The organism is Marinobacter sp. DSM 26671, assembly GCF_900112835.1.
GTDB classification, from domain to species: Bacteria; Pseudomonadota; Gammaproteobacteria; order Pseudomonadales; family Oleiphilaceae; genus Marinobacter; species Marinobacter flavimaris.
Window position 1 is genome coordinate 56,686 of the sequence record NZ_FONF01000008.1, and the last position, 57,671, is coordinate 114,356.

The 57,671-nt window shown below is 57.9% G+C and carries 41 protein-coding genes and 1 tRNA gene (2 of these 42 only partly in view); 11 read left to right on the forward strand and 31 right to left on the reverse strand.

Annotated elements, in window-relative coordinates; all coding sequences use genetic code 11:
* Window positions 1-465, forward strand: partial view of an outer membrane beta-barrel protein gene (locus BM035_RS10785; protein WP_092031807.1) — the 3' portion only. The gene continues 144 nt to the left of window position 1, outside the view; only the last 465 of its 609 coding nucleotides appear in the window; the start codon falls outside the window, past its left edge; the stop codon is at window positions 463-465.
* A 50-nt stretch (window positions 466-515) separates the two neighbouring features.
* Here the strand turns inward: BM035_RS10785 and rlmKL are convergent, their stop codons facing one another.
* The gene (gene rlmKL / locus BM035_RS10790) at window positions 516-2,690 is read right to left on the reverse strand and encodes a bifunctional 23S rRNA (guanine(2069)-N(7))-methyltransferase RlmK/23S rRNA (guanine(2445)-N(2))-methyltransferase RlmL (RefSeq protein ID WP_092031809.1); all 2,175 of its coding nucleotides are present in this window, start codon (window positions 2,688-2,690) and stop codon (window positions 516-518) included.
* Window positions 2,691-3,009: 319 nt separating this feature from the next.
* On the opposite strand from rlmKL, the gene rmf reads away from it, so the two are divergent.
* A complete protein-coding gene (rmf, locus tag BM035_RS10795; RefSeq protein WP_008172042.1) occupies window positions 3,010-3,222 on the forward strand; it encodes a ribosome modulation factor in 213 nt (70 codons plus the stop codon).
* A 172-nt stretch (window positions 3,223-3,394) separates the two neighbouring features.
* Here the strand turns inward: rmf and BM035_RS10800 are convergent, their stop codons facing one another.
* Window positions 3,395-4,414 (reverse strand): quinone-dependent dihydroorotate dehydrogenase, encoded by a 1,020-nt coding sequence (locus BM035_RS10800; RefSeq protein ID WP_092031812.1) that lies wholly within the window; start codon window positions 4,412-4,414, stop codon window positions 3,395-3,397.
* 409 nt (window positions 4,415-4,823) lie between these two features.
* Between BM035_RS10800 and BM035_RS10805 the strand changes: the two genes are divergently transcribed.
* On the forward strand, window positions 4,824-5,984 hold the full coding sequence (locus tag BM035_RS10805) for a cation diffusion facilitator family transporter (protein WP_008172046.1): 1,161 nt from the start codon (window positions 4,824-4,826) through the stop codon (window positions 5,982-5,984).
* Window positions 5,985-6,003: 19 nt separating this feature from the next.
* On the opposite strand, the gene BM035_RS10810 is transcribed toward BM035_RS10805, so the two are convergent.
* Complete coding sequence (locus BM035_RS10810) at window positions 6,004-7,503, reverse strand: RimK family protein (RefSeq protein WP_092031815.1); 1,500 nt, start codon at window positions 7,501-7,503, stop codon at window positions 6,004-6,006.
* A 201-nt stretch (window positions 7,504-7,704) separates the two neighbouring features.
* On the opposite strand from BM035_RS10810, the gene rimI reads away from it, so the two are divergent.
* Complete coding sequence (rimI, locus tag BM035_RS10815; protein WP_053114955.1) at window positions 7,705-8,823, forward strand: ribosomal protein S18-alanine N-acetyltransferase; 1,119 nt, start codon at window positions 7,705-7,707, stop codon at window positions 8,821-8,823.
* Here the strand turns inward: rimI and uvrB are convergent, their stop codons facing one another.
* A complete protein-coding gene (uvrB, locus tag BM035_RS10820; protein WP_092031817.1) occupies window positions 8,824-10,884 on the reverse strand; it encodes an excinuclease ABC subunit UvrB in 2,061 nt (686 codons plus the stop codon).
* 183 nt (window positions 10,885-11,067) lie between these two features.
* Between uvrB and BM035_RS10825 the strand changes: the two genes are divergently transcribed.
* Both BM035_RS10825 and BM035_RS10830 read left to right on the forward strand, forming a co-directional pair.
* Window positions 11,068-12,252, forward strand: coding sequence for a pyridoxal phosphate-dependent aminotransferase (locus BM035_RS10825; protein ID WP_008172055.1), 1,185 nt, complete (start codon window positions 11,068-11,070; stop codon window positions 12,250-12,252).
* Between the two features lie 70 nt (window positions 12,253-12,322).
* Window positions 12,323-12,398: transfer RNA gene (locus BM035_RS10830), tRNA-Asn, on the forward strand.
* A 498-nt stretch (window positions 12,399-12,896) separates the two neighbouring features.
* Here the strand turns inward: BM035_RS10830 and pyrF are convergent.
* From pyrF to purU, 12 genes are all read right to left on the reverse strand, one after another.
* Window positions 12,897-13,607, reverse strand: a complete 711-nt coding sequence (gene pyrF, locus BM035_RS10835; protein ID WP_053114953.1) for an orotidine-5'-phosphate decarboxylase — start codon at window positions 13,605-13,607, stop codon at window positions 12,897-12,899.
* 32 nt (window positions 13,608-13,639) lie between these two features.
* Window positions 13,640-14,809 (reverse strand): lipopolysaccharide assembly protein LapB, encoded by a 1,170-nt coding sequence (gene lapB, locus BM035_RS10840; RefSeq protein ID WP_008172059.1) that lies wholly within the window; start codon window positions 14,807-14,809, stop codon window positions 13,640-13,642.
* Complete coding sequence (locus BM035_RS10845; RefSeq protein WP_008172060.1) at window positions 14,809-15,111, reverse strand: LapA family protein; 303 nt, start codon at window positions 15,109-15,111, stop codon at window positions 14,809-14,811. Before BM035_RS10845 ends, lapB begins: the two co-directional genes overlap by 1 nt.
* 59 nt (window positions 15,112-15,170) lie before the next feature.
* On the reverse strand, window positions 15,171-15,467 hold the full coding sequence (locus BM035_RS10850) for an integration host factor subunit beta (RefSeq protein ID WP_008172061.1): 297 nt from the start codon (window positions 15,465-15,467) through the stop codon (window positions 15,171-15,173).
* A gap of 134 nt (window positions 15,468-15,601) precedes the next feature.
* Window positions 15,602-17,296: a 30S ribosomal protein S1 gene (gene rpsA / locus BM035_RS10855; protein WP_014576794.1), complete on the reverse strand. Its 1,695-nt coding sequence runs from the start codon at window positions 17,294-17,296 to the stop codon at window positions 15,602-15,604.
* A gap of 130 nt (window positions 17,297-17,426) precedes the next feature.
* Entirely contained in the window at window positions 17,427-18,107 is a 681-nt protein-coding gene (gene cmk / locus BM035_RS10860; RefSeq protein WP_008172064.1) for a (d)CMP kinase, read from the reverse strand.
* The gene (locus tag BM035_RS10865; RefSeq protein WP_092031820.1) at window positions 18,107-20,335 is read right to left on the reverse strand and encodes a bifunctional prephenate dehydrogenase/3-phosphoshikimate 1-carboxyvinyltransferase; all 2,229 of its coding nucleotides are present in this window, start codon (window positions 20,333-20,335) and stop codon (window positions 18,107-18,109) included. Before BM035_RS10865 ends, cmk begins: the two co-directional genes overlap by 1 nt.
* A 1-nt stretch (window position 20,336) precedes the next feature.
* Window positions 20,337-21,461, reverse strand: coding sequence for a histidinol-phosphate transaminase (gene hisC, locus BM035_RS10870; RefSeq protein ID WP_092031823.1), 1,125 nt, complete (start codon window positions 21,459-21,461; stop codon window positions 20,337-20,339).
* Between the two features lie 45 nt (window positions 21,462-21,506).
* Complete coding sequence (gene pheA / locus BM035_RS10875; RefSeq protein WP_008172067.1) at window positions 21,507-22,604, reverse strand: prephenate dehydratase; 1,098 nt, start codon at window positions 22,602-22,604, stop codon at window positions 21,507-21,509.
* Between the two features lie 2 nt (window positions 22,605-22,606).
* Window positions 22,607-23,689, reverse strand: coding sequence for a 3-phosphoserine/phosphohydroxythreonine transaminase (gene serC, locus BM035_RS10880; protein WP_092031826.1), 1,083 nt, complete (start codon window positions 23,687-23,689; stop codon window positions 22,607-22,609).
* A 51-nt stretch (window positions 23,690-23,740) separates the two neighbouring features.
* Window positions 23,741-26,362, reverse strand: coding sequence for a DNA gyrase subunit A (gyrA, locus tag BM035_RS10885; protein WP_014576789.1), 2,622 nt, complete (start codon window positions 26,360-26,362; stop codon window positions 23,741-23,743).
* A gap of 126 nt (window positions 26,363-26,488) precedes the next feature.
* Window positions 26,489-27,343, reverse strand: coding sequence for a formyltetrahydrofolate deformylase (gene purU / locus BM035_RS10890; protein WP_008172070.1), 855 nt, complete (start codon window positions 27,341-27,343; stop codon window positions 26,489-26,491).
* Window positions 27,344-27,486: 143 nt separating this feature from the next.
* On the opposite strand from purU, the gene ggt reads away from it, so the two are divergent.
* Genes ggt through ftsH form a run of 3 tightly spaced genes read left to right on the forward strand, consistent with a single transcriptional unit; the run spans window position 27,487 to window position 31,449 of the window.
* Entirely contained in the window at window positions 27,487-29,250 is a 1,764-nt protein-coding gene (ggt, locus tag BM035_RS10895) for a gamma-glutamyltransferase (protein WP_092031829.1), read from the forward strand.
* Between the two features lie 40 nt (window positions 29,251-29,290).
* Window positions 29,291-29,539, forward strand: a complete 249-nt coding sequence (locus tag BM035_RS10900) for a thiamine-binding protein (RefSeq protein ID WP_014576785.1) — start codon at window positions 29,291-29,293, stop codon at window positions 29,537-29,539.
* Complete coding sequence (ftsH, locus tag BM035_RS10905) at window positions 29,536-31,449, forward strand: ATP-dependent zinc metalloprotease FtsH (RefSeq protein ID WP_092031831.1); 1,914 nt, start codon at window positions 29,536-29,538, stop codon at window positions 31,447-31,449. Before BM035_RS10900 ends, ftsH begins: the two co-directional genes overlap by 4 nt.
* A 9-nt stretch (window positions 31,450-31,458) precedes the next feature.
* Here ftsH and BM035_RS10910 read toward each other — a convergent pair whose 3' ends face one another.
* The 7 genes from BM035_RS10910 to cysP all read right to left on the reverse strand — a co-directional run bounded on the left by BM035_RS10910 (window position 31,459) and on the right by cysP (window position 39,466).
* Entirely contained in the window at window positions 31,459-32,184 is a 726-nt protein-coding gene (locus BM035_RS10910; RefSeq protein ID WP_092031834.1) for a ZIP family metal transporter, read from the reverse strand.
* 33 nt (window positions 32,185-32,217) lie between these two features.
* On the reverse strand, window positions 32,218-33,084 hold the full coding sequence (locus BM035_RS10915; RefSeq protein ID WP_254775480.1) for a universal stress protein: 867 nt from the start codon (window positions 33,082-33,084) through the stop codon (window positions 32,218-32,220).
* Window positions 33,077-35,476 carry a Lon protease family protein gene (locus tag BM035_RS10920; RefSeq protein WP_092031840.1) on the reverse strand — a complete coding sequence of 800 codons (2,400 nt, stop codon included), beginning with the start codon at window positions 35,474-35,476 and terminating at the stop codon, window positions 33,077-33,079. Before BM035_RS10920 ends, BM035_RS10915 begins: the two co-directional genes overlap by 8 nt.
* 129 nt (window positions 35,477-35,605) lie before the next feature.
* On the reverse strand, window positions 35,606-36,697 hold the full coding sequence (locus BM035_RS10925; RefSeq protein WP_092031843.1) for a sulfate/molybdate ABC transporter ATP-binding protein: 1,092 nt from the start codon (window positions 36,695-36,697) through the stop codon (window positions 35,606-35,608).
* A 9-nt stretch (window positions 36,698-36,706) separates the two neighbouring features.
* Window positions 36,707-37,537, reverse strand: a complete 831-nt coding sequence (gene cysW / locus BM035_RS10930) for a sulfate ABC transporter permease subunit CysW (protein WP_053114946.1) — start codon at window positions 37,535-37,537, stop codon at window positions 36,707-36,709.
* Window positions 37,538-37,540: 3 nt separating this feature from the next.
* On the reverse strand, window positions 37,541-38,413 hold the full coding sequence (gene cysT, locus BM035_RS10935) for a sulfate/thiosulfate ABC transporter permease CysT (RefSeq protein ID WP_062784811.1): 873 nt from the start codon (window positions 38,411-38,413) through the stop codon (window positions 37,541-37,543).
* A gap of 18 nt (window positions 38,414-38,431) precedes the next feature.
* Window positions 38,432-39,466: a thiosulfate ABC transporter substrate-binding protein CysP gene (gene cysP / locus BM035_RS10940; RefSeq protein WP_014576774.1), complete on the reverse strand. Its 1,035-nt coding sequence runs from the start codon at window positions 39,464-39,466 to the stop codon at window positions 38,432-38,434.
* Window positions 39,467-39,722: 256 nt separating this feature from the next.
* On the opposite strand from cysP, the gene BM035_RS10945 reads away from it, so the two are divergent.
* Both BM035_RS10945 and BM035_RS10950 read left to right on the forward strand, forming a co-directional pair.
* On the forward strand, window positions 39,723-41,207 hold the full coding sequence (locus tag BM035_RS10945; protein WP_008172091.1) for a hypothetical protein: 1,485 nt from the start codon (window positions 39,723-39,725) through the stop codon (window positions 41,205-41,207).
* Window positions 41,204-42,244 (forward strand): succinylglutamate desuccinylase, encoded by a 1,041-nt coding sequence (locus BM035_RS10950; RefSeq protein ID WP_241956259.1) that lies wholly within the window; start codon window positions 41,204-41,206, stop codon window positions 42,242-42,244. The genes BM035_RS10945 and BM035_RS10950 overlap by 4 nt, the downstream gene beginning before the upstream one ends.
* An 80-nt stretch (window positions 42,245-42,324) precedes the next feature.
* Here the strand turns inward: BM035_RS10950 and BM035_RS10955 are convergent, their stop codons facing one another.
* From BM035_RS10955 to BM035_RS10995, 8 genes are all read right to left on the reverse strand, one after another.
* Complete coding sequence (locus tag BM035_RS10955) at window positions 42,325-42,735, reverse strand: hypothetical protein (RefSeq protein WP_008172093.1); 411 nt, start codon at window positions 42,733-42,735, stop codon at window positions 42,325-42,327.
* Between the two features lie 45 nt (window positions 42,736-42,780).
* Window positions 42,781-44,010 carry a hypothetical protein gene (locus tag BM035_RS10960; protein ID WP_008172094.1) on the reverse strand — a complete coding sequence of 410 codons (1,230 nt, stop codon included), beginning with the start codon at window positions 44,008-44,010 and terminating at the stop codon, window positions 42,781-42,783.
* Window positions 44,011-44,321: 311 nt separating this feature from the next.
* Window positions 44,322-45,038: a sulfite exporter TauE/SafE family protein gene (locus BM035_RS10970; protein WP_092031852.1), complete on the reverse strand. Its 717-nt coding sequence runs from the start codon at window positions 45,036-45,038 to the stop codon at window positions 44,322-44,324.
* Window positions 45,039-45,052: 14 nt separating this feature from the next.
* Entirely contained in the window at window positions 45,053-48,898 is a 3,846-nt protein-coding gene (locus BM035_RS10975) for a hypothetical protein (protein ID WP_139216034.1), read from the reverse strand.
* Window positions 48,895-52,689 (reverse strand): hypothetical protein, encoded by a 3,795-nt coding sequence (locus BM035_RS10980; RefSeq protein ID WP_092031858.1) that lies wholly within the window; start codon window positions 52,687-52,689, stop codon window positions 48,895-48,897. Before BM035_RS10980 ends, BM035_RS10975 begins: the two co-directional genes overlap by 4 nt.
* A 9-nt stretch (window positions 52,690-52,698) precedes the next feature.
* Window positions 52,699-53,661, reverse strand: coding sequence for a hypothetical protein (locus BM035_RS10985; protein ID WP_092031860.1), 963 nt, complete (start codon window positions 53,659-53,661; stop codon window positions 52,699-52,701).
* The gene (locus BM035_RS10990; RefSeq protein WP_092031863.1) at window positions 53,658-55,694 is read right to left on the reverse strand and encodes a hypothetical protein; all 2,037 of its coding nucleotides are present in this window, start codon (window positions 55,692-55,694) and stop codon (window positions 53,658-53,660) included. Before BM035_RS10990 ends, BM035_RS10985 begins: the two co-directional genes overlap by 4 nt.
* A 57-nt stretch (window positions 55,695-55,751) precedes the next feature.
* On the reverse strand, window positions 55,752-57,671 hold the final stretch of the coding sequence (locus BM035_RS10995; RefSeq protein WP_092031866.1) for a DUF6603 domain-containing protein. The gene runs 7,908 nt beyond the window's last position; the window shows 1,920 of its 9,828 coding nt (coding positions 7,909-9,828); the start codon falls outside the window, past its right edge; its stop codon occupies window positions 55,752-55,754.

Consider the following 57,671-nt stretch of genomic DNA (forward strand, 5'->3'; position numbering starts at 1 on the left):
ATCGGTGCAAACACCAAGGAAACCGCCTGGGGCACAGGCGGAACACTGGTGGTGGGTGGCCACATAACCGATCTGTTTCACGCCGAGCTGCGGGCCGGTGGCGGCTTCAAAGACGCCGAGGTACCAGACAGTGACCTGACGCTGAGCGTTGACTACTACGCCAGCTGGTACATGGGCCTGCACTACCCGATCACCGACTATGCAAACCTCTACGGCCAGTTCGGCTTTTCCTATATCCACGGCGAAGGCGAGATCAGCGATCCCGCAAATGATCGCAACAACCCCTACCTGGATCTCGAAGGCGAGTTCCCGGACAGCGGCTTTTCCATCAGCTGGATTGCAGGGCTTGATTTCGAAGTGATGAACGATACGTTTCTGGTCTTCGAAGGCGGAAAGCTTTTCGAAGACACGGGAACGGATGTGAACACCTTCCAGTTTTCCGGCGGACTGCGCTACGAGTTCTGAATGGCCGGCCGGATCTCGTGTTGCTGATCCGACCCGCTATCAGATCGCCATTAAGCCTTGTGGCGAATATGCCAGCACCGGTGAATCCGGGCGTTGCGTTGAAAATCCTTGTCCAGGGTATCCCGCGTCACTTCAGCAACCTCGAACTCGCTTTCCAGTGTCTCGTCCAGCTTGAAGCGTCGGAAATTGTTGGAAAAGATCAACAACCCGTCGGAACTCAACCTTGCCATGGCCTGCCTGACCAGCGTGGGATGATCCTTCTGGATATCCAGAACGCCGGCCATACGGGCAGAGTTGGAAAAGGTCGGCGGATCCATGAAGATCAGGTCAAACCGTTGGTCCGCCGTTTTCCGGTCTGCCAGCCAGGCCAGGCAGTCTGCCTGCTCTACCCGATGCTTATTGGGGTCGGCTCCGTTCAGCGCAAGGTTCTCCTCGGCCCAGCCGACATACGTCTTTGACATATCCAGACTGAGCGAGCGGCTGGCGCCTCCAACAACAGCATGAACAGTGGCCGCGCCGGTATAACAGAACAGGTTCAGGAATCGCTGGTTTGCCGAGTGCTGCTGAATCCAGTGCCGCACCGGCCGATGATCCAGAAACAGACCCGTGTCCAGATAATCCTTGAGGTTCACCTTCAACACGCAGCCGTGTTCATGAACCCTGAAAAACTCGCCACTGACTGCCTGCTTCTCATACTGATTGGTGCCGGTTTGCCGCTGGCGCTGCTTGCACACCATATCCTCTGGCTCCACTCCCAGTGCTTCCGGAATGACTGCAAGGGCCTCCGCCAGGCGTTCTCGAGCAGCACGCTCATCCACCGATTTCGGGGCCGCATACTCCTGTACGTGCACCCGCCCCTCATAGATATCGATCGCCAACGCAAACTCCGGCATGTCGGCATCGTAGAGGCGGTAGCAACCAATGCCCTGCTTTCTTGCCCACTGCCCAATGGTCTTCAAGTTCTTCTTGAGGCGATTGCGCAACATGGCCGCGCGTTCCTCATTGGCAATCCGAGGGTTGACCTCACCGGGAATATCCGGGGTCCTCGGTGTCATGGCGCTCACTTCATTAATCTCGAACAGCAGCAACTGGGCGGGCAGCTTGCCGTTGAAAAGCCGGTATTGCTTGTAACTTCTCAATCCGATGGACTTGCCGAATTCCGGGGCTCCGGTAAATACACCGAGGCGCCAGCCTGGAACGCAGCGTTTAACCGCGTCGCCCAGTGCCTGGTACAAGCCGCCCAACTCCCTGCGCTCACTTAACCGCTCACCGTACGGGGGATTGGTAAGGACCAGCCCCTGATCAGACCAGTCGCCTTCCAGTTCCAGGGCATCGACTGCACGAGCCTCAACGTGCACAACATTCTCCAGACCTGCCCTCTGGATGTTTTTCCAAGCGGTCCCGATGACCCGGCTATCCTGGTCAAAGCCCGCCATTCTCGGGATCCGCCCTTGCTTGCCCTCGTGGGCGCGACGCTCCGCCTCCTGGCGCAGCGATAACCAGAGCTCCGGCTGATGGCCCGGCCACTTCTCGAAACCGAACCGTTCCTGCTTGCGGCCGGGCGCCATATCCAGCGCCATCATGGCAGCTTCAACCACGAGGGTGCCTGAACCGCACATCGGGTCCACGAAATCGCCGCCGGCGGCGGCAATCTCCGGCCAGCCCGCTCGCATCAGCAATGCCGCGGCCAGGTTTTCCTTCAGGGGTGCCATGCCCTGATCCTTACGATAGCCCCGCATGTGCAGGCTGTGACCGCTCAGATCAATGCCCAGGGACAAGCGGCCACGATTGAGTCGCGCGGAGACAATGACATCCGGATTCTTGGCATCCACTGAAGGCCGCGGTCCGCCATTGGCCTGAAACCGGTCCACAATGCCGTCCTTGACCCTTTGAGCGCCATATTGCGTATTGCGGATGGCCTCGTTCTGACCGAGGAACGTAACGCGGAAACTGCCATGCACAGGAATGTGCTGCTGCCAGTCCATGTGAACAACGCCATCATAGAGCTGATCGCCGCTGTTGGCGTCCACTTCATCAATGTGAAGGATCACCCGGTTGGCGAGACGCGACCATAGACAGGCGCGATAACCACCCTCCAGAGAACCCTCCACCCAGACCCCGGCCGGGGCATTGCGTACGGTATCCAGACCAAAGGTGCTGAGCTCGTCCGCCAGTAGGTATTCCACCCCCTTCGGGCAGGTTACGAAAAATACAGATTTGGACAAGTTCAACTCCTGGTTCCTGGACGGCTTGAGGTAAGTTTCCGAAATAATGGCTATTCCGAAAATCGCAGCAAAATTTTTAGTTCATATAACTATAAAAAAAGCGTCACATAGATGAAATAATTAGTGTACATCCGCTAAAGGTTCGATTTACCTTGTAAGTGACGCGTCGTTCCGGAAGGGTGCAAACCTTCCGTTAACAGGATCCTGACTGCTCTGGCTTGAGCTGACAATAGTGGGTTATCCCGGAGCGGATAACACTGGTCGCAGCCACTGCAGATGTGTACACGCTTGTTCTGTTAATCCATCAGTGAGGAACGGCATGAAAAGACAGAAAAGAGACATGTACGCTCGTGCATTCAAGCGGGGTTATCTCGCTGGCGTGTCCGGAAAATCCAAAGACAGCTGCCCGATTGAACAGGCGGAAGTTCGCCAGGAATGGCTGAACGGGTGGCGAGAAGGCCGCACAGATCAATGGGAGGGCATGACCGGCGTATCCGGCATCCATAAACTGGCTAACGTTACGACAGCGTGACGCCTCAACTAACCCCGATTCTTAATCTGATCTTTTTACACACAATTTGACGCAGTACTCAGAGCAACCCAAACGGGGCCTCCCGCCCCGTACCATGCGATGAAGCGCCACGGGGTTCATTCCCCGCTCGGGCCCGCTAAGCGGGCCCACCTTCGTTATGGGGCGCGGTAAATCACTTGACCTGCCGGATCGCCTCAACAGCCTCTTTAATAAGTTCAGGCCCCCGGTAAATAAAACCGGTGTAGATCTGGACCAGCTTGGCACCGGCCCGGACTTTCTCGGCTGCACTTTCACCGTCCATAATGCCGCCGACACCAATAATCGGTAGTGATTCCCCCAGTTCCGCGTAAAGCCCCCGGATAACCCTGAGAGAAGCCTCCCGCACCGGTGCACCGCTGAGGCCACCAGCCTCATCGGCATGGGTATGACCTGCCACGGCATCCCGACTGATCGTTGTATTGGTGGCAATCACGCCATCAAGGCCCGTCTCACGCAGGGCGGATGCCACGAACCGGATACCGTCATCGTCCATGTCCGGGGCGATCTTCACAGCCACAGGCACGTACCGGCCATGCTCCTTCTCACACTGGAGCTGTTCGTCCTTGATGGCCTCCAGGAGGCCTTTCAGAGAGTCTCCAAACTGCAAATCCCGAAGACCGGGCGTGTTGGGCGAGGACACATTCACCGTAATGTAATCGGCCCGACTGTAAACCGCCGATATCCCCTTCCGGTAATCGGATTCGGACTGGTCGTTGGGCGTGTCCTTGTTCTTGCCAACATTGATTCCAAGCACGCCCTTGTAGCGGCGCTGATCCACACGGGCCAGCAAGTGGTCCAGCCCCTCGTTGTTGAAACCCATCCGGTTAATGATGGCCTGATGCTCCGGCAGCCGAAACATCCGTGGTTTGGGGTTGCCGGGCTGCGCCAGAGGCGTCACGGTACCGACTTCAATAAAACCGAAGCCCAGGGCGCCAAGCGCATCGAGGTGATCGGCGTTCTTATCCAGACCTGCGGCAAGCCCGACGGGGTTCGGAAAATCCAGCCCCATAACATTCACTGGCAATGAATCTATCTTTGGTGAAAAAGCGCTCAAAACGCCTAATCGGTGCGCAAGATCGAGACCATTCAATGCAACATTGTGAGCTTGCTCCGCTGGAAGGCGGAAAAGCAGATTGCGGATAGCGCCGTACATCTGAAAAAACTCCCCTGATCCAAGTGGGCGGAGTATACCGGAAGTTTTCCACAGCATCCCGGGATAGAACCAAATCAGCTGTAAATGACTGTATCAGGGCACTCTCATGACCTTTTCCACGGAATCTGTGGATAAACCTGTTGAAAATCGCGGGGCAACGGTTGCCATCCCTTGATAACTGCGCCAATCTACAAATTGATCATTTTTTGACCAGTTATTTTTATGTTTATTTTCAATGACTTATATATTTTTCTCATGGCTGTCGACAAATACTAAACAAAATGTTACCCAGTCATCGTTCTGCAATGATGTGCATAAATCACTTGAAATCCCCTCTTCTAGCCACCCCTGCCAAAGCCCGTGAGAATAACGTTATACTGGCACCTGTCTTCTGATCTGGAGTGCATCAATGCAAGAGCCGATTTCCCCCGCCCAACAGCACCGGGAAAACCTCGCGGGCGAAATGAAGGCGGCCTCGCGCGTGACCATTATCGGAATGATTCTCGATGCCGTACTCGGGGTCATAAAAGTCATTGGTGGTGCTCTTTTTAACTCCCAGGCCCTGCTGGTGGATGGCATTCACTCCTTTACGGATGTTGCCTCTGATCTGGTTGTTCTTGGCGTCATGAAGGTATCCCGCCAGGAGCCGGATGACGACCATCCTTACGGCCATCAGCGAATCGAAACCTTCGGCACTCTGGTTCTGGGCAGCATCCTGATTGCCGTTGGCGCCGCCCTGGCCTGGGAAAACACCCTACGTCTGATAGAGGGTGGCGTGGATACTGTGCCTGGCTGGCCGGTTCTGGTGGCAGCTGCAGCGTCTGTTGCGGGCAAGGAATGGATTTTCCGATACACACGCCACGTCGGCCTGAAGATCCGCTCGGATCTGATTATCGCCAACGCCTGGCACAGCCGAACTGATGCGTTCTCCTCAGTCGTGGTTCTGGTGTCCACGGCCGGCGCCATGCTCGGCATGGTCTGGCTTGATGTGTTCGCGGCGGTGGTGATCGCAGGCATCATTATCCACATTGGCTGGAAGTTTACCTGGGACAGCGTCAAGGAACTCGTGGATACCGGCCTCTCCCAGGAGGACACGGAGATGCTCAAGAGTATCGCCCGGGACACAGACGGAGTGCGCAACGTGCATGAGCTTCGCAGCCGTCGTATGGGGCACGACATTCTGCTGGATATTCACCTGGTGGTTCGTCCGGAAATCAGCGTATCGGAAGGGCATCAGATCGGCATGCAGGTTGTCTCGGGAATGCGGGATGCCCTGGACAACATCCGGGACATCAACTTCCACATCGACGCCGAAAACGACGAAGATCAGCCGCTGACCTCCGAGCGCCTGCCCTCCCGTGAAGACATCCGGGCCATCCTGGCCCGACACCTGGGAGAGTTGCCGCAACACAGCCGGCTCCGGCTGCACTATCTGAAAAACAAGGTGCATCTGGAGCTGTTCCTGGACAGCCCCGAGGGTGAAACCGTCTTCTCATCCTCAAACATCAGGGAAGAGCTCGGTGATTACCCCTGGTTCGGGAGTGTCCGGGTATGGGTGGCCGGCCCCTGAAAGCCGCCGGCCATATAACCTAGCGACGCCTGTTCTCTTCCATCCTTGAAAGAAATTCCTGCATGATCAGGGTGTAGAGCTCGCCCCCCAGGAAGCGGTCTTCCACGCCCGCATCAATGCTCGGGTTGTCGTTGACTTCGATGACGGCAACCCGGTTGCCTGACTGTTTGATATCCACACCGTACAGCCCGTTGCCGATCAGTCTGGTGGCATTCAGGGCCGCCTGAATGACATTCCTTGGCACCTCATACGTGGGCATGGTCTCAAAGCCACCGCTCTCACTCTCGGATTCGCTGTGCTGATAGATCTGCCAGTGGCCTTTCACCATCATGTACTTGCAGGCGTAGATGGCCCGCCCACCGAGCACACCAATACGCCAGTCGTAATCGGTGTAAAGGTATTCCTGAGCCAGCACCAGGGCGGACTGCTTGAACAGGTCTCTCAGCCCGGCACGGAGGGTCTTCTCGTCTTCGGCCTTGGTTACGCCTCGGGAAAACGCACCATCCGGGATCTTGATAACTACCGGAAAACCCAGCTCACTGATGACCTGCTCGACAGCGTTCTTCTGATCTTTCGACAGGATGAGTGTCTTGGGCGTGGGAACCTTGTTGTTCTTCAGGAGATCTGCAAGGAACACCTTGTTGGTGCACTTGAGGATCGACACCGGATCATCAATGACCACCATGCCCTCAGCGGCCGCCTTGCGGGCAAACCGGTAGGTGTGATGATCAATGGCAGTGGTCTCACGAATGAACAACCCATCGTATTCCGGCAGGCGCATATAATCCCGCCGGGTAATCTGCTCAACGTTGATACCCAGCTTGCGACCGGCTTTCTCGAAACGCTTCAGGGCAACCTTGTCACTCGGCGGCATCTCCTCATCGGGATTGACCAGCACCGCCAGATCATAGCGGTAACGGCGTCGGGTCCGTGGCTTACGCCAGACCATGCTGCTGAAACGATCCAGGGCCGCCGCGAACACGTCCTGCTCCTGCTCACCCAGATCCGCCGGAGCCGCCGGCTTCATGGACTCGATTTGCCACTGCTTGCGGCGCTTGAAAACAATTTCAAGAATCGGACAAGGGAACCGCTCGAACAGCGCCCGGGCGACCGGCTTCAGATCCGGGTGCTCGGCCTGGCCAAAGTAGGTCCGGACCCGCACTTCGTGGGTGGCCGCGCGCTCATCGCTGGCAGGGTCAATTGCCGAACCCGCTGCTTCCAGCCAGTTAATGACGCTTTCATCAAGCTCTTCCAGCTCAAGTGAAAACAGTCCTTTGCGGCCGAGATCATTGAGCGTCATCACCGAGGGTACGACATGGTGACCACGGGCTTCCGCCAGGAGTGAACAATAATACCCCTTGCTCAGGTAACGGGCGCTCTGACACAGGTTGATGACCCTCACCCGACTGGCGGGCGGAGCTGAGAACTGGAGGTACTGGTCAAACGTCAGCACGTCCTCACTGGGGTAATAAGGCGCCCAGTCTTTGGCGCGGTCCACTACGATAAGCAATCGGGACATTGAAGGCATTCCTCCCTGAAAGGTCTTGCCTGTGGTAATTGTGGCCACAATACGCCGGTCACAATCGCTGCACAATCGGCGCATAATGCGTGCTTTTACGCATCCTTGTGGTCTTTGCGTTACCCTGACTCTCACACATAATAGCGGAGTACGGGAAGCCCAACAGCATGCCCTCCTCGCGTTTTTCAAGGCCGTCTCTCAATGCCTGATTTCCAGCTCCGACAAGCCTCCAGCAAGGATCTCGACGCCCTGGTCTTGCTCGAAAACCGGTGCTTCGCCGAAGACCGGCTTTCCAGGCGTAGCTTCCGCCGCTTTCTGGAGATGCCCAGAGACCGCTTGATTGTGGCCGAGGCCGATGGCGAGCTGGTGGGCTACTGCCTGATTCTGATGAGCGCTGCCACCCGGCTCGCCCGAATCTACTCCATTGCGGTGTCTCCGGCTGTGCGTGGCCAGGGCGTGGGCGAAAAACTGGTACGGGAAGCAGAATCTGAGGCGGTGGACGCTGGCCGTATCATCATGCGCCTGGAAGTCCGCGAGGATAACAGAGGCGCCATCAACCTCTACAAGCGCCTGGGCTATCGCCAGTTCGGCACCTACCGGGACTATTACGAAGACCACGGAGACGCCCTTCGCTTCGAGCGACGGATTCTGTTCTACGAGCCTTCAAGAGAATTTCCGGCCGTTCCCTACTATCCGCAGACCACGGATTTCTCCTGCGGGCCGGCGGCGCTGATCATGGCGATGGCCGCTCTGGATGAACAGCAACCACTCACAACCCTGGAAGAACTCAGGCTTTGGCGGGAAGCGACCACCATATTTATGCTCGCCGGCCACGGCGGCTGCGGCCCACATGGACTGGCGCTCGCAGCGTGGAATCGGGGTTTTGAAGCCAGCGCCTGGATCAGCATGGAAGGAGCCCTTTTCAAGGACACCGTCAGAAGCGAGGACAAGAAGCGGGTACTGGAGCTGGTACACGAGGGCTTTTTACACGACATCGGCAAGACAGGCATTCAGCTACACCATGACCCGCTGACCCTTGAAGCGATGGAAGAAGCCCTTCACGAAGGCAGAATTCCGGTCATCCTGATCAGCACCTGGCAACTGAATCGCAGCCGCGTTCCCCATTGGGTCACCGTCTGCGCGATTGACGACCAGTTCGTGTACCTGCACGACCCGGAAATTGATACAGAACTCGGCGAAACCGTGGCCGACAAGCAGTACCTGCCAGTCGACCGCCGGGTGTTCAGCCAGATTTCACGGTACGGCAGGAACCAGCCATTGCAGGCTGCGATCATCGTAGGGCCCAAGCGACCGGCCTGATCAGCCGGTCCGCAGTGCCGCCTCTTTCAGCTCGGCGATATCATCCCGCAGACGCGCAGCCGTCTCGAAATCCAGTTCGGAAGCGGCCTTGTACATTTCATCCTCAAGCCGGGACACCTCCTTGAGGACCTCCTCCGGCGATCGATTGCCAGCCTTGGCCCGATACTGTTCCGCCTCTTCGGCTGCTTTCTGCCCCGGGCGCTCGGCCTTGCGACGGCCACGGCCGCCGCCTCCGGCACCTTCCATGATGTCGGCAATTTTCTTGTTCAGGCCCTGCGGGGTAATGCCCTGCTCCAGATTGTGAGCTTCCTGCTTGGCCCGGCGACGCTCTGTCTCATCAATAGCCCGCTGCATGGAGCCTGTAATCCGGTCACCGTAGAGAATGGCCTTGCCGTGAACATTCCGCGCCGCACGACCCATGGTCTGGATCAGTGAGCGCTCGGAGCGCAGGAAACCTTCCTTATCTGCATCCAGGATGGCCACCAGCGAAACCTCGGGCATGTCCAGACCTTCCCGCAGCAGGTTGATGCCCACCAGCACATCGAATTCCCCCCGCCGGAGGTCCCGGATGATCTCCACCCGCTCGACGGTATCGATGTCCGAGTGCAGATAGCGAACCTTGATGTCGTGTTCCATCAGGAAGTCGGTCAGATCCTCGGCCATACGCTTGGTCAGCGTGGTCACCAGAACCCGTTCCTTTACCTTCACCCGCGTGTGGATTTCCGAAAGCAGATCGTCCACCTGGGTAGACGCGGGACGCACCTCGATTTCCGGGTCCAGCAGGCCGGTGGGGCGCACCACCTGTTCCACCACCTGACCCGCATGCTCGGCCTCGTAAGTGGACGGGGTTGCGGATACGAAGATCATCTGGGGCGCAATTCGCTCCCACTCTTCAAACTTCATGGGTCGGTTATCCAGCGCCGATGGGAGGCGGAAACCGTACTCAACAAGGGTTTCCTTCCGGGACAGGTCGCCCTTGTACATGGCGCCGATCTGGGGAATGGTCACGTGAGATTCATCCACCACCAGCAAGGCATTGGGCGGCAGGTAATCAAACAGTGTCGGCGGTGCCTCACCTGGGCGGCGACCCGAGAGATAGCGCGAGTAGTTCTCGATGCCGTTGCAATAGCCCAGTTCCAGCATCATTTCGATGTCGTACCGGGTGCGCTCTTCCAGGCGTTGTGCTTCCACCAGGCGGTTGTTGTCCCGCAGCTGCTGCAGCCGCTCATCCAGCTCAACCTTGATATGCTCGACCGCATCCAACACCGTCTGCCGGGGCGTCACATAATGCGATTTCGGGTAGATGGTGACCCGTGGCACTCGGCGCAGGACCTCACCGGTCAACGGGTCGAAATAGCTGAGATTCTCAACCTCGTCATCGAAGAGCTCGATGCGGATAGCTTCCTTCTCGGATTCCGCCGGGAATACATCGATCACATCGCCCCGAACCCGATAATTGGCCCGGTGGAACTCGATATCGTTCCTGGTGTACTGAAGTTCGGCCAGGCGCCGGAGGATGTATCGCTGATCGATCTGATCGCCCCGGTCCAGATGCAGCATCATCTTCAGGTAAGACTGGGGGTCACCGAGGCCGTAGATAGACGACACCGTCGCCACAATGATGGCATCCGGTCTTTCCAGCAATGCCTTGGTAGCAGATAGACGCATCTGCTCAATGTGCTCGTTGATAGAAGCGTCTTTCTCGATAAACGTGTCCGACGAGGGCACGTAAGCTTCTGGCTGATAGTAGTCGTAGTAGGAAACGAAATACTCCACCGCATTGTCGGGAAAGAACTCCTTGAACTCACCATAGAGCTGGGCGGCCAGGGTCTTGTTATGGGCCATGATGATGGTGGGCCGCTGGACCTGCTGGATGACATTGGCGATGGTGAAGGTTTTACCGGAGCCGGTTACCCCCAGCAACGTCTGGTGTGCCAGACCGGATTGGATACCATCCACCAGCCCTTCGATTGCCTTGGGCTGATCGCCCGCTGGCTGGAACGGCGAATCAACCTGGAACACACCCTCTCTGGCGGAAACGTTTGCCTGATTACTGGCCATAACTGGCGGAAACCTCCGGTAAAACCGACGCACGGGCGAAACAGCCCCTGCCATTCGAGAAATTTAGCGATACACTGGCTTCATGATACCATCAGTGCGATCGACGGCTGGGCGTAAATCAGCCAGCAGCTCTGGCACCCGGCGGTCGCAGCCCTATCAGACGCAGCTTTAAGGAGCGCAAGTTTGGACCTTCAACTTTCCAGCCGAGTACAGGCTATCAAGCCCTCTCCCACCCTCGCAGTCACCAACAAGGCCGCGGAACTCCGCGCAGCAGGCCAGGACATTATCGGCCTGGGTGCCGGCGAGCCGGACTTCGACACACCTGATCACATCAAACAGGCAGCCATTGAAGCCATCAATAACGGCCAGACAAAATACACTGCCGTGGATGGTACGCCAGCCCTGAAAAAAGCGATTATTGCGAAGTTCAAACGGGACAACGGCCTGGATTACGAAGCCAACCAGATACTGGTAAGCAGTGGTGGCAAACAGAGCTTTTTCAACCTCGCACTTGCCACACTGAACCCGGGTGACGAAGCCATCATCCCTGCCCCGTACTGGGTTTCCTACCCGGATATGGTGCTGGTGGCTGAAGGCAAACCCGTGATTATCGAAACCGGTGCTGAAACCCGCTTCAAGATCACTCCGGAGCAGCTGGAAAACGCGATTACCGAGCGTACCCGCCTGTTCGTGATCAATAGCCCCTCGAACCCGAGCGGCATGGCCTACACCCTCGAAGAGCTGCAGGCCATCGGCGAGGTGCTGAAGAAGCACCCGAACATCATGATCGCCACCGACGATATGTATGAGCCGATCCTCTGGACCGGCAAAGCGTTCTGCAACATCCTGAACGCCACGCCTGAGTTGTATGACCGCACCTTCGTCCTGAATGGCGTATCCAAGGCCTACTCCATGACTGGCTGGCGTATCGGCTACGCCGCGGGCCCGGCGAAAATCATCGGTGCAATGAAGAAGATCCAGTCCCAGAGCACCTCCAACCCGGCCTCCATCTCCCAGGCAGCGGCACAGGCTGCGCTGGATGGCGATCAGGGCTGCGTGGGCGAGATGGTCAAGGCCTTCAAGGAACGCCACGACTGGCTGGTAGAAGCACTGAACAAGCTGCCAGGCGTTGAATGCCTGAACGGCGACGGTACCTTCTATGTGTTCCCCAGCTTCCAGGGCGCCATCGATGCGGATTCCAGCGTCAGCACCGACGTTGAATTCGCCGAGAAACTGCTGACCGACGCCGGCGTGGCACTGGTCCCGGGTTCCGCCTTCGGTTGCCCTGGCCACATGCGCCTGAGCTTTGCGACCAGCATGGAAAACCTGGAAAAGGCTGTCGAACGCCTTCAGAAAGCGCTTGGCTAAAAAGTTCTGGCCAGGGGTTGACGGGGCGGTATTGCCAACTTAATATACGCGCCTCGTCACACGACGACGTTCCCCGATAGCTCAGTTGGTAGAGCAACGGACTGTTAATCCGTTTGTCGCTGGTTCGAGCCCAGCTCGGGGAGCCACTATTCTAAAAGCCCGCTAATTCTTTGAGTTAGCGGGTTTTTTATTGCCCCGCTTTTGATTCTATCTTTTGTTTTTGAGGTTTACTCCTGCCCTAGCCTGCTCGTTGGCGGGACTGGTGCGGCTGTCATGGCTTTCCAAAACACGCTACAAGCACGTCCGTGTGCGCTTGTTTCGGGCCGTCCATGGCCCTCTACAGTTTTGGAAAGCCATGACAGCCACACCGTTCGACGGTGTACGTATCCGCAAAACAGACAAAACTCTCACAGAAAGCAGATAGTCAGCAGATTGCAGTAGCCCACCGAACTCTGATGCAAGATATATCTGAGGAAGTTAGAAGAGGTGGTGTGGGGCCTCCCTCCCAAAAATGTCTGTGGCCAAGGATGGCCACAGCCAAGCGCACATGGATGTGCTCGTAGCGGTTTTTGGGAGGGAGGCCCCACACCACCAGACTCCAAACCATGCAAGCTAGGAGCCCAAATCAGACAAGAACCTAGAAACTAGGCGCCAATAACCTCAGAGTGAATAGCCTCCAAGGAAGCCAGCGGGTCAGACGCCTGAGTAATCGGACGGCCGATCACGAGGTAATCGGAACCGGCTTTGAGGGCATCTGTGGGCGTCATGATGCGCTGCTGGTCGCCTTTATCGGCCGTCAGGGGGCGGATACCCGGTGTGATCAGTTTGAAGTCGGCGCCCTGCTCGACTTTAAGCTTCGGTGCCTCCTGGGCGGAGCAGACGACGCCGTCGAGGCCGCAATTTTTGGTGAGGGTTGCCAGTCGGGACACCTGTGCTTCCGGGGAATCGGTGATGCCGATGCCGACGAGGTCGTCGGCGTTCATACTGGTGAGGACCGTGACGGCGATCAACAGCGGGCGATCCGCGCCAAAGCTTTCCAGACGTTCCCGACAGGCGGTCATCATTTTCTCGCCACCAGAGGCATGCACATTGACCATCCATACACCGAGATCGGCAGCGGCAGCAACTGCAGCTGAGGTGGTGTTCGGGATGTCATGGAATTTCAGGTCCAGGAATACGTCGAATCCACGCTTCTGAAGCCCTTCCACCAATTGCGGGCCGGAACGGGTGAACAGTTCCTTACCCACTTTCAGGCGGCATTTACCCGGGTCCAGTTTGTCGACCAGCTCAAGGGCAGGATTCTGGGAGGGAAAATCGAGGGCGACGATGATCTTGGGATCGTTAGCGGTTTGCACGTTCACTTGTCCTGCAGAAATTCAGTAAAGGTTTATTCGGCTTCAACACCCTGGATCGGGCGCACGGTTTCCCATTGCTTGCAGCTTGGGCAAAGCCAGTGCAGCTGACGGCCAGAGAAACCACAGCTGACACAGCGGTAGACGGGACGATTGGCGAGAATCAGGTGGCCAATACGGCTCACCAGCCTGCCCTCATCAGTGGTCATGCCCTTCTCATAGCCGGCCATTTCCACCAGCCTGAGCAAGCCACGGACACTCGGGCGGGTTTCCAGTTCCTGCCTGAGCAAGTCGATAGCAGCCGGTCGCCCCGAGGCGCGCTCGACAGACTCCACCAGAGCCAGCAACAAACTGGTGCTCGGGTAGTTTTCGTAAAGCTTGCGCAGTTTTTTCGCCAACCGGCCAATGTCGCCGTGCTCGTGCTCAAGCTTCATGAGCCGGTCGATGGCTTCCGGCCCAAACTCGGGGTTCTGTTCGAATACTTTCAGGCACTGGCTGCCTGCCTCGCGATAGCTGCCCTGACGAACCAGCAGCTTCATCATAATCAGATTGGCTCGCACGCAGGAGCGATCGTACTCAAGCGCCTCCTTGGCCAGTTTCTGGGCAGCCCAACGGTCGTCCTGTTTCAGGGACTCTTCCGACAGCTCGCATGTCAGGTAGGCCAGCACCTTGAACATTGCCGGGTCGGCGTCTCCACGTGTCAGCGTCCGGGCAACTTCGGCAGCCTTCGCCCATTCCTTTTCCTGTTGGTAGAGGTCGATGAGCTGCTGGGAGGAGTGCCGACCATAATCCTTGTCGCCCATCAATTGGTGCAACAATGCCTCGGCGCGGTCAAGCAGCCCCGCGTTCAGGTAATCGCGGGCAAGCTCGAGAGTCACCTGCGGGGAGAATCTCGGGGGTAATTCGGGCCTGGCCAGAAGGTTCTGGTGGATCAGTATGGCGCGATCGGTTTCGCCCTTGTTACGGAAATGGCTGCCAATGGAGAGGTGGAGACTGACAGTATCCTTGTTGACCGCAAGGGACTGGACGAAATTCTCAACCGCCTGGTCGGAGTAGTTCGTGAACAGGAACTGGAGACGGTCCTTCACCGATTCCTCATCGGAAATCGTTTTGCCGGATCGCCTGTCACCGCTTCCCAGCCGGCCCACAAGCCAGCCAACGGCGACTGCAACTGTTAGCAGCAGCCACTGTAATACGATATCCATTAAAGAGTCCGGTCGTTCTGGGCCCTGGATTTCTCCAATGCCTGCTCGGCGCGATCAAGTCGTTTCTGAAGGGTTCGCCGGGACACCGAGTTGCGAACGGTGGCCAGCATGGTCATCAGCACGCCAACAAGGGCACCGACAACAAATGCCATGATAATCCAGACGGCAACACCATGGGGCTGGGTTTCAAACAACAGAAAGTTGAGGGAGACTGCCATTTGATTGTTGAGCGAGAATACCAGTGCCAGCAGAACCAGGACCAAAACCAACAGAATAATGAGGATCTTCTGCAATCCTGCCATAGCGATAGCACTCCCAAAGGGCATTGATGCCCGAATTATACGCGTTCCCTGAGCAGCTGTTAAAAGCCTTTCTTCAAGCTGTCGTTGACCTGCTCTCTCAATTCCTTGCCGGGTTTGAAGTGCGGCACATATTTGGCTGGCAACTGAACAGCCTCACCGGTTTTCGGATTGCGCCCGGTACGCGCGGCCCGGTGATGAAGGGAAAAACTGCCAAATCCCCGGATTTCTATTCTCTGACCATCGGCAAGCGACTGGGACATGTGCTCGATGATGGTTTTTACAGCCAGTTCGACATCTTTAACGGAGAGCTGAGTTTGCTTGGAAGCAATCAGCTCGACCAGTTCGGACTTCGTCATGAGGCGTTTCCCTCTTTCATTTTTATTCGGCCGTCGGTTACCGGATTCCCATGACTACCTAGTTTAGCCAAACCAGAAAAAAACACAAAAAAAACGGGCTCTTAGAGCCCGTTTTTTTCGTACCAACCGGAAGATTAGTCCTTGTTGGCGTTTTGCTGCTGCATCTGCTCCTTGATGAGATCACCGATGGTGGTCGCACCAGAGGAAGTTTCCGCAGTTTTGGTCCGCACGTTTTCCAGTGCCTGCTTGTCGTCCTCAACATCTTTGGACTTCACAGACAGGTTGATGATGCGGTTCTTGCGATCGATGCTGATGATCTTCGCTTCAACTTCTTCGCCTTCTTTCAGCGCGTTGCGTGCGTCTTCAACACGGTCACGGCTGATTTCAGAGGCTTTCAGTACCGCTTCAACTTCGTCGTTCAGGGCAATGGTAGCTGCCTTGGCATCAACTGCAGACACGGTTCCCTTAACAATAGAGCCCTTGTCGTTCAGCTGCACAAACTCGGCGAACGGATCGCTTTCGAGCTGCTTGATACCCAGGGAGATACGCTCACGCTCCGGATCAACAGACAGGATAACGGTTTCAACTTCGTCACCCTTCTTGTATTCACGAACCGCTTCTTCGCCAGTCTCGTTCCAGCTGATGTCAGACAGGTGAACCAGACCGTCGATGCCGCCATCCAGACCGATGAAGATACCGAAGTCAGTGATTGACTTGATCTTACCGGAGATGCGGTCGCCCTTGTTGAAGTTGCTGGAGAAGTCTTCCCACGGGTTGGATACACACTGCTTGATACCCAGGGAGATACGACGACGCTCTTCGTCGATATCCAGAATCATCACGTCCACTTCGTCGCCAACCTGGACAACCTTGGACGGATGGATGTTCTTGTTGGTCCAGTCCATTTCGGAAACGTGAACCAGACCTTCAACACCTTCTTCCAGCTCAGCAAAGCAGCCGTAGTCGGTCAGGTTGGTAACGCGTGCCTTGACCTTGGAACCTTCCGGGTAACGACCCTTGATATCAACCCAGGGATCTTCGCCCAGCTGCTTCAGGCCGAGGGAAACACGGTTACGCTCACGGTCAAACTTCAGAACCTTAACGCTGATTTCGTCGCCAACATTAACGATTTCGCTCGGATGCTTGATGCGCTTCCAAGCCATATCGGTAATGTGCAGCAGGCCGTCAACACCACCCAGATCCACGAACGCGCCGTAGTCGGTCAGGTTCTTGACGATACCCTTGATTTCCATACCCTCGGTCAGGGTTTCGAGCAGAGCTTCACGCTCAGCACTGTTTTCAGCTTCCAGAACGGCGCGGCGGGAAACAACCACGTTGTTACGCTTCTGGTCGAGCTTGATAACCTTGAATTCGAGTTCTTTGTTCTCCAGGTGCGCGGTGTCGCGAACCGGACGAACATCAACCAGCGAGCCAGGCAGGAAGGCACGGATGCCGGCCAGATCGACGGTGAAGCCACCCTTGACCTTACCGTTGATGATACCTTTAACCACTTCCTCAGCTTCGAAGGACTTCTCGAGTACCTTCCAGGCTTCTGCACGCTTGGCCTTTTCACGGGACAGACGGGTCTCACCGAAGCCGTCTTCAACAGCGTCGAGAGCTACATCGACAACGTCGCCGATAGCAATTTCCAACTCGCCTTTTTCGTTAAGGAACTGGGAGGCGGGGATAACGCCTTCGGACTTCAGTCCGGCGTTAACGGTGACCCAGTCGTTATCGACGTCTACAACGGTTCCCTGGACGATGGAACCCGGTTGCATGTCAATTTCTTTTAGGCTTTCTTCAAAAAGATCCGCAAAGCTCTCGCTCATTATGAGTCCTATATGATCAACGCAAGTGTACTCCGTGCCACCAGCAACACGGTCTGTTAACAAGTTCCGGATTAAGCCTGTGGCTGGCAGATAACGCTACATCCGGCATTTCAACGACAAAAAGGTGTAGTCAGGCCTGACCTGCTGCGGCCATACACCTGTCTAACACCTCTTCTATACTCAATCCCGTAGAATCAATGACTTGCGCATCATCTGCGGGCTTGAGAGGGGCTGCGGAACGGTTCATATCCCGTTCATCACGAACCCGTATCTCCTCTAAAAGGGCGTCAATATTAACATCGACACCCGCGTCCTTCAACTGGCTATAGCGCCGTTGAGCCCTCTCCTCGGCGCTTGCCGTCAGGAAGATTTTTACCGGCGCGTCCGGAAACACCACGGTCCCCATATCACGGCCATCGGCCACAAGGCCCGGCGCCTGCCGGAAGTCCCGCTGGCGCTGCAAAAGGGCGTCACGGACCGACTGGATCACAGCCACCTTTGAAGCATTGTCGCCCGCCGATTCTGTACGTATATCTGCGGTCACGTCCTGCCCTGCCAGAACGACTTTTACCGGCTCACCTGCCGGCGTGGGCTCAAACGCCACATCCAGTCCGGCGGCGACTTTTACCAGCCCGCTCTCATCATCCATGGACACGCCCTGGCGAGCCGCGGCCAGCGCCGTCAGCCGATAAAGAGCACCACTGTCCAGAAGATGCCAGCCCAGCTTTCGGGCCAGCATCTGGGTAATCGTGCCTTTGCCGGAACCCCCGGGACCATCCACGGTGATCACCGGCGCACTGCTATCAACCATTATTCAGCCCCCTCGGCCGAGATATTGATTCCCGTTCCTTGCGCAAGTTCCACAAAACCGGGGAAAGACGTAGCCACATTGGCACAGTCGTTCACTGTAATGTCACCCGCAGCGCGCAGGGAAGCGACCGCAAAGGACATTGCGATGCGGTGGTCGCCGTGACTGTTCACGGTACCGCCACCGATGGTCTGACCACCATCGATAATAATGCCGTCCGGGGTTACGGTAGTGTCCACGCCCAATGCAGCAAGGCCATCTGCCATCACCTGGATCCGATCGCTTTCCTTGACCCGGAGTTCCTCAGCGCCACGCAAAACCGTGCGACCATTGGCGCAGGCCGCGGCGATGAATAGCACCGGAAATTCATCGATGGCCAGGGGCACCTGATCCTCAGGGATGTCGATACCCTGCAGCTCCGCCGAGCGGACCCGAAGGTCAGCAACCGGCTCACCACCGATTTCGCGCTCGTCCAGAATCTCGATATTGGCGCCCATCTGATTCAGGATGTTGATCACACCAACCCTGGTCGGGTTCATTCCAACGTGGCGAAGGATCAGATCGGAGCCCGGGGCGATACTGGCCGCGACCAGGAAAAATGCAGACGAAGAAATATCGGCAGGGACGTCAATATTGGTCGCCGTCAATTTGCCGCCGCCACTAACACTGGCGGTCGCACCATCGCGGTGGACGTGGTAGCCAAAGCCCGCCAGCATGCGCTCGGTATGATCGCGAGTAGGCGCCGGCTCGGTCACCGATGTACTGCCCTCGGCATAAAGCCCGGCCAGCAGAAGACACGATTTGACCTGGGCACTGGCCACCGGCATTTCATAGTGAATACCGGACAGCTTCTGGCCACCACGGATTTTCAGTGGCGGGCGCCCCCCTTCTGCGGTATCGATAACGGCGCCCATCGCCCTGAGAGGATCGGCAACCCGCCCCATCGGGCGACCGGAGAGACTCGCATCGCCGGTCAGCTCGGAATCAAAGGGCTGGGCCGCCAGCAAACCGGCGAACAGCCGCATGGCGGTTCCCGAGTTACCCAGATACAGAGGCCCGCGGGGGGCCTGAAGCCCGTGCATGCCAACACCATGGATGCGAACAAAGCCGTCGTCCGGGCCTTCAATGGTAACGCCCATATCCCGGAATGCCTGGAGCGTCGCCAGGCTGTCTTCACCCTCCAGAAACCCTTTCACTTCGGTTACGCCATCTGCCAGAGCACCCAGCATGATGGACCGGTGCGACATTGACTTGTCGCCGGGCACCCGGATATCACCGGTGATCGCGCCACCGGACTGAAGACGGAACGTTACCTGCTTTTCACTGTTGTTTGTCACGTAAGCCTGTCCTGAGAGCATCTTCGAAAAATGTTCACGCGCCGCCTTGGCGCGACTGAAAACCCGCAACAACGTGGCACTGTCCTGATTGGCAATGGCAGTGCGCAGTTGTTCGAGGTCGTGGGTAAAGTGGTCAATGACACGAAGAACCGCATCACGGTTCGACAGAAAAATATCGTGCCACATCACCGGATCGCTGGCCGCAATCCGGGTGAAATCCCTGAAGCCACCGGCGGCGTACCGGAAGATGTCCATGTTCTCATCTTCACCCGCCAGGGTATCTACCAGGGAGAACGCGATCAGGTGAGGCAAGTGGCTGGTGGCTGCCAGCACCTCATCGTGATACGCCACCGACATGGTCAGCACCGTGGCACCGCAGCCCTCCCAGAGCCCTTGCAGGCGAGCCAGGTGGGGCTGGCTGACATTGTCCGGCGGCGTAAGGATGACCTTGTGGTTGGCGAAAAGCTCGGGATTTGCCGCCCGGATGCCACTCTTCTCGGAACCGGCAATGGGATGACCGGGAATAACCAGAGGCGACAAGCCGCCGAACACGGCCTCAACATCGGCTACGAAGCTGGATTTGGTACTACCGACATCGGTGAGTATCGCGTCCGGCTCCAGAGACGGGCGAATCTGCTCAAGAACCGCGCGTGTTGCTCGTACCGGAACGGCAAGCACAACCAGGTCCGCGCCACGAACTGCATCAGACACCGTTGACGCCGCCTGATCGATCACACCCAACTCTATGCCGAGTTGCAGTTCCTCGGTGCGCTGATCAGCGCCAACAACGGTGCCCGCCAGCCCGTTACGCCGGATTGCACAAGCCAGGGAGCCACCGATCAGCCCCAGACCGATGACCGCCACCCGCTCAAACAGAGGCTCGGAAGACGCCATATCAGTCGCTGAGCCCCGACGCGGTCAGGGCCTGGGCCAGAGCCTCGATAAAGCGCTCGTTTTCTTCCGGAAGGCCGACAGTCACCCGAAGATGTCGAGGCATGCCATAGCCCGCGATGGGCCGGACAATCACACCGTGAGCCAGAAGGGACTGGTACACGCCCATGGCCTGCTCCCCCACTTCCACGGCAACAAAGTTCCCGGCGGACGGAATATAGCTGAGCCCCATCCGGTCGAATGCTTCCTGCAACTGACGCAAACCGGCCGTATTCACATCCCGGGCACGCTGCAGGTAATCCTCATCATCCAGAACGGCAGTGGCGGCAGACAGGGCAACTGTATCCACGTTGAACGGCTGACGCACCCGGTTAAGAATGTCTGCAATGGCCGGCGAGGAGATGCTGTAACCTACCCGCAGAGCCGCCAGCCCCCAGGCTTTGGAGAACGTGCGGCAAACGATGAGATTCGGGAAACGGGCCAACAGCTCGACACCGTCCGGGTATTGATCACCGGTCAGGTATTCACAGTAGGCCTCATCCAGAACCACAAGCACGTTCTCGGGGATTTTCTTCAGGAACGCCTCAATGGCTTCCGCCGTGTGAACGGTACCCGTCGGGTTGTTCGGGTTGGCGACAAACACGAGGCGAGTGCGATCAGTAACCGCGGCAGCCATGGCGTCCAGATCGTGCCCCCATTCCCGGGCAGGCACAGACACACCCCTGGCACCGATGGCCTGGGTCACAAGGGGGTAGACAGCGAACGCGTACTGGGAGAAAACCACTTCGGAATCTGCATCGGCGAAACAACGGGTAATGACTTCCAGTACATCGTTGGAGCCGTTACCAAGGGTAATCTGATCCATCCCGACGTGCAGACGCTTCGACAGCGCCTGCTTCAGGTTGAATCCGTTGCCATCGGGATACAGACAAAGCTCGGAGAGCGCCTGCCGCGCTGCCGACAGCGCTTTTTCGCTCGGCCCCAGCGGGTTTTCGTTGCTCGCCAGCTTGATGATCTCTGCCGGATTGAGGCCAAGCTCACGGGCCAGCTCTTCAATCGGCTTGCCCGGCTGATAGGGTGAGAGGGCCTGTACGCCGCGAACCGCCAGGCTCTGGTAATCAATAGCCATAAATCGTCCTCGACACTCTTTGCTCAGAAACGCAGGTGCAGATACTTACAGAACGCCAATCGGGTAGGAACCCAGGCGTTTGAGCTCAACGGCCTCTTCATCCACTTCTGCCAGCACCTTCCGGACCTGTTCGTCTTCCATGTGTCCCTCAAAATCGATGTAGAACACATAGGCCCAGGTGCCACTTGGCGAGGGCCGCGTTTCGATTCTGGTCAGGCTGAGCCCGTGACGATGGAACGGCTCGAGGAGCTGATACAGAGCCCCCGGTTTGTTGCGCATGGACACCAGGATAGACGACTTGTCGTGGCCACTGGCCGGCACTTCCTCCCGGCCAATGATCAGGAAGCGGGTAGTATTGTCCGGGCGATCCTCGATACTGTTCGCCAGCTTCTGCAGGCCATAGAGCTCGGCCGCCATATCACCGGCAATGGCCGCCGTGCCGGGCTCCTCGGCTGCGCGCCGGGCCGCTTCCGCATTGCTGGAGACGGTAACCCGCTCGATGCCGTAGCGGTGGGTGTCCAGCCATTGCCGGCATTGGGCAAACGATTGCTGATGGGAATAAATCCGGGTGATTTCCTGGTCGCCATGCTTCGGAGACACAAGCAGATGATGGTGAATCCGCAGCTGAACCTCGCCGCAGATCTTCAGCGGCGAGGACATGAACATATCCAGGGTGTGGTTAATCATACCCTCGGTCGAGTTTTCGACCGGCACCACGCCGTAATGGGCAGCGCCGGATTCGACCTCCCGGAATACCGCATCAATGGCCGGCAAAGGCACGCTGACCACCGAGTGACCAAAATGCTTGAGCGCTGCCGCCTGTGTGAAGGTGCCTATCGGACCCAGGAAGGCAATGTGCATGGGCTTTTCCAGCGCCAGGCAGGCGGACATGATTTCCCGGAACAGACGGGCCATTTCCTCACCCGACAGCGGCCCCGGATTCTGTTCCTTGATGCGGCGAAGCACCTGGGCCTCCCGCTCGGGGCGATAGAAAAAGACGTCCTGCCCCGGATTGGCGGTCATTTTAACGTGCGCCACTTCCTGGGCACAGGCGGCCCTGGCACTGATCAGCTCCATGATCTTCTGATCAAGTTGATCGATCTCGTCCCGCAGCTCTCCGAGCCGAACCTGCTCATCACTCATGATCAGCCACGCTCCTTCGCAAATTCGGTCATGTAGTCAATCAGAGCATCGACACCGGCTTCTGGCATCGCGTTGTAGATGCTCGCACGCATCCCGCCAACCGAACGGTGGCCGGCCAGGTTCAGTAGGCCACGGGCATTGGCACCCTTCAGGAATTCGCCGTTCAGAGCATCATCCGCCAGCGTGAATGGCACGTTCATCCAGGAGCGGAACCGCGGGTCGATGGGGTTGGCGTAGAACTCGTTGGTATCGATGAAATCGTAGAGCTTGCGGGCCTTGCGCAGGTTGATCTCACCCATGGCCTTCACACCGCCCTGCTCTTTCAGCCACTTGAACACCAGACCGGCCAGGTACCAGGAGTAGGTCGCCGGCGTGTTGTACATGGAGCCGTTATCTGCGATCACCTGATAATTCATCATGGTCGGGGTCTCCTTGCGGGCCTTGCCCAGGAGATCCTTGCGGATAATGACCACGACCAATCCCGAAGGACCGATGTTCTTCTGGGCACCGGCATAGATCACACCGAACCTGGAGACGTCCACCGGCCTCGACAGCATTGATGAGGACATGTCGGCCACCAGCGGCGTGCCCGGGCTATCCGGAATAAAACCGAATTCCAGGCCACCGATGGTCTCGTTGGGCGTGTAGTGGAGATACGCCGCGTCGGTACTGGTCTGCCAGGAGGATTGATCCGGAATCGTGGTAAAGCCACTGTCTTCCGAACTCGCCACCACGTTCACCTTGCCATAGCGACTGGCCTCGGCAATGGCCTTCTTGGACCAGATGCCAGTGTTTACGTAGTCCGCAGAGCCTTTTTCGCCCAGCAGATTCAGAGGAATGGTGGAAAACTGGCTGGACGCTCCACCCTGCATGAAAAGAACCGCGTAGTCGTCCGACACGCCGGCCAGTTCACGCAGATCTTTTTCTGCAGTTTCGGCAATCTGGACAAACTCGTCGCTGCGATGGCTCATTTCCATCACCGACATGCCGGTACCGCGCCAGTCGAGCATTTCATCCCGCGCCTGACGAAGCACGCTCTCCGGCAAGGTGGCCGGACCTGCACAAAAGTTATACGCCCTGCTCATGTTGCTGCTTTCTCTCAAGTCTTGCTGAATCTGTCTGTGGCAAGTGCCGGCTTATTCGTCGCCGGCACTCTCGCCTTCTTGGCCTTCTTCCGGGCTCTCGTCGGCAACAATCGGATTGCCTTCACTGTCGAGCTCTTCGTCGTCGGTTTCCGCAATCCGCTCAACGCCAACCAGCCGCTCGTCTTCCTGGCTCAGCTTGATCAGGCGAACGCCCTGGGTGTTCCGGCTAAGAACCGACACTTCGTCTGTCCGGGTACGCACGAGCGTGCCCTTGTCAGAGATCAGCATCATTTCGTCACCGTCGAACAGCTGCAGGGCTGTCACCAGGTTACCGTTACGCTCGGAGCACTGCATGGCGATAACGCCCTGGCTGCCACGGCTGTAGGTCGGGAACTCGTCAATGGCGGTACGCTTGCCGTAGCCGTTTTCGGAGGCAGTCAGGATAACCCCGCCGTCCTGCGGAATGATCAGCGACACCACATGGTGACCCTGCGGCATCTTGATACCGCGAACACCACGGGCTGTCCGGCTCATGGGACGAACGGCTTCTTCGTTGAAGCGCACCGCCTTGCCAGCGGTCGAGAACAACATGACCTCGGCATCCCCTTTGGTAATGGCTGCACCGATCAGGGTATCGCCCTCATCCAGTGACAGGGCAATCAGGCCGCTGCTGCGCGGACGCGAGAAGTTCGGCAACGGCGTTTTCTTGACCACACCGGCCGAGGTGGCCATCAGCACGAACTGGTCTTCCGGATAATCCCGAACTGGCAGGAAGGTGGTAATACGCTCGCCTTCGTCCAGCGGCAGGATGTTCACCATGGGCCGACCGCGGGAGGCGCGGCTGGCACGCGGAATCTCGAAGACCCGCAACCAGTAAACCTTGCCGCGGTTGGAGAAACACAGAATCGTGTCGTGGGAGTTGGCAACCAGCAGCTTCTCTACAAAGTCTTCATCCTTCATGGAGGTTGCTGCCTTGCCGCGACCACCACGACGCTGAGCCTGGTAGTCTTCCACTGCCTGGGTCTTGGCGTAACCACTGTGGGAAATGGTCACCACCAGGTCTTCTTCATCAATCAGGTCGGCGATGGTCAGGTCGCGACGGGAGCTGGTGATTTCGGTACGACGCTCGTCACCGAACTCGGTAACGATCGCTTCCAGCTCTTCCCGGATCACCTGGAGCAGCCGCTCGGGGTCGCCCAGGATGTCCAGCAGATCGGCAATCTTGTCGAGAATTTCCTTGTATTCGTTCTGGAGCTTCTCGGTTTCCAGACCGGTCAGGCGATGCAGACGCAAGTCCAGAATGGCCTGGGCCTGTTCCGGTGACAGATGATACAGACCTTCACGCAGCCCATAGATCTCTGGCAGGTCGTCCGGACGGCAGGCGTCCTGGCCGGCACGTTCCAGCATGGCCATGACATCGCCCGGCGACCAGCCCTTGGCAATCAGTTTTTCCTTCGCTTCGGCGGCGGACGGCGAGGCCTTGATCAGCTCGATAATCTCGTCGATGTTGGCCAGGGCAACCGTCAAACCTTCCAGAATGTGGCCACGCTCACGGGCTTTGCGCAGTTCGTAGATGGTCCGGCGGGTCACCACTTCACGGCGGTGACGAACGAACGCATCCAGCAGCTGCTTCAGGTTCAGGGTTTTTGGCTCGCCGTTGATCAGGCCAACCATGTTGATGCCGAATACGGTTTCAAGCTGGGTCTGGGCAAACAGGTTGTTGACCACAACGTCCGGGTTCTCACCCCGACGCAGTTCGATCACCACCCGGATACCTTCCTTGTTGGATTCGTCCCGCAGCTCGGAGATACCTTCAAGACGCTTTTCTTTCACCAGCTCCGCGATCTTCTCGATCAGGCGGGCCTTGTTCAGCTGATACGGCAGCTCGGTGATGATGATGGCATCGCGATTGGTCTTGTTGTCGTGCTCGATCTCGTGACGGGCACGGATATAGATGCGGCCGCGGCCGGTGCGGTAGGCCTCTACAATGCCGGCACGACCATTGATAATGCCCTCGGTCGGGAAATCCGGGCCCGGAATGAATTCCATCAGCTCATCGATGGTCAGGTCCGGGTTATCAATCAGCGCCAGGCAGCCATTCACGACTTCCGTCAGATTGTGCGGCGGAATATTGGTGGCCATACCAACGGCAATACCGGAGGAACCATTCACCAGGAGATTGGGAACCCGGGTGGGCAGAACCTCGGGAATCCGCTCGGTGCCGTCGTAGTTGTCAACGAAATCGACGGTTTCCTTGTCCAGATCCGCCAGCAGGGAGTGAGCGATCTTCTCCATGCGGATCTCGGTGTAACGCATGGCAGCCGCGTTGTCACCGTCAATGGAACCGAAGTTACCCTGGCCGTCAACCAGCGGATACCGCAGGGAGAACGGCTGGGCCATACGTACGATGGTGTCGTATACCGCAGAGTCACCGTGGGGGTGGTATTTACCGATAACATCACCCACCACACGGGCGGACTTCTTATAGGCCTTGTTCCAGTCGTTGTTCAGTTCGGACATGGCGAACAGAACGCGGCGGTGAACCGGCTTGAGGCCATCCCTCACATCCGGAAGCGCCCGCCCGACGATCACGCTCATGGCGTAATCGAGGTAGGACTGTTTTAACTCGTCTTCAATATTGACCGGCAGGATCTCTTTGGCTAACTCACCCATCGAGAAAGGTTCCTTTGCGTTATCTGGAAGTCGTATCGGGGCCGTTTCCGGGCCCCATAGTTATTCTTCAACAAGCCGCCAAGTCTACCACAGTCGCACCCTTTCCGGGGCAACTGTGAGGCAGCCTTAATCAAACACCACTGTCTTGTTTTCGTAGGTGATCACCCGGTCTTCAATGTGTGAGCGCAGGCCCCGGGCCAACACGTTCTTTTCCACATCCTTACCCAGGCGAACCATATCCTCGATAGAGTCGCTGTGGGTGATCCGGATAACGTCCTGCTCGATGATCGGGCCCTCGTCGAGGTCCTGAGTCACGTAGTGGCAGGTGGCACCAATCAGCTTAACACCGCGGCTGTAGGCCTGGTGATAGGGGCGTGCACCGGCGAAAGACGGCAGGAAGCTGTGATGGATATTGATCACCTTGCCGGAGTATTTCTCGCAGAGCTCGCCAGGAAGGATCTGCATGTAGCGCGCCAGCACCACCACATCGGCCTCATATTTCTGGAACAGCTCATCAATATGGGCGAAAGCTTCCTCTTTGTTTTCCTTGCTTACCGGCACGTGGTGGTAGGGAATCTCATGCCACTCCACCATCCGGCGCAGGTCGTCGTGGTTGGAGATGACCGCCACGATCTCGGCATTGATCTCCTTGCTGTGCCAGCGGTGCAGCAGATCAGCCACACAATGGGATTCCTTGCTGCACATCAGGATGACTTTCTTGGGCTGGGCCGAGTCGGCAATGTGCCAGTTCATATTGAATTCGCGGGCAATCGGCTCAAACGCGGCGCGGAACTGGTCCAGACCGAACGGAATCGAGGTGGCCTTGATCTCGTGCCGCATGAAAAACCAGCCGGTTTGCGTGTCGGAATGGTGACTCGCCTCGGTAATCCAGCCATTGTATGTCGACAGAAAATTACTCACCTTGGCGACAATTCCCACCCGGTCGGGGCAGGAAATCACAAGACGATAGGTATGCTCCATGAAAGCCTTTCCTTAACTGAAATCCGGGAAAGCAGGTGCGTCGGGGAATCACCGCCGACATTAACGGCAGGTTAACGGTACGCACCTATGAAAATGACCGGCTATCATAGCCTATCTGAACGCCAGAAACGAGGAATGGAGATATGGACAGAGGCCTCTACCAACGCACAATCAAAAACCTCGCCACGGGGCGCTCAGGCCGCCTTTCGATTGCGGCCGCCTTGACCTTTTTCATCACCACCGCGCCGGCCTTCGGACAGGCCATTCTCGAGGGTGAGCGGTTTCACCCGGTTACCGCAACCCAGGGCATGGTTGCCACCAGCCATACACTGGCCACCGAGGTGGCTCTGGAAGTGCTGAAAAACGGCGGCAATGCAATCGATGCAGCCGTTACCGCCGGTTTTGCACTCGCTGTCACCCAGCCCCGTTCCGGCAACATTGGCGGTGGCGGTTTCATGCTGATTTCCAGGGGCGACGGATCAGATCCGGAAGCCATTGATTATCGCGAAAAAGCGCCCGCTGCCGCCACAGAAACCATGTTCCAGGACGAATCCGGCGAGGTGGTCAGGAACCGCAGTCGTTTTACCCATCTGGCCGCAGGGGTTCCGGGCACGGTTGCCGGCCTTGCACTGGCGCTGGAGCGGCACGGCACCATTACCCTCAAGCAGGCACTGGCGCCGGCCATCAAATTGGCCCAAGACGGTTTCGTAGTGCCCCAGCGTTTTACTGAAGGTCTGGAGCAGGCCCGGGAGAGACTCGAGCGATGGCCCGCCACCCGTGACACCTTTTATAAGGAAGACGGCAGCGCCTGGCAGCCCGGGGAACGCTTTCGACAGCCGGAACTGGCGGCAACACTCCAGCGCATTGCCGACAACGGCGTGAAAGGCTTTTACGAAGGCGAAACCGCCGATCTGATTGCCAGCGAAATGGAACGGAATGGCGGCCTCATCACGCACCAGGACCTGAAAGACTATCGCCCGGTTGTCCGGGCGCCGGTTCACGGCAACTATCGCGGGTACGATATTTTCTCGATGTCGCCGCCCTCCTCCGGTGGCACGCACATTGTCCAGATCCTGAATATCCTGGAAGGCTTCCCGATGGCCGAGTTTGGCCATAACTCCGCTGATGCGATTCATCACATGGCCGAAGCCATGAAACTGGCCTACGCCGACCGTTCAAAATACCTTGGCGACACGGATTATGTGGAGGTGCCGCTGGCCGGGTTAACCAGCAAAGGCTACGCAGAAGAACTGCGCAAAGGCATTGATCCGGACAGGGCACGACCGGCCAGCGACATCGATCCCGGCCAGCCGGCTGCCTGGGAAAGCCCTGAAACCACCCATTTTTCCGTTGTGGATAAATGGGGCAACGCCGTGTCCAACACCTACACCATCAATTTCAGTTACGGGTCAGGCATTACGGTGGAAGGCGCTGGATTCCTGCTTAACAACGAAATGGACGACTTCAGTGCCAAGCCCGGTGTACCCAACGCCTATGGCCTGATCGGCGGCGAAGCCAACAAGGTCGAGCCAGGCAAACGCATGCTGAGCTCCATGTCGCCCACTATCGTTAAGAAGGATGGCAAGAACGTTCTGGTGACCGGCAGCCCCGGAGGCTCCCGGATCATTACCACCACCTTGCAGGTGATCCTCAATGTGATTGATCATGGAATGAATATCCAGACCGCCGTGAGCGCGCCGCGCATGCACCACCAGTGGCTGCCGGATGAAATCCGGATCGAACAGGGCATCAGCCCCGACACCATCCGGCTTCTGCAGGAGCGGGGGCACACGGTGGCCGGTGGATCAGCCATGGGCGCCATCCAGAGCATCCTGATTGACGAAGACGGTGTTCTCAATGGTGGCGCTGACCCGAGGAGGAGCACTTCGTCGGCCATGGGCTATTAACGGGCAATTGACCAGGGTCACTGACCTGAATGGAGGCTTTATGTATCTTTCTGTACAACTGAGCTGCTATCCCCTGAAAGAGGAGTACAAGCAGCCAATCAAAGACCTGATCGCGCGCCTGGAGCAGACCGGACTGGAAGTCTACCCGGGGCGAATGAGCACCGAGATTTTCGGCGACTATGATGAGGTTATGGGCGTGCTCTCGGACACCATGAAATGGTCGTTCGAGACCTACGGCAAATCTGTCTTCGTGGCGAAGATCATGGAGGGCGACCGGAGACCGAAATGACAGCACCGAGTGGGCCAGACAACCAGCAACAGAAACCGGATCAGAACCAGCAACCGGTCATTCCGAACCAGTATGCGTTCCTTTGGCTGAGCGCTGCCATCTTCCTGATGGTGCTCTGGCTGCAGGATGGCGGACAACCGCGGCTTCAGGACCTCGCCTACTCGGAATTCAAGACGGCTGTTGTGAACAATCAGGTGGCAGAAGTCACGTTGAAAGAAGAAGCCATTACCGGCTTGTTCACCGACAGCGGTGCAGCCGATTTCAGCTCTGACAGCCCACCCCACACCAGCACGCCCGGTTTCCATACCATCCGCCCGCCCATGGAAGACCCGTCGCTGCTCAACCTTCTTGAAGAGCACAGTGTCACCATTCGGGCCACGCCATCAGGTCTGCCCTGGTGGCAGGAAATGATTCGCGGCTTCCTGCCCTGGATCCTGCTGCTGGCGCTGATGTTCTGGTTCTGGGGTGCGGCGCAGAAACGCATGACACAGGGTGGCGGCCCGTTTGATTTTAGCCGCTCCAAGGCACGGCGGGCCCACAAGGAAACCTCTACCGCCACCCTGGATGACGTGGCCGGCATTGAATCCGCCAAGCGGGAAATTGCCGAGATCATCGATTTCCTGAAATCTCCCGAAAAATACCGGGCACTGGGTGCCGTCATGCCCAAGGGCGTGCTTCTGGTCGGCCCGCCGGGCACCGGCAAGACACTACTGGCCCGGGCCATCGCCGGCGAAGCCGAAGTGCCCTTCTACAGCATCAGCGCCTCGGAATTCATCGAGATGTTCGTGGGTGTCGGCGCCGCGCGGGTTCGGGACATGTTCAAGGAAGCCCGGAAAGACGCGCCGGCGCTGATTTTCATCGACGAACTGGATGCCATTGGCCGATCACGTGGTGCGGGCCTGGGTGGTGGCCATGATGAACGAGAGCAGACACTGAACCAGATCCTCACGGAAATGGACGGTTTCGAGGCTCACGAAAATGTTCTGGTACTGGCTGCCACCAACCGGCCGGACGTACTCGACAGTGCCCTGCTCCGCCCGGGCCGTTTTGACCGCAAGATCACTCTCGACCGCCCCCACAAGGAGGCCCGCGCGGCGATCCTGGCCGTTCACGTGCGAAAGGTCCCCCTGGCGAATGATGTCGACCTGGATCAACTGGCCGCTCGCACCATCGGCTTTTCAGGTGCGGATCTCAAGAACCTTGTGAATGAGGCAGCCCTCACCGCAGCCCGCGAAAGCCTGCACGAAGTGAACGCCCATTGCTTTGAGCTGGCCCGGGACAGGATCATTCTTGGCGAAGAACGAGATACCAAGCTCAACCCGCAGGAGCGCGAGGCGGTTGCGTACCACGAATGCGGTCATGCCATCATGGCCTACTACATGCCCAACGCAGACCCACTCACTAAATTGACCATCATCCCTCATGGCATGGCTATGGGAGTGACTGAACAGACACCCAAGGAAGATCACTACACCTATACCGAGAGCTACCTTAAGGATCGGATCAAGGTGATGCTTGGCGGCCGCTGCTCAGAAAAACTGATCTATGGCGAAGTCTCCACCGGCGCCCAGAACGACCTCAAGGAAGCCACCGCGCTGATACGCAAGATGATCGGCCAATGGGGCATGAGCGAAAAGATTGGCCCGCTGGGCCTGAACATCGGCGAGGAACATGTCTTCCTTGGACGGGAAATGGGCATGCCAAGGGAATTCAGCGAAAAGATGGCGGAGATGATCGATGGGGAAATCCAGTCCCAGCTGCTGGCCCTGGAAAAAGCGACCCTGGACTTCCTGACGGGGCATCGTAACCAGCTGGAAGCACTGGCAAAAGCCGTATTGAAGAGCGAAACCCTGTCTGCCGAAGATGTCGAGAAAATCCTGAGCAAGGAAGACGCCCGCGAAATTGCCTGAACGACCAGATCAGACCTGGCCCAATAAGTCATGGCTGAACAACGCTAGGCAGAACCCCACCACTGCACCCAGCGGCGGCGCCCAGTGATTGTCAAGCCTGGATTGTGGCGCAATATCCTGAAAAATCAGGTAGAGAATACCGCCTGAAGCGACCAGCATGATTGCGCCCAATACTACAGGGCGCTCGGACAGGAAAAAATATCCGAGCAAGCCGGCCAGCGGTCCGGTAATCACAAGGCAGGCCATGAACACCAGGGTTTTCCCGGAGGTGTAACCGGGCAATCTGGCCAACTCCCGATAGGCATTGAAGCCTTCAGGCAAGTTCTGCATCGCGATTAACACAGCCATGAGTACAGCCGTTTCCGGGCTCACGACTGCCAGTCCGCCCAAAGCAGTTGCTTCAGGAATAAAGTCGAGCATCACGCCCATCAGCTGCGGAGACTCGCGCCGTTTCAAGCCAAGAATGCGCTCAATACCAAAGAAAAGAAGCCCACCGGCAATAATGGCAGGAATCGCCCAGAGAGAGTCGCCCATGCTGGACTGCCCTTCCGGAATCAGGACCACTGAAACCGCACCAAGCAGAATCCCCCCACCTAACGCGATCAGAAAATGGCGGAACTCCTGCTCCAGCCAATTGGGGCGGATCCGTTCGAAGCTGGCGACCAGGCCGCCCAGAGGAATGCAAGCGCCGGCAAGGACGGTCAGGCCAACAATGTAGAGAATGTCCTTGAACATCGGGTATCAGACCTATGGAACGACCGGGGACATTCAGGGCGTGACCGTGACGGGAAGATTCAGGGCCACCAGCAATTGCTCCGCGCCGGGCTCCTGAAGCAGTGTGCAGTCCCGGCTTAGCACCAACTGGACCGCCCTTTCCTGTCGCAGAATCCCGGCCACAACTACCGGATCCGTTGACGGCAGAGACCTTACACGAAGCTCCGATTCCTGAATACCCAAGTCCTGCACGACGCCTTTCAGGTCGTCTGATGGAATAGCAGAATCAGCCCCCAGCATCAGCGTCACGGGCCGATGAGAGTGACGAATCACCTCAGCGGCTGCCTGGACAGCACGGCCGTTGGCCTCCTGGTGATCATTGAGAAACACCACAACCCTGCCCAGAGGTTCGGCCCGACCTTCACACCATAGCAACACCCTGCCCCGGGAACGACGAACAAGGCCTTTTGCCGTGGAGCCCAATCGCGCCCCGGGCGCTGAGGACCAACCAACCCGGCCCATTACCAGAAGGTCCTGGGGGCCGGCGAGCGCCAGTACCTCATCAATCACATGCCCCCGGGCGACACTTAAGGTATGCCTGCCACCGTAAGGCGCTACGGCACCAGCAAGCGCCCGGCGAGCCTCGTTCGCCAACCTTTGCATTCTCTGTTCAACCTCGCCAGCAGTAAACGGTCGACTGATACCGGACGACGCGCCCACCTCGCGGGCAAAACCATAGCCAGCGCTTCGCAACTGGTTCAGTTCCTCAACAAACACGCCCAGCACATCGGCACCTGTATTCGCGGCAATCTCGGCCGCAGCCTGCAAGGCGGCGTAACTCATTTTCGAACCGTCCAAAAGCACCAGAACACGACCGGTTGTAGCGGCAGCATCAGCCTGGGTTGCTCGTGTATCAGTCACGTTCCTTGCCTCCACTGCCGTTCGCATCTCCGTTCTCGTCCCGCTTCTTGCTGGCCTCCGCGAACTTCTCGAGGCGCTCGGCAACCTTGCGGTTGAAGCTGTTCTCTGGAAACTCGCCACTGCTGTCCGGCTCTCCGGCCTCAAGGCCGGTTAAAAGCTCAATCGCCTCATTGATGCGTGAAATCGGATAAATTCGGAACCGGTCTTCGGCGATCGCCTGCCTCACATCGGCTCTCAGCATAAGGTGTTCAACGTTGCTTGCGGGCAGCAGAACGCCCTGCCCGCGAATGTCGCCGGCTTCCTTGCAGACATCGAAAAAGCCCTCGATCTTCTCGTTTACGCCACCCACGGCCTGAACTTCACCATGCTGGTTCATGGAACCTGTCACGGCGAAGGACTGCTTCAGTGGCACCCGGGAAATGGCTGAAAGCAGTACACAGGTTTCTGCCACCGAAGCGGAGTCACCCTCAACACCACCGTAGGATTGCTCAAAGGCCAGACTCGCAGACAGGGAAAGTTCGCCGTCGCCGGCGTATCGGCTCGCAAGAAACCGGGAAAGAATCATCACGGCCTTGCTGTGAATGGGGCCGCCAAGCTTTGCCTCGCGCTCGATATCCACCACCTGCCCCTTGCCCGGGCGGGCAGTGGCGGTAATCCGGGTAGGCTGGCCAAACATGGACGCCCCGAGCCTGAGTACCGAAAGGCCATTCACCTGGGCCACTTCCTCTCCGGCGGTGGCAATCATCACCACCCCCCGGCTGATTTGCTCACGACTTCGTTCCCGGACCCGGCTGGCCCGGTATTCCCGCTCATCAATGGCCTGCTGGAGATGGCTGGCTTCGACAGTCTCGGCGCCTGCCTGGCCGGCCCAGTGGTCTGCCTCACTCAGAATGTCCCGGAGCACCCGGTCGTGGGCAGTCAGTTTGCGCTGGTCCGCTGCCAACCGGCTCGCATGCTCGATCAGCCTGGCCACGGCGCTGCGCTCCAGCGGCCGTATTTTTAGGGCCCGGGCCATGGTGGCGATCATTCGGGCGTAGAGTTCGTAGCATTTATCATTCCGTTCAAGATCGTCCTCAAAGTCTGCCTCTACCTTGAACAGGTCCAGGAAGTCCGGATCATAATGGGACAGCAGGTAATACAGCATCCGGTCCCCGAGCAGAACCACCTTGACCGATACCGGAATCGGCTCCGGTTGCAGACTGACCGTACTCGCCAGGCCATAAAGCCTTTCCAGTGACTCGATACGAATCTCACCCGAAGACAAGATTCGCTTCAGGCTCTCCCAGGCCAATGGCTGGGTCAGCACACGCCGGGCATCAATAATGAGGTAGCCGCCATTGGCCCGGTGCATGGAGCCGCCGCGAATCAGGGTGAAATCCGTATACAGAGTTCCCTGCCGGGCCCGATGTTCGATCTGCCCGGCCAGGTGCTGATGGTTTGGGAGGTCCTCATAGATAACCGGCGCGCCGACTGTCTCGGCATTATCGACCAGCAAATTGACCTTGTACCGGGCCAGCAGACCGGCCGGTGGCCCGTTATCGCTGTCTTGGAAGGCTTCCGCATGCTCCACTACGTCTTCGCGAACGGCATCCAGATAGTCGACAACATGTGGCAGATGCGACCACTTTTCCCTCAATTCCCCGATCGGTCCGCCCAGGGTCAGCTGCACCATCTCTTCATTGAGGGCGTGGACACGCTCTCGCACTTCCTTTCTCATCCTGGGAATCTGCTGAATGGTCTGCTGCAGTTTCTTCTGCAGATCCTCAACCTTGGACTCAATCAATTCTTTCTCGTCATCGGAGAAGTTCTTATATTCCTCAGGGTCAATCACCTCACCATTTCGCTTGGGTGCGAAGGTAAAACCGGCCGGTGTCGTGATCATCGCAATGTTATTGCGAGCAGCCTCCTCCTGAATATCAAAGAGGCCCTGATGCTGGCGCTTCGCCATTTCTTCCTGCAGTTGCTGTAACCGGCCCTGGTATTCCTCGCTTTCGAAAGCAGCCGGAATAGCGGTACCTAGCTCTTCCGCGAGGTCGCTCATATCATTTTTGAACTGACGCCCCTCTCCAGCCGCCAGCTTGATGGCATTGGGTCGGTCTGAAAAACGGAAGTTGTAGACATGGCACCAATCCGAGGGAACTGGCTGAGAGGAAGCGTGCGTGGAGAGAAAGCGCTCAACGAGTTCGTGCTTGCCCGCTCTCGATGGCCCCAGGACAAAGAGATTAAAACCATCCGCCTGAATGCCCGCGCCAAACTCAAGCGCCCTCAGAACCCGATCCTGACCGTAAGGACGCTCAAGGTCCTGAAGGTCATCGGTGGTAACGAAATCCAGTTTTTCTTCCGGGCAACCGTGATAGACCTGGCTTTCGGTCAATGGGGCGGGTAGCGGCATTACAGTCTCCTGATGGTTTCAACGCTGCGATGGAATGCGTCGATTCAATCACACGAGTAATTCGGGGGCTTCGCCCCACATCAGGAAACTATAGATTATGGCGGGCGCCCCGCTCCAACAATCGTCGAATTAGCGCCACTCGAGGGTCTTGGGTTCCGCCACGTGTTCGCAGAACAAATGCCCGACATCCGGCACCGCAAAGCAGCGGTCGCCCCGCTGGGGCTGGCGGGCGTTGAACTCAGTATGGCTGATGCCAACCTCCCACAACTCTTCACACTCCCACCCATCGGGCTTGAGTTCGATCCGCACTTCCGCACCAATCAGGTTGATGGCCTCTATGCGAAATGGCAGGTGGGCCTGATCACTGGCAGCCTGAGTCAGCCGCACCTCGTGGGGCCGCAGATAGAGCTGGGCGTCGTCGTTTTCACAGCCTTCGGGCAAGCGAATCCAGGCGTCGCCCTGGCTCATGACGCCGTCGCGGACCTTGCCGGACAACACATTCACCTGGCCCAGAAATTCGAACACAAAGCGACTGTCCGGGCGGCCATAAAGCTCCAAGGGCGTATCAACCTGTTCAATCCGGCCATTGCTCATCACCACCACCTGGTCGGAGAGCTCCAGGGCCTCCTCCTGATCGTGGGTCACGAAAACACTGGTGAAATGCAGCTCGTCATGGAGGCTGCGCAGCCAGCGGCGAAGGTCTTTTCGCACCTTGGCATCAAGCGCTCCGAAGGGCTCATCCAGCAGAAGAATCTCCGGGCGCATGGCCATGGCCCGCGCCAGGGCGATGCGTTGCTTCTGCCCACCTGAAAGCTGCGCGGGGTAGCGGTCGGCCAGGTGTTCCAGCTGCACCATTTCCAGCAGGTCTTTTACCCGCTTGCGGATCTCGGGCTTGCCGGGACGCTCCTTGCGCGGAAGCACATTGAGGCCAAAGGCCACGTTCTCGGCCACTGTCATGTGACGAAACAACGCATAGTGCTGGAACACAAACCCCACACGCCGGTCCCGCACATGCAGATCGGTCACATCCTTGCCGCTGAACCGGATTCGGCCCTCTTCGGGAGTTTCCAGGCCGGCAATGATCCGCAGCAGCGTGGTCTTGCCCGAACCGGAAGGGCCCAGCAATGCCGTGAGCTGGCCATCCGGAATGGTCAGATTGATGTCATGCAGGGCCTGGAACTTGTCGAAAAACTTGTTGATACCCTGTATCTCGATGCTCATTGGAAACCCTTAGTTACGACTCTGACGCCATTCAACGATGGCCTTTACGACGAGCGTGATCAGCGCAATGCCTGCAAGCAGCGAAGAAGCTGCAAAGGCGCCCACGGTGTTGTAATCCTGGTAAAGCAGCTCTACCTGCAACGGCAGCGTATTGGTCTCGCCCCGGATGTTGCCGGAGACTACCGACACGGCACCGAACTCGCCTACAGCCCGGGCGTTGGTGAGGATCACGCCGTAAAGAAGCGCCCAGCGAATGTTCGGTAGGGTCACGCGTCGGAACAGCTGCCAGCCGGACGCGCCCAGCACCACGCCGGCCTCTTCCTCTTCCCGACCCTGTTGCTGCATCAGCGGAATCAGTTCTCTCGCCACAAACGGACAGGTCACAAACACGGTGACCATCACGATGCCGGGCCAGGAGAACATCAGTTGAATGTCGTATTCACCGAGCCACTGCCCCACCCAGCCATTGCTGCCGTAGAGCAGCAGGAAAAGCAGTCCGGCAACCACTGGAGATACGGCGAACGGAATATCAATCAATGTGGTCAGCAGCTTGCGCCCGGGGAACCGGAAGCGGGTCACCAGCCAGGCCAGGAACACGCCGAACACCATGTTCAACGGTACCGTGAGCAGCGCAACCACGAGCGTCAGGCCAATGGCATGAAGCGTGTACTCGTTGAGAATATTGCTGACGTAACCGGCCCAGCCCTCGGCAAACGCTTGCACAAAAATCAGCACCAGGGGCATGAACAGCAGAAGCACCGTCAGGCCGACGGCGATTCCGATCAGAGTGCGACGAACCAGCGGGCTGTCGCCAACGCGGCGATGTTTACGCGCAGCCATACCCTAACCTCCGTGCAGGCGCTTGAGATAGCGCCCCTGCCAGACGTTGATCGCCAGGAGCAGCAACAGCGATACCGTCATAACCACTGCGGCAATGGCACTGGCCGCCGGAAAATCGTATTCCTCCAGACGAACAAAGATCATCAAACTGATCACTTCACTGATGTAGGGTGAGTTGCCGGCAATAAAAATAACCGCGCCGTATTCCCCAAGGCTGCGGGCAAACGAAAGCGCACCCCCGGTCACCACAGCCGGCCAGAGTGTCGGGAACAGGATCTTCCGAAAGACCGTCATGTCCGAAGCACCCAGGCTCATAGCGGCTTCTTCATCCTCCGGCGCCATTTCCTCCAGTACCGGCTGAACCGTGCGCACCACAAACGGCACACTGGTGAAGGCCATCGCCACCACAATACCCAGCGGTGTGAATGCCACTTCAATACCCAGATCGGCGAGATACTGCCCATACCAGCCGTTCTCGGCAAACAGGGTTGCCAGTGTGATGCCGGCCACGGCGGTTGGCAGCGCGAAAGGCAGATCCATGATTGCATCCAGCAGCCGCTTACCGGGAAACTCGTAACGCACCAGCACCCAGGCCATCAGCAGGCCGAACACGCAGTTGAACAGGGAAGCTGCCAGGGCTGCCAGTGCGGTGACTTTATAGGACGCAACCACCCGCGGATCGGTGATCACAAACCAGAACTGCTCCCACCCCATGCCGGCGGCACGGATAAACAGGCCGCTGATGGGCAGAAGCAGCACCAGGCTGATAAAGAAAAGCGAAATGCCGAGGCTCAGTCCGAACCCCGGCAAAACGCGTTTGGTGGCGGGAGCGCTCAGCCGCTTTGACGGGCGCCCCGAAACGTCAGTGGTGGCCATGAATCAGCTGCGCATCCCTTAGCGGCGACGTTGCAACTGATCCAGTTTGCCGCCACTGGCAAAGTGGGTCTCCATGGCATTTTCCCAGCTGCCGGCGATGTCCTGAATCGGCATCAGCTTCAGTTCGGGGAACTTGTCAGCCACTTCCGCTTTCACGGTTTCGTTGTGCACCCGGTAGTTGAAGCCAGCCAGCATGCGCTGGGCTTCTTCGGAGTAAAGATGCTTCAAGTAGGCCTGGGCCAGTTCTTCCGTGCCCTTCTTCTCGATGTTCTTGTCGATCCAGGTCACCGGGAACTCGGCCAGGAAACTCACTTTCGGGACCACGACCTGGAAGTTCTTGTCCGGGTTCAGGGCCGGGATGTTGTTCACTTCGGATTCGAAGGTCAGCAGCACATCACCCAGGCCCCGCTCCACAAACGTGGTGGTGGCACCACGACCGCCGGAGTCGAATACCTTAACCTGGCCCAGCAGGTCGCTGAGGAAGGCATCAATCTTCTCCTGGTCGTCACCGAACTTGTCCTGGGCAAAACCCAGCGCCGCCAGGTAGGTGTAGCGGCCGTTACCGGAGGTTTTCGGGTTCGGCATGATCAGTTCGACATCTTCGCGGATCAGATCATCCCAGTTCTGGATATTCTTGGGGTTACCCTCGCGCACCAGGAACGCCATGGTGGAATAGTACGGAGAGCTGTTATTTGGCAGGCGTGATGCCCAGTCCTCGGGAATCAGGTTGCCGCGCTCGGCCAGAATGTTTACGTCGGTGACCTGGTTGTAGGTAACCACATCCGCACCCAGCCCCTGCAGGATGGCGCGCGCTTGCTTGGAAGAGCCAGCGTGTGACTGCTGGATATCGACGGTTTCGCCGGTTTTTTCTTTCCAATAGTCCTGGAAAAGAACGTTGTATTCGGCAAACAGCTCGCGGGCAATGTCGTAGGATGAGTTCAGAAGCTCACGCTCCTGGGCAGAAGCCGGCCCTGTTAGCGAGAACGCCAGTGCCAGCGCACTGAACCACAGGCCCTTACGGGCTTTGGAACCGGAAAAAATCGAATTCGGCATAGTCGGCAGAGCTCCCAGTTAACTCGGAATCTTTATATACGCCAGAGGAATAGGTCGGCGTTTTCTTAGAACGCAAAGATAAAGTAGTCACCTAGGAACAACAATACTCCACCTAGATGATTTATAACTCCTTTAATAACTTTGAGCTATATAAATCACCATTGAAAACCCTACCGATGATTTAGCGTCGCTGAGGTGGTGTACAGCGCATCTTCCACTACTATCAAGGTAAGTCAGCGCTAGAGAAGACGTTGCCGTGGGACTGTCGATCAAGACAACAGAGTTTGCGCCGGAAGAGTTTGAACGTTTTGCCGCCAAGGTCAGGACGGATCTCAAGGCACTTACTCGTCTTCTGAACAGGCCCGGCTTTGGCGAAGGCGCAAGCTCCATCGGAGCCGAGGTAGAGTTCTACATCGTAAACCCGGCCCTGCGCGTTCAACCTATCAACACCGAAATCGCCGCCCGCGTTCAGGACCCTCAACTGACGGTTGAGCTTAACCGCTTCAATCTCGAATACAATCTCAGCCCCCAGGCTTTCAAGGGCTCTCCCTTCGCCAGAACAGAGCAGGAGTTGCTCTCTGCGATCCAACGGATCAACCAGCACGCCGCATCACTGGATGGAGAACTGGTGCCGATCGGCATTCTGCCCACGCTTCGCCAGTCTGATATGGGTGCGAAGGCAATGACAGACGAGCCCCGCTATCATGCGTTATCCAAAGCGCTGATCCAGCAACGGGGAGAGCCATTCAGCATCCATATTGGTGGTAACGACGTTATCAATCTGGAAGCTGACGACGTCTATATGGAAGGAGCAAACACGTCCTTCCAGCTTCACTGGCGGGTGCCCGCACACCGTTTTGCCGATTACTTCAATGCGGTCCAACTGGTCACGCCGGTTGTCCTCGCTCTGGCCAGCAATTCACCCAGCCTGTTCGGCCACCACCTGTGGGACGAAACCCGCATTGCCCTGTTCAAGCAATCCATCGACAGCCGATCGCCCAACCATAAAACCTGGCGCCATCCGCCACGGGTATACTACGGCAATGGCTGGACACGCAGCGCCTGGGAACTCTTTGCCGCCTCGGCATCGCTCTATCCGCCCATCATTCCACTGATGTCGGAGGAAGACCCGATGGCGGTGATTGATCGCGGTGATGTGCCGAAACTGGCTGAACTGCGACTGCACCAGGGAACCACCTGGCCCTGGAACCGTGCCATCTACGACCATACCGAAGGCGGCCACCTGCGCATCGAGATTCGCTCAATGCCCGCAGGCCCTACGGCTGCTGATATGTGTGCGAACGGGCTGTTCATAATTGGCGCTGCGCTGGCAGTCCTTGATGATATTCATCATCTGACGTCGATACTTCCCTTCCATTACACGGAACACAACTTCTACCGCGCCGCGAAATATGGCGTTGGCGCAGAAATCATATGGCCACACAAGAATCAGGTTCAGTTGCAGGATACGCCCCTGTTAAACGTGGCCCGGGATCTGCTACCCCGCGCCCGGGACGCACTGGCACAAACAGCCGTGGACGAGTCAGAAATTCACCGCTTGCTGGGAATTATCGAAGGCCGCATTGAAACCGCCATGTCGGGCGCCCGGTGGCAACGCCAAATCACCGAATCCCTGTTCAAATCCCTGAGCCCCGACGAGGCCTTCCAGACCATGCTCTCCCTGTACATGGCCAACCAGAAGACAAATACGCCGCTCCATGAATGGACATTGTCGCCGTGAGTAACTCGAACGTCCTTGATTATTTGAATGATCCCTCGCCCCGGACCCTGGGCCGCTCCGCCCTTGAGTGGTTGGACCAGCTACAAAAGCCCACGATTATTCGTGTTGCCGGTCGTGATCGCTCCCGGACCCGAGCCATGGCAACGCTGCTTCACGGCAATGAGCCTTCAGGTCTGTTTGCCCTTCACAGGTGGCTACTTGAGCAGCATACCCCCGATGTCAACATGCTGTTTCTGCTGGGAGGCGTCTACCCGGCGAAGATCCCACCCATGCTCTCACTGCGCCAGTTGTCGGAAGGACGTGATCTGAACCGGTGTTTCAAAGAGCCGTTTGAGGGAGAAGAAGGTGCGATCGCAAAGGCCATGCTGGCAGAGTTGCACAAAGCGAAACCAGAGTGCCTGCTGGACGTACACAACACCTCAGGCACGGGCCCCTCCTTCGCGGTGACCATCACCAATGATGCGGCCCACCAGGCGTTGACCTCTCTGTTCACAGACCGCCTCATAATGACAGATCTTCGCCTCGGCGCCCTGATGGAATACTCCGAGCAGGAAGTCCCAACGGTAACCATCGAATGTGGTGGGTCCCAAGATGATCAGGCCCATCAATTGGCGTATGAGGGCCTCGTGCGGTATGCCTCAAGGCCAGACGTGTTATCACTCGAAAAGGCGGAGTGGGACGTGGAGGTACTAAGAAATCCGATTCGGGTGGAGCTGGTTCCGGAAGCAACCATAGAATATCTTACTGAACCCTCCGGCCGGGCTGACCTCACTTTGCCACCAGACATCGAACACCGAAATTTCGGGATCGTATCGCCAAATGAGCCGCTGGGATGGATTGGAAAAAAAGGCCTCAGTGTACTCAACGCCATCGGCCATAACCGGACCGAGAACATGGGGCAGGTTTTTCAGGTCAGAGAGGGGCAAATCTTCCCCGCGCAGGCCATCAAAGCCTTTATGATCACCACCAATCCGGTGATTGCGAAGAGTGATTGCCTCTTCTACGCGGTCAAGGCGACTGGTGAGCCCATTTTCTGACAAGAAACAATAAGGCAAGCGACCCTTTCGTCCCTCCAATATGGCATGGACTCGCCCATTAAGCACAAACCGTTCGTTATCTATGGCTGATACGTCTTTATCCTGTGACAATTTCGAACATCAAAGTGAAGCCACGATACGTTTAACTCAACGCTTCCAATCATCTCAAAATCAGGGTCTGTTGAATGGCTCAAAATGTCCTGGCGTACTTCTTCAGCGGCTCGTTCAGCAAAGAGACAGTCTGCCGCACGACCGAAAGTATGTTGGCTGTAGCGTGAGTAAAATGGGCTGTCTTTGGTACGCAGCCCGCTCCACTCTCTTTCTTTGCCCCAGTAGTAGTTGTTAACCGTCATGGGGCCGTATCTCCGCCTCAGACGGTCAAGGGTTATAAGGAGCCGTTCGTCCAACAGTTCCCAGGCTTTCTCTCCCCATTCTTGGAAGACCTTGGGTGGCACCAACTCGTGAATAGCAAAATACTCGCAGCGATACATGGCATTGCTCCTCCCACAAAAATAACGTTCAGGCAGCCAATGGTTTTATGGCTTGAATGTAAGAACCTGCGGAACAATATTTGCCCTTCCCGCACCTCCCTGAAGAGTAAAGGCGGACGCCATCCAGTAGGTTTTACGGCGTGGGTCTGGCTGGATATCGAGGTAGTCTCCCCATGCTCGAGCGTGGGGCTGGTGGCTAGAGGCATCGCCCAGGGCCATCTGCCAGTTTGGCAAAGCATTCGACTCTCTGTCATCCAGCCACCCGACCCCCAGCGTTGGGTGGCGGCCTCCGGCACCGCACACCGCGACTATGCCCACATCGCCCCGTTGGTTCGGGCAAACTGACGGATAAGCCCAGGCCCGGTCCGAATTCCACAGATCGGGCTCATCAATCAGCTCATTCGAACTCTTCCTGATTCTCACCACGCGTACGAAGGGAAAAGGGTGCTGAACATCCGCCGAGGCCACCCAGACGAAACCAAGAACACCGCCTGACTCCCACGCTCCGAGAACGCGATCATCCATGCGATTCATCCATTGACTTGTCGCATCATCAGGTTTTGCGTAAGGGCCGTCGCGCCAATGCCTCACAGCGACGGAAACTTGCGAGACATCCTCTTCGTCGTCAGGCCATCGGAACACCTCGATAGATGGCTGAAAATAGCTCAGGCTGGCAAAGATCGCCGTACTTCCCATGCCACGACAAAAACGGAGAGATCCGAATTCTTCCGTTGACCAGGCTTCCCGGGAGATCGCTTCACGCGCCTTCAATTGATCCAGGGACAGTCGTAACACCACCGCTCTTTGCCAGCGGTCTGTGGTTGTGCTGAAAACGTTGAACGACAGCAAGAGGTGGTTATCTGATTCGGCCAGATCGGGGTAATCCAGCCAGGTCCCCGACCACTGTTCGTCAATGTCCGTCGGAGTTGTATCCCACCAGGTCCATGTACCAGGCGCGCCGGATGAACTGACAGCGACACGAATCAGGTTTCCTTGGGTGGTCTTGGAAAACTGCAGAAGCCAGATCCAGAGCCGTCTGGCAGAGCAGTAGTGAATGAGCTGATCGCAACAGAATCCAGCGCCTGCGGGAGGCAATTCCGTGTAGGGGTCTACAAACACCCAGTTGTCGCCACCGTCGGTGGTTCGGGAACAGAACCAGTTGCCCGTGACGATAATGCGTTTGCCGGAGCATGCAAGAGCAGGTTCCAGGATTGTAGCTGCCTGTCCCCCGGTGTCGCCACTGTTCAACCGCTTGGTATCGACGATAGCTGTCATGGCTTTTTGCCTTTCCGGCCTTTTGAACCCTCATCGATGACGGCCTCAGGCGGTGCCGATGTTTGCTCATCCGGTTCTCCCTCGGCTTCCGGCTCCGGTTGGCTTTCCGATGACGGACGAGAGATTTTTCCGGGCCCCGGCGCCTTTCGACGCGGCGAAATGTTTTGATCTTTCTGATCGAAATCAGGTTTTTCAGCCGGTTGTCCGGAGGCCACCTTTTCGGCTGCGTCTCTTGCAGCTTGCTTTTCAGGCGCCTGGTCAGTCAAAGAATGGTGTTTTCCCACTCCCTTCTTCTCTTTTGGGTCCGCCATTTATGTCACCAGTCGCAAGATATAGCCGCCCATTACGGTCCAGAACAGAACGCTATACCAGCGTTCTCCCAGTTTCCTGTTGATGGTTCTTCCCAGCAAGGTACAACCCGCCATTACCGGTACCAGAATACCTGCCAGAACCAAATGCTCGGTTTGCAGCAAGCCGGACTGACTGAACACCACGGCCTTGGTCGTGTCGCCGACGAGGGACACCAGAGAGGCGGCGCCCACAAAGTAAAAACGCTCAAGCTGCAGGCTGCGAAGTGCAACGCCCTTGAGCGGCCCCGAAGTACCTGAAATACCTGAGGTAGCGCCAGAACAGAACGCTAGCCCAACCCCCCAAGCTTTTTTCGCGCGATGATAGGGCGAAAACTCCCACACGAGGGTGACAACAATCACCAGCGCAACGGCATACCGAATCCATAGCTCTGGCAGTTTAAGCATCAGAGTCGCGCCCAGTGCGGTGCCTAGCATCACTGCAATGATGACGGTGCCGGAGGCCCTCCAGGGCAGCGTTTTCCGGTAAACCGCCACCTTCGCAACGTTGTTGCAGGCCAACAACAAAGCAGCCACAGCGATCCCCTCTTTGGTACCGATGGCCATCATCATGGCGGGCACCAGAATCAGGGAACCGCCGAGGCCCGCTGCAGCGGAGACAATAAACGACGCCGGGATGGCCAGCGCCAGAAGGATCAGAGATATCGCATCAAGTTCCATCGGTGCGTCCTTGCTTAAGGGAAAAGTTGATTGCCGGGTCGAGGCCAGACGCTGACAACCCGGGCCGCAGCATGGGGCCAGTTGCGCACCAGATTCTCCACGGAGGTAACCGGACCCGTTGGTACTGCCGAAAAGACATCGTTTGTTGAGCCGACAACAGCCAGGAGCAGTATCCGATGACCGGTCGAAACGCCGGAAAAGTCCACGTTGATCGACACGGCTCGTGGCATTCGAGCAGACAGGTCAACCGACAAACGGTTCAATGGCGTGCCGTCAGCCGCCAGCGCCACGTTCCATCCCGGAGGTGTTGGCTGCGGCGCTCCGCCGGTCAGGCTGCGGACAAAGGGCACGACGTTTGTGCAATCCGTTCCCAGCAACGTGTTTTGAGAGGCTGCGGAACGCCATAACAGCACCACAAACGCTCCGTTTGCAGCCACTGGCCGGGTGTCTCGATGGTGCAGCGAGACATCAACGGTGCTTCGCTCGCGGTATACCTGCCAGACTGAGTTCCTGATTCGGCGGGGTACCACTGTTTCCATCAGGTCAATCTCCGAACCGGGTAACGCCGGTACGGCTGCATTTTGCCAGGGTGCCCTGTAGACACCCGGCGAGCCGTTCTCGTCAAGTGCGTTGGCCATGACGTCAGCCCACAAGGCAGCATCTATTCGTCTTGCGCCCGGGTTTGCAATGCCTCTCAAGCGGCGGTGGCGCTCAACAAGATCACCCATTTGGTCACTCCACTCTCCATTTGGGATAACGCTGGGGTAAATCCACCGGAAGGCGGTCTGGAACGCCCAGAGTTGGTAGCGCAGATTGCCGTTCCAGATGTTGGTTCCCCGGAACGATGGCGTTGTCCCTACCGGTGCCTCTGGCCGTACAACGATATCCGGGCTCGCGAAAAAGGGCTCCGCCGTGGCCCCGGGACGACGACGCGGATTTTGCATGGGGGTCGGGAACATGCGGCGGTCATCCCTCGGGTGCACCCGCACATAGGTTCGGGCGGGCTCAGCTGCAGCGAGGTTGACCTCCCAAACGCCTCGGGACTGCAAGGTGGCCCTCATCAACCTCGGCGACGTGCCCGCGCCGGACGGATCTTGCCAGATGTGAAGGTCCTGCACGACCGCTTCCGGCAGACCGTTCACGAACAGCTGCCACGGTCCGTGGGCGTTACCCGCAATTCTGGTTGCCGTCCACACCGCAGTCGAAGTTCCAACGTACACGGTATTGGGATTCGCCGGGTCAACCGTAACCGAATACGCCGGGTCGATCGGACTGGTTGCGAGAGGGGGCATGGGTGGCAGGGCCTGACCCAGGCCTGTCAGCCGACAACCGCCAGCAGCGTCATCGTAATAAAAACAGGAGTCTGCAGCAGCGGTTGGCGAAACGGCCGCCACCGCTGCGGATGTTGGCGTAGCTGGAACCGCCGGTGTCCAGGTATTGGTCTGGCCGGTTGTCACGAGATAGAAATCGCTGGTTCCCGGAACTGGAGCAATATCTGTGAAAAACGTAGCCTGCGGTGTTACCAGTGGCGCAGCCGGCGCCGCAACGCCCGGGCCGATCAACGCGGTTGACGTCCAACGCCCCGCATTACCGGGATCCTCGCTGTAACGGATAACCCCCTGATTAAATAAGGCCAACAGGGTGCGCTCATCGACCCATTTCACCGTGACCACCGGCCCAAAACCTGCTGGCGGTACCCCAAAGGCCATGTTGGCTGCAGTGCTCGGGGTTCGGTTGCCCGGACGGCCATCCCGCCACTGCACAAAGGTGCCAGCGGCGGTTATGGGTAATACTCTCCACGTGTTCGGGTTGCTGGTACCCAGATTGTCGGTCACCCAAACCCTGTTGGTCCCCAGCGCTACCCTTCCCAGGTTCCCTGCCGCACGTCGAACAGTATCGATACCCGAATAGAAGTTACTGGCATTGGACTCCGGATCGTTGTTGATCAGATTACACGGCGCTCGGTATCGGCCCGCCGGGTCACAGGCCCAATCCGCATTGGCAAATTGCCCCATCACGTAGTGGGACTGAACCGGGTGAAACGTTACCCCACCACCGTCGCCCTGCATCGACGTCTTCATCTCCCAGACGGTGCTTCCCACCCGGACCTGTCGGCCATTGTCCTGACAACCGAGCATCGAAAAATGGCTGGAGGTGGGATGACTGGCACTGAAGATAGATTCGATGGACGCAAGGCCCACGTTTCGGCTGCTGAAGGTATTGGTTTGGCCATCGCGCAGGGAAACGAACACGCCGCCATCGCAACCCACCCAGATTTGCCGGGATCCATCTGCATTGGTGGCTTTCCTGAGAGAATGAACGTCCGGGTGAACTGCATCGCCGATCAGACCAGGCTGTGTGGCTCCTGAGTTCGTGCCGACTGGCTGATCGGAAACGCCCGGAGACGGTACGAGGTTGTTGCCATTCACGTCGAAAGCCCAAATGGACGCGTTCCAGTTATTGACCTGAATGAGCGACCCGCCGATATAGACCCGGTCTGTCCGTACCGGCGGTGGAACCAGAGCCGTATTCCGGGTCGTAACGACGATGGCCTGATCATAGTCACGCTGCCCGGGCCAGAGATTGGCGGCGGATGGAATGTTATTCAATGGGTTGGCAATGGGCGCAGCATCACCCGGATTTGCTATTTGCCAGATATGGGGCACAGGATTCCCACCGGCGGGATTAGTGGTCACCTCACCGAGAATATACAAAGCGGTGTTGTCATCATTCACCGCCATGCTCATTCTTCCATCCAACCTTCCCGTGGCCGGGACAGTCGGTGCCGGAAGAAAGTTCTGCGTAATCCAGTTGAAGGTGTTGCCGTGATCGTCTGAGAACGCAATGCCTGAGCTTCGAAAACACACAAACAGACGATTTCCGACATAACACAAATCGGTCGGCGCACGATTGACCGGGGCCATGGCGGCCCCGTTTGCGGGCGGCGATGGCGCGGGGGCAGGCAACGGCAGGGCTGACCAGGTAAACGAGAGGTTACCGCCAACCATGGATCGAGTGCCCAGATAAAGTCCGCCGCCCTGGATGTTCCAGCCAAGATCCCGACCACCTGAAGTGGCTGCGATCACACGATCTCCGGCAGCTCCGGGTGCGGAGCCGGGAACGCGTACCATGCGTGTTATCGACACGCCCTCCAGAGCGGCAATGCCCGTCGCAGTTTCCCAGGGGTCCGAACTGACCGCACCGGCGGCGGGTCCTGATGCGGCGAGAATGCCAACCCCGCGAATTGCATCAGCGCCATCAACACCCTGCATCGCGTCGAATTCACCGGTACCCACCATCACAAAATCAGCACCGGCGTTGGCACCGAAGTTCACCAGTAAACACCCACAGGCGAATGCGCTGGTGTTGCCACCGAACCGCCTGGGCTCGTTGGCCCAGCCCCCCAGGGGTTCCCAGGTAGCGCCACCGTCGCCGGTATACCAGACGCCACCTTTGGCCGTGCCTGCGTAGGCGCGTTGGCCATCAGGGCTTACGGCCAGATCACGAACCCGGCCAGACACTCGCGGCCTACCCTCAGCCTGCCCCTGACGAACCACCGAGGGCCCGATCGGCACCCACCGATTGGTATTGTTGGCGGGAAACGCCATGGGGGCGGGCCCCAGGCCAGCCGAAGAACGGGCAGACGTTCGGGCCGGAGGTTCGCCGAATGGACCAATACCCTCGCGCTCCATTAACGCCTTCATGGAGGCCGCCAACGCCTGTTTGTCGGGTGAACCCGAAATTGATGTTAAGAAGCTATCCCTCGCGACCGCGTTTTTTCGCTTCTCGGCTTTCCTCTTGCGGCGCCGTGCAAGCGCTCGTTCCTGAGCGAGAGTAGGATCAACCGGTACATCACTCATGACTGATCCTCCTCAATGATCCGAATCCAGCCCTCCTGGAATTCGTGAGGCGTTCTTGGCAGAAGTGCTGACTGCGTCGCGGCAACGATGGGGTCGTCTCGCCAGGTCAAGGGGCCGGTCCGACGGGTGAACTGTTGCTTCTCGCCCAGAAGATTGACCTTGGGTAACCGAATCTCCTCAGGATCAACAAGCACCGGACCTACCCGAACAGAAGGGATAACCCGCTTTAGGCCATCATTGATCCAGGCGTCATTGAGAGCCAGTGACTTTCTCGGCAGAACGCCGGAGGTAAGGTGAACCTTGCCAGCAGGCAGCATCAACAGCGTCAGCGTATGGCAGGTACCGGGCCGGACGTAGAAAAGATCCTCGTCAACCAGATAAGGATGGTCCAGTGGCTGGACATCCGGAACATGAACCTTGCCCAGCAAACCCAACTGCCCTCGGCGACGACCGCTCTCCCTAGCCAGCGCACCGATGGACTTGTCGACGAGATGGAACTGGTCGTAGTTGTCATCAATAAAATATCCGAGCAGTGAATCGTCGCTGCGCTGGAGATCGCCCAGCCGTACCGGAAACGCCTGATCCCGGAGCGCCTCGAACGCGGCCTTGCGGGTATTCGCCGTTTCAATTGAATCCACTCGCACATCGTCAAGATCGTCGGGTACATCCAACCTCAGTGTCGCCTTGACCACAGCGATGGGACGCCCCACCAGGCCGGCAATCGATGATGACCCCAAGGTACTGAAGGTATCCACTGTCCAGAGTGTGGTGTCGATTGCCCTCAGCAAACCTGTCAGCGAGCTTTCGGTAGTCGGTAGCTCCCCCTTCCGATGCTGCACATCCGTTCTGATCACCCCGGAAACAAGATTGCCCACGGGCGTTGCATCGGGCGGCAGATCGGCCATAGGCCCAGCGCCCGGGGGCAAGGGCCTCCCCGGAGCTGGCTCCCAGCGGACCGCTCCGGTCAGCTCATGATGACTGATCTGGCCCAATGGATTACCCCTCTTATCGAAAGCTTCGAGAGATTCATCAATGTGGTCAGGTAACAGAAAGCCGGCAACAGGGTTAACCGCCAGGGTTGGCTCCAATTGATTCACAAAGGCTTCAGGAGCCAGTGCCGGGTCGCCCTGGTAGGCCGGATCGACCAACCGAAAAAGCCAGCGCCCGCCCCCCTGGATGCGCAGTGGCATCTTCATGGCAGAGGTATCATCCGGTATTTCCAGGGGTGTGGTGGTTTGAATGTCCGTGGTAGGCACGTCAAGGACACGGCCAAATGCATCCACCAAACGAAGCGCCTTAAAGGAGATGGTTCCCCCGAACAAGGTCAAAGGATCGGCAATAACCTCTGGCCGGTCATCGGCGCCAGGCGTGGAGAAGAATCCGCCCAGATAGTTCAGGCCCAGGAGTTGTTCCCTGACCCCATCCAGAGAGGCCGACGCCAGATCCTGGGGTTTGATGAAATCCGCCAGGGTATTCAATGTGTTTTCCTGGGATGCCGTCAGCGTATCGCCTGTGGCCTCCCTCTCCTGCTCCGCCGCAATCCAGCGGCTGATACCTGCCTGAAGAGCCGTCCCCAGGCCCCGATGCAGCGGGCTACGGCCAACAATCTCAATCATCTGGACATCATTGGCGTCGGTTTTTCGAACCATGTCCAGTTCATCGAGCTGCCAATCAGTCAAAGAAGTCGAGCCCTCCAATTCAATCCGCCATTCCAGCCAAAGCGGCACCCAGGGCTGTCGCCAGGCGGTAACCCCCAGTGGGCTCGGGCTCAGCCCCTCAAGGTAAGAGGCAACAGCCAGCTCAGCCGTGATTTGCTTTTTCAGGGACGTCTCCCGGAAAGAGAATTGCTGCCAGGTTTCCTTTCCCGGCGCTTGCGGATCCGCAAGGCTGCCAGACAAGGTGTACGCCCCGCTGCCGTCGTAGCGACCATCTGCGGAGTAGAGCCGGAGCATCTCTCCTTCAATGCGGCTCTGATACTTCGGGCGAACCTCGTCCTTGTCGGTGGCAGCGTTGGCCAGCCAGCGGCTGCAGTAGGGATTCAGAACCAGAGCTTCACGTACGATGGTCAACACTTCGGGCGGGATTGCGCCCGATCCCAGCGTGGGCACCAGGTCTTTCGCCTTGACCACGCCTTTGATGCCTTTCACCGCCTCATTGGGGTAACGGCACCGTAAACGGCCATTATCATCGTGGAGCCCGTCATAATGATGGCGCAGGCTTGGCTTGGCACCTTTTATGGCCAGCGACGGGGGCTGGGGCATGAAAAGACGGGGTGCGGGTCGTTCAACGGTGCGCCGGTCTTTGAGCGCACCCCGAATCGCATCGGATTTGAGCTCGATTGGTGGAGCTTTGGGCGCTTGCATTTCCTCGCTGAAGACAACTTTGTCACGCCAACGAGGCAGCGGCGACACCCGTTCGGCGGTGCTCTCCTTGCTCATCCTGGCTCGCCCTTTTCGCCCGACCGAAGTTGCGTTAACCGACGCGGAGTCCTCAACGCGCAGATGATCGAGTTTGGCTGCAGGCAAGGGTTTGCCCGGACGAGAGCTGAACATGTCGTCGTGCTCTCGCTCGGCAATATCCCGCAGGCCGTCCTGAGTGCCCATACGGTCCATCAAATCGCTGGTGAAGGCAGCGGCCAGCATTTCAGCGGCACGCCTCTGGGAAACGCTATCGCCAATGGCATCTGCGCCGAGCGCGGTAACCAGATCATCCGTATCAAACCCGGCCGCGACCGACAGCGCCTCTGAGGATGGGCGCTCGTCAATGACAGGCATGTTCTCTCCGATGGGGACGCCTGAAATCATGCCGTGAAAAAGCGACATGAAGGTGGGAGATTTCTGGGCAATAAACAACTTGGAGGCTTTATCAACCGGCAGGCCCATTTCCGGAGTCATGTCGGCGTATGTGAAAGATTCAACGCGACCTTTTGCCACAAAACTGGTTGGAGTTGCCTCAGCTGGCTGCTTCATCTCCCCTTTCGATAACAGACGTTCCAACACGGCCAGATCCGGTTCGTTGCTGGGCGGCTCGGCTTCCGGATCCAGATACCATCCAAGGTCGGCCATCACATCCAGCAAGTCTTTTTTGCTAACCACCGCCAGCGGATCTTTGTCCATGTCCGTATACCAGCCCGCAACGGTGTAGGTACCGGCATCTTTCTCAAAACCGTCTTTCGCGGTCTTTCGAAGTTCTGGCAGATCTTCCAGGGCATCATGGAAAGCGAAACGATTGGCACTGGCATGATAAGACGCGGTCCAGAGGGGCGATCCGCCTACGGTCCCGTCCAGAGGTTCATAGGTAGGCTGTTCCGAGGTACCGAAATTCGATCCGTTAAAGGAGCCCAGAGGCCGAATGCTCGCGGTTTTTGCATCGATCACCCAGCCTCTTATCATGGGCCGTTTAATCCCGACGGGGAAAAGCGCTCGCACCACAACCCAGTGGTTGGGAAGCTCTGTCATTTCCAGCTCGCCGCCTGCAGCTGATTCTCCCCCCCTCAGGAGCGCATCGGGAAGTGCCCAGTGCAGGTGAACACCATTTGCCGGCACCTGCCCCTCAGCAAAAGGCGCAGGGTCGCCAGGCCCACCGGTCACGGACACCAACGGCTCAGGGTTGGATTCTTTTGCAACATAGGCCTGAACATCGATGGGAACCAGGATGCGTTTATTCCGCCGCAAATCCGGGTCCCAGGTATTGACGGCAGCAAGGTCGGTATCCGCTCGAACCAACCAGGCCCAACGTTCGTCATACACCGCTTTGGTGAGGGTCTTTTTCTTTAATAGGTGTTTGAACATAGCTCCCCCTCACAGCTTGAATGTGGCGTTAACCATGGGCTCATAAGCCACGGTCGCCCGGAACATGGCGGATATCGGTGGAACCTGAACCTCTCCAAACACCTGCCGCCATGGGAATCGAATTAACTGCAAGGCGTACTCGGCGCTGTCCAGACCATCGCCCGCGCCGGTTTCATCATGCTCAGCCAGAGCCGCGGATAACCGCCGAATATCAACGACACCGGATGACCCAACGCGAAACGGCACATTTATGTCCTCCACGTCGAGGTAGCTGAAGTCGCTCTTCCTGCGGGGAGTTAGCGTTGCTGAGCGTTGGTTACCGTTATCCTCGTGTTTGAAGCCAAACTGGACACCCTGGCGCGGTTCCTCCAGGTGAACAACTTTGGGGACACCATCAAACAGGCAGAGCAAAACGGCGGGAGCCAACCTTTCCAGACGCAGCAGCCGGATTCGTCGGGGATCGTCCTCTTCGAACCGGGCTTCGTCGCCCTCCTCCGGGTCTACATCAAAAGCCCGAACGTGCATGCCCGGCCACCCGGATACAGCGGCGGAGCGAAGCAGAAATCCGGTGATGGGACCCGTTTGCCCAGTTAGACGTGGTGCGAGTGTGCGACGACGAACGTTGCGCTCTTCGGTATCCAGTTCGGCGCGGATGGCGCTGTATTGGGCATCCAGTTGGATACGGTCGTCACTATTCACGGTGCCAACGCTGAGCGCGCCCTGGACCAACGCATCCGTCCAACGCCGATCCATGTAGAACCAGCGAATCGATTCTTGCGGGAGTAGTTCGGAGTCCGCCACCAGATTGGCAAATGGAACCCCGTTGAGCAGCCGCAAGCTGACTAACCAGTTCCGCAGCTCCGCGGGCATCGCGGTGTTTTGGTCAATCCTGAATTCGCTGAGCGGAGCCCGTGCGTTTTTTTCCAGCTCCTGGCCGAGGTTTTCGAGTATGTCCCGGTTTTTGTTGATCATGACTCGCCCTCATCCGTGAAATCTCTGGGACGGTCCCGCAGGATCACATCCAGATTGTCATTCAAGCCCTCTCTGATCAGGCGATCTGTGACTGGAAATGCAGGGCCGGTCAGGTGTTCGTTGATCAATTCATTCGACAGTGTGCTGGACACCAGATCGACACGCTGCCGGTCCAGATCAGCCTCCAGGGTTTCCCGCAAATCGACCTTGCCCAGTTCCCGTGTAAGCAGGTCTTCTTTGGGCACTTGAACACCCCGCAAACCCTCGAAAACTTTGTTCAGGTCGCCGACGAATAAGGCCGGTTCCAGCCCCAACCCCCGAGCAAGCACAGTGGTGGGTTGACCATTGAATTCCAGAGGCCGACCCGGTCCGACTTGGGGCATTGGATTTCCCAGAAACTTTTCAGGGGTTCTCACGACAGCATCAGCAAAGAAACGCCCTGAAAGCCGGCCCAGATGGCGAAGGTCGATTTGATCAATGCCTGCCCCGAGCACCTCCTCCCAGAGAGTTCTGTTTTTTATGAGCAGGGACTTCAGTCGGGCAGCGTGATAGTCGTTTTGTCGCCACCGCATCAACGAAGCGATGATTGACGGTTGAGACAGTGTGAGAAGACGGCCCGTTTCAAAGGCAGTGGCCAGTGACAGATCTTCTCGGCCATCCGGTATAACCACTCGGAGCTGATCTGAACTATGTGCCAGTTTCAGTCGATCAGCACTGGAATTTCGGGTGGGATGCGGCACCAGCGGTCCTCTGTACCAGGACCGTACCTTGTCACCCTCACGGGTTTGGTGGCCCAGACCGACATGCCCACTTTCGGCAACCTCCAGAGGCAGGCGGCCACTCACGGATTTCTGACCTGGCCCAACATCGCCAAGCAGGCGGGAGTCCAGGTTTTCCATCAATGATCGGAAGGTGGTGTCGCCGGTCGTGGTGAAACTCCAGTGCAGTAAAACCGGGAACCGATATTCGGGGTCCAAAGGCAGGGCCTCGAAGGTTTGAATCACCCGAAAGGGCTCGGCCATATTGAGAGCAATGTCTGCCGAAGTGGAGCCTTTGGACTTTTTGATGGCCCAGGTACCGGAGCCGGAATATGGGACCGCGCCGGCCGTTGCCGCAGCGCCGGACTTGAATTGTGTCGACCGGGAGCCTTTGACGCCCGGCGCCAGAGGCACCGGCTGAGTCAGATTCTGAAGGTCGCCGGCATTGATTCCCGCAGCTCGTGGAGCCAGAGCCGTGCCCATCACCTGATGGTCGTCGTAACTGGCCATACTCTGGTGAACGGTACTCTTGACCATGAAAGGTGTAACGAACGACAGCACCGGATCCGGGGACCGGTCCAACAGCACATCGTATTGGCCCTCAAGATTCACCAGGCAGGCCAGATACTTCACCGGGGCATCATTGCCGTCTTCGTCCTTGCCCGGCACAGGCAGACGGTTGCTGATGACAACGGCAAGAAACCCGTCATCATCCCCCATCATCAGTTCGGTATCGTGGATGTCCACTTCCCGGGCATGAGCCAGCAGGTCAACGTCGTTTTTGGTGGGAAAAACCTTATCGATGATTGATTTTCTGATGGCCAGACAGTTGCCCTTGGCGACTTCTTTTAATCCATCGAGTTCAACACCCGCGGTTACACAATTCGCGACATCAACGCTGGTTTCCAGCCTGGCTTCCCCTTCGGCGATGAGCACAAGTGCCAACCAGGGTGTATTGGCGGGTGCACCGTCAAGGCGGCGCTCCCAGGGCAGAGTCCGCCTTTTGATGACCACCTGTGGCAGGCGGCTGCCATAGCTACCAAAGGAATTGGCCGGTGGATAGGTCGACAGAATCTGATCAGGCGGCAGGATGTAGCGCGGCGACCGAATCCTGAGGTGAATATTCTCCTCGTCCACCTTCAGCGCACTGGCATCCAGACTGGCCTCCGGCGTTTGCGCTGAGAATTTCTGGTTGGCCCTTATACGCCACAGTCCCGCCTCAAGAGGCGGATTCAGTTTGGCGTAGAGCTTGAATTTTCCTTCACCAACAGGCATCGCTTGCTTCCTTCTTGCTATCCTCTTTCGCCGGTCTCTGCGTGGATCTGCCCGGCGTTAATCGTCCTGTGCCGGCACCCATTCGATCTCACAGTTGCTGCCGCCAACGGCGCGCAGCCTTGAAACCGTTGCGGGCAATCCCTTTTCCGCAATCAATTCGGCCATCGCCTCAGCCGAGGCGACCGCCCCAATCATTCCCGCAATTTCACGGGCGCCGCCCTGCAGGGCCCGAACGGAAACACCGGAATAACCGGCAAGGGAATTGATTTCAAACAGCAGCACCGAGCGCGCCCCTGCCTGAACAACCACCGGCTGAACCGGCTGCCTGAGGTGCCGTGCACCGTGCAGCTCTATTTCCACATCACTGGCAGACCGACCCTCACCGGCTTTCAGAATCACACCAACACAGGTAACCGTGTGATCAAACCGGGTAGACACGGCAGCCGCACCACGCACCACATTCTGGGCCAGATGCCACCCCACGGAGGCTCTTCCGGCTGTGCCGTTCAGCGACAGAACGCATCCGGCCCCCAGCGCTGATCGACCGGTCAGGCGAACCAGTCTGGATTGATCGTGCCAGCCCACAATTCTCAGACCAGTGGCGCGACCATCGCCTCCACCACTGGCCTGCACGGCAATTGTCGCAGTGTGTTTCGGAACGGCGATCTGACGATCCTGAACCTGCTCATCGGCAACCACAGCACCATTGCCCAATAACATGACCACTCGTGCCGCGCCGGTGATCTTGAGTTCAGGCCGGGTATCTTCCCCATCAATTGCGGCATCCGGAGATCGCATGGTGACTATATCGCCCGGGCGCAGTTTGCTACCGGGCGCCTGGGGGACCGGTCCAGCTCCTGTTCCGAGGCCCTTCACATAGGCGGCCCCCGCACCCGAGCCAACCCGGCCGCCGAGATACGTCTGGCTGGCGCTGGTAACGCTGGTGCGAGGTACAGAGCCACGAACAACGACCGTCAGATCGTTGAAGCTGGACGGAGCATGGGTTGTGTTTAGTTTGATCGGCAGACTGCGGCCCAGTCGGCCGCGAACGGATTCGGTGGACGGTGCCGGACGGCGCTTGATGCGTTTATCCGCAACGGTTGTGGTCGCATCCCGCAAGGCTACGCCCGCCCCGTTGCTCATGAATCCGGTCACGAACGGCTTCGTTGGTTTGATGACCCGGGGGCTCTCATCCAGAGACATGAAGGCGGTCGAACCGTTGCTGGCATTCGACGCCTCCAGGCCATCCATCAGTGTGCCAAACATGGGTGGCGCGGTGCGGGAGCTCTCGTAGATAGCCTGCGCTTTGGCACTGCGCTGCCCTGTGGCCAGAAGCCCCTCGGGTAACGCGCCGGTGCCGTCCGCAAACAGATACTTCCGGGCTTCAATAAAGGCTTCATCAATGCTCGCGCTCTCGGCAACAACTCCCAAAGCGGTGGCCCGGTTCAGGTTGTCGGCCCGCAACGTACCGGCGGCAGACAACGGAAGTGGGCGCCGGCCTGCTTCAACCCGGTAGTAATCGATTTCCGGGCCGGTTTGCGAACTCATGTCCGCCTCGGCAACCATCTTTAACCGGCTGCCAGCGAAAATAACGTCGCCTTTCGGAATGGGACTGGAGGGTTGCTCGGGATCTTCTGGCGGCCCCCAAACACCGATCGGGAAGGCTTCCAGGCCATAGGTAGGGCCTTCCTCGGCAGTCTTTTCGTCCTTCATGCCCTCCACCAAGGGGCGCAGGTCCGAGGTGCGATCCGTCCATGTGTTTCCAACCCTGCGCTCAAGGCGAATTTCCAACTCACCCTTCAACCCGGCGGCGTTCATTGGGCTCAGCCCCATCGCTACCGCGGCGCCACTCGGCAATTTGGGCGTAATGTCCTTGTCGATGGCCGGGTTGTTGAAGTCAAACCGGGTGACCGGGCCGGTTGCGACAACCGACACTTCGAACTCTGCGAAGACTTCGAAGGGCCGCTCATAACTACC

Bases quoted from the DNA above. Each gene is read 5' to 3' on its own strand.
- rmf (WP_008172042.1), top strand. From the start codon at position 3,010: ATGAAAAGACAGAAAAGAGACATGTACGCTCGTGCATTCAAGCGGGGT.
- BM035_RS10800 (WP_092031812.1), bottom strand. From the start codon at position 4,414: ATGTACGGCGCTATCCGCAATCTGCTTTTCCGCCTTCCAGCGGAGCAA.
- BM035_RS10805 (WP_008172046.1), top strand. From the start codon at position 4,824: ATGCAAGAGCCGATTTCCCCCGCCCAACAGCACCGGGAAAACCTCGCG.
- BM035_RS10810 (WP_092031815.1), bottom strand. From the start codon at position 7,503: ATGTCCCGATTGCTTATCGTAGTGGACCGCGCCAAAGACTGGGCGCCT.
- rimI (WP_053114955.1), top strand. From the start codon at position 7,705: ATGCCTGATTTCCAGCTCCGACAAGCCTCCAGCAAGGATCTCGACGCC.
- uvrB (WP_092031817.1), bottom strand. From the start codon at position 10,884: ATGGCCAGTAATCAGGCAAACGTTTCCGCCAGAGAGGGTGTGTTCCAG.
- lapB (WP_008172059.1), bottom strand. From the start codon at position 14,809: ATGGATATCGTATTACAGTGGCTGCTGCTAACAGTTGCAGTCGCCGTT.
- BM035_RS10845 (WP_008172060.1), bottom strand. From the start codon at position 15,111: ATGGCAGGATTGCAGAAGATCCTCATTATTCTGTTGGTTTTGGTCCTG.
- BM035_RS10850 (WP_008172061.1), bottom strand. From the start codon at position 15,467: ATGACGAAGTCCGAACTGGTCGAGCTGATTGCTTCCAAGCAAACTCAG.
- rpsA (WP_014576794.1), bottom strand. From the start codon at position 17,296: ATGAGCGAGAGCTTTGCGGATCTTTTTGAAGAAAGCCTAAAAGAAATT.
- cmk (WP_008172064.1), bottom strand. From the start codon at position 18,107: ATGGTTGATAGCAGTGCGCCGGTGATCACCGTGGATGGTCCCGGGGGT.
- BM035_RS10865 (WP_092031820.1), bottom strand. From the start codon at position 20,335: ATGGCGTCTTCCGAGCCTCTGTTTGAGCGGGTGGCGGTCATCGGTCTG.
- hisC (WP_092031823.1), bottom strand. From the start codon at position 21,461: ATGGCTATTGATTACCAGAGCCTGGCGGTTCGCGGCGTACAGGCCCTC.
- pheA (WP_008172067.1), bottom strand. From the start codon at position 22,604: ATGAGTGATGAGCAGGTTCGGCTCGGAGAGCTGCGGGACGAGATCGAT.
- serC (WP_092031826.1), bottom strand. From the start codon at position 23,689: ATGAGCAGGGCGTATAACTTTTGTGCAGGTCCGGCCACCTTGCCGGAG.
- gyrA (WP_014576789.1), bottom strand. From the start codon at position 26,362: ATGGGTGAGTTAGCCAAAGAGATCCTGCCGGTCAATATTGAAGACGAG.
- purU (WP_008172070.1), bottom strand. From the start codon at position 27,343: ATGGAGCATACCTATCGTCTTGTGATTTCCTGCCCCGACCGGGTGGGA.
- ggt (WP_092031829.1), top strand. From the start codon at position 27,487: ATGGACAGAGGCCTCTACCAACGCACAATCAAAAACCTCGCCACGGGG.
- BM035_RS10900 (WP_014576785.1), top strand. From the start codon at position 29,291: ATGTATCTTTCTGTACAACTGAGCTGCTATCCCCTGAAAGAGGAGTAC.
- ftsH (WP_092031831.1), top strand. From the start codon at position 29,536: ATGACAGCACCGAGTGGGCCAGACAACCAGCAACAGAAACCGGATCAG.
- BM035_RS10910 (WP_092031834.1), bottom strand. From the start codon at position 32,184: ATGTTCAAGGACATTCTCTACATTGTTGGCCTGACCGTCCTTGCCGGC.
- BM035_RS10920 (WP_092031840.1), bottom strand. From the start codon at position 35,476: ATGCCGCTACCCGCCCCATTGACCGAAAGCCAGGTCTATCACGGTTGC.
- BM035_RS10925 (WP_092031843.1), bottom strand. From the start codon at position 36,697: ATGAGCATCGAGATACAGGGTATCAACAAGTTTTTCGACAAGTTCCAG.
- cysW (WP_053114946.1), bottom strand. From the start codon at position 37,537: ATGGCTGCGCGTAAACATCGCCGCGTTGGCGACAGCCCGCTGGTTCGT.
- cysT (WP_062784811.1), bottom strand. From the start codon at position 38,413: ATGGCCACCACTGACGTTTCGGGGCGCCCGTCAAAGCGGCTGAGCGCT.
- cysP (WP_014576774.1), bottom strand. From the start codon at position 39,466: ATGCCGAATTCGATTTTTTCCGGTTCCAAAGCCCGTAAGGGCCTGTGG.
- BM035_RS10955 (WP_008172093.1), bottom strand. From the start codon at position 42,735: ATGTATCGCTGCGAGTATTTTGCTATTCACGAGTTGGTGCCACCCAAG.
- BM035_RS10960 (WP_008172094.1), bottom strand. From the start codon at position 44,010: ATGACAGCTATCGTCGATACCAAGCGGTTGAACAGTGGCGACACCGGG.
- BM035_RS10970 (WP_092031852.1), bottom strand. From the start codon at position 45,038: ATGGAACTTGATGCGATATCTCTGATCCTTCTGGCGCTGGCCATCCCG.
- BM035_RS10975 (WP_139216034.1), bottom strand. From the start codon at position 48,898: ATGAGTGATGTACCGGTTGATCCTACTCTCGCTCAGGAACGAGCGCTT.
- BM035_RS10980 (WP_092031858.1), bottom strand. From the start codon at position 52,689: ATGTTCAAACACCTATTAAAGAAAAAGACCCTCACCAAAGCGGTGTAT.
- BM035_RS10985 (WP_092031860.1), bottom strand. From the start codon at position 53,661: ATGATCAACAAAAACCGGGACATACTCGAAAACCTCGGCCAGGAGCTG.
- BM035_RS10990 (WP_092031863.1), bottom strand. From the start codon at position 55,694: ATGCCTGTTGGTGAAGGAAAATTCAAGCTCTACGCCAAACTGAATCCG.